The 44,547-nt window shown below is 62.2% G+C and carries 46 protein-coding genes and 1 tRNA gene (1 of these 47 running past the window's edge); 17 read left to right on the top strand and 30 right to left on the bottom strand.

Features of this window, described 5'->3' with window-relative positions; genetic code table 11:
* The first annotated feature begins 62 nt into the window (after positions 1-62).
* Positions 63-461, top strand: a complete 399-nt coding sequence (locus tag NDI72_RS02365) for a hypothetical protein (protein ID WP_283799441.1) — start codon at positions 63-65, stop codon at positions 459-461.
* A 261-nt stretch (positions 462-722) separates the two neighbouring features.
* Positions 723-1,169: an acetyltransferase gene (locus tag NDI72_RS02360; RefSeq protein ID WP_283799439.1), complete on the top strand. Its 447-nt coding sequence runs from the start codon at positions 723-725 to the stop codon at positions 1,167-1,169.
* A 117-nt stretch (positions 1,170-1,286) separates the two neighbouring features.
* Here the strand turns inward: NDI72_RS02360 and NDI72_RS02355 are convergent, their stop codons facing one another.
* The 5 genes from NDI72_RS02355 to NDI72_RS02335 all read right to left on the bottom strand — a co-directional run bounded on the left by NDI72_RS02355 (position 1,287) and on the right by NDI72_RS02335 (position 7,324).
* Positions 1,287-1,643: a hypothetical protein gene (locus tag NDI72_RS02355; RefSeq protein WP_283799437.1), complete on the bottom strand. Its 357-nt coding sequence runs from the start codon at positions 1,641-1,643 to the stop codon at positions 1,287-1,289.
* Positions 1,644-1,815: 172 nt separating this feature from the next.
* Entirely contained in the window at positions 1,816-2,091 is a 276-nt protein-coding gene (gene hupB / locus NDI72_RS02350) for a DNA-binding protein HupB (RefSeq protein WP_113154937.1), read from the bottom strand.
* Between the two features lie 257 nt (positions 2,092-2,348).
* Positions 2,349-4,772 (bottom strand): endopeptidase La, encoded by a 2,424-nt coding sequence (gene lon / locus NDI72_RS02345; RefSeq protein ID WP_206546683.1) that lies wholly within the window; start codon positions 4,770-4,772, stop codon positions 2,349-2,351.
* Positions 4,773-5,098: 326 nt separating this feature from the next.
* Positions 5,099-6,373 carry an ATP-dependent Clp protease ATP-binding subunit ClpX gene (clpX, locus tag NDI72_RS02340; protein WP_206549073.1) on the bottom strand — a complete coding sequence of 425 codons (1,275 nt, stop codon included), beginning with the start codon at positions 6,371-6,373 and terminating at the stop codon, positions 5,099-5,101.
* Between the two features lie 318 nt (positions 6,374-6,691).
* Positions 6,692-7,324, bottom strand: a complete 633-nt coding sequence (locus tag NDI72_RS02335; RefSeq protein WP_113154934.1) for an ATP-dependent Clp protease proteolytic subunit — start codon at positions 7,322-7,324, stop codon at positions 6,692-6,694.
* A gap of 243 nt (positions 7,325-7,567) precedes the next feature.
* Here NDI72_RS02335 and NDI72_RS02330 point away from each other — a divergent pair, with 243 nt between their 5' ends.
* The gene (locus tag NDI72_RS02330; protein WP_283799434.1) at positions 7,568-8,815 is read left to right on the top strand and encodes a cytochrome P450; all 1,248 of its coding nucleotides are present in this window, start codon (positions 7,568-7,570) and stop codon (positions 8,813-8,815) included.
* Between the two features lie 80 nt (positions 8,816-8,895).
* Here the strand turns inward: NDI72_RS02330 and NDI72_RS02325 are convergent, their stop codons facing one another.
* Both NDI72_RS02325 and NDI72_RS02320 read right to left on the bottom strand, forming a co-directional pair.
* Positions 8,896-10,179 (bottom strand): O-acetylhomoserine aminocarboxypropyltransferase, encoded by a 1,284-nt coding sequence (locus tag NDI72_RS02325; protein WP_113154932.1) that lies wholly within the window; start codon positions 10,177-10,179, stop codon positions 8,896-8,898.
* A 105-nt stretch (positions 10,180-10,284) separates the two neighbouring features.
* Positions 10,285-10,806 (bottom strand): CoA-binding protein, encoded by a 522-nt coding sequence (locus NDI72_RS02320; protein ID WP_283799432.1) that lies wholly within the window; start codon positions 10,804-10,806, stop codon positions 10,285-10,287.
* Positions 10,807-10,921: 115 nt separating this feature from the next.
* Between NDI72_RS02320 and NDI72_RS02315 the strand changes: the two genes are divergently transcribed.
* Together NDI72_RS02315 and NDI72_RS02310 are read left to right on the top strand one after the other, a co-directional pair.
* On the top strand, positions 10,922-11,254 hold the full coding sequence (locus NDI72_RS02315; RefSeq protein ID WP_113154930.1) for a hypothetical protein: 333 nt from the start codon (positions 10,922-10,924) through the stop codon (positions 11,252-11,254).
* Between the two features lie 227 nt (positions 11,255-11,481).
* Positions 11,482-11,766: a hypothetical protein gene (locus NDI72_RS02310; protein ID WP_113154929.1), complete on the top strand. Its 285-nt coding sequence runs from the start codon at positions 11,482-11,484 to the stop codon at positions 11,764-11,766.
* Between the two features lie 60 nt (positions 11,767-11,826).
* On the opposite strand, the gene NDI72_RS02305 is transcribed toward NDI72_RS02310, so the two are convergent.
* Entirely contained in the window at positions 11,827-12,270 is a 444-nt protein-coding gene (locus NDI72_RS02305) for a VOC family protein (protein ID WP_206546686.1), read from the bottom strand.
* Between the two features lie 2 nt (positions 12,271-12,272).
* Complete coding sequence (locus NDI72_RS02300; protein WP_283799428.1) at positions 12,273-13,091, bottom strand: enoyl-CoA hydratase; 819 nt, start codon at positions 13,089-13,091, stop codon at positions 12,273-12,275.
* A gap of 129 nt (positions 13,092-13,220) precedes the next feature.
* Here NDI72_RS02300 and NDI72_RS02295 point away from each other — a divergent pair, with 129 nt between their 5' ends.
* From NDI72_RS02295 to argC, 5 genes are all read left to right on the top strand, one after another.
* Entirely contained in the window at positions 13,221-13,691 is a 471-nt protein-coding gene (locus tag NDI72_RS02295; RefSeq protein ID WP_283799426.1) for a PaaI family thioesterase, read from the top strand.
* A gap of 279 nt (positions 13,692-13,970) precedes the next feature.
* Positions 13,971-14,435 (top strand): 50S ribosomal protein L13, encoded by a 465-nt coding sequence (gene rplM, locus NDI72_RS02290; protein ID WP_113154926.1) that lies wholly within the window; start codon positions 13,971-13,973, stop codon positions 14,433-14,435.
* Positions 14,435-14,920: a 30S ribosomal protein S9 gene (gene rpsI, locus NDI72_RS02285; RefSeq protein WP_113154925.1), complete on the top strand. Its 486-nt coding sequence runs from the start codon at positions 14,435-14,437 to the stop codon at positions 14,918-14,920. The genes rplM and rpsI overlap by 1 nt, the downstream gene beginning before the upstream one ends.
* A 206-nt stretch (positions 14,921-15,126) precedes the next feature.
* Positions 15,127-16,074, top strand: a complete 948-nt coding sequence (gene speB / locus NDI72_RS02280) for an agmatinase (RefSeq protein ID WP_283799420.1) — start codon at positions 15,127-15,129, stop codon at positions 16,072-16,074.
* Positions 16,075-16,164: 90 nt separating this feature from the next.
* Complete coding sequence (argC, locus tag NDI72_RS02275; protein WP_283799419.1) at positions 16,165-17,094, top strand: N-acetyl-gamma-glutamyl-phosphate reductase; 930 nt, start codon at positions 16,165-16,167, stop codon at positions 17,092-17,094.
* Positions 17,095-17,186: 92 nt separating this feature from the next.
* Here argC and NDI72_RS02270 read toward each other — a convergent pair whose 3' ends face one another.
* Positions 17,187-18,305, bottom strand: coding sequence for a COX15/CtaA family protein (locus tag NDI72_RS02270; protein ID WP_283799418.1), 1,119 nt, complete (start codon positions 18,303-18,305; stop codon positions 17,187-17,189).
* 167 nt (positions 18,306-18,472) lie between these two features.
* On the opposite strand from NDI72_RS02270, the gene NDI72_RS02265 reads away from it, so the two are divergent.
* Entirely contained in the window at positions 18,473-18,688 is a 216-nt protein-coding gene (locus NDI72_RS02265) for a DUF2842 domain-containing protein (protein ID WP_283799417.1), read from the top strand.
* Between the two features lie 79 nt (positions 18,689-18,767).
* Positions 18,768-19,955, top strand: a complete 1,188-nt coding sequence (locus NDI72_RS02260) for a GNAT family N-acetyltransferase (RefSeq protein ID WP_283799415.1) — start codon at positions 18,768-18,770, stop codon at positions 19,953-19,955.
* Positions 19,956-20,012: 57 nt separating this feature from the next.
* On the opposite strand, the gene NDI72_RS02255 is transcribed toward NDI72_RS02260, so the two are convergent.
* Positions 20,013-22,169 carry a GumC family protein gene (locus NDI72_RS02255; protein WP_206993530.1) on the bottom strand — a complete coding sequence of 719 codons (2,157 nt, stop codon included), beginning with the start codon at positions 22,167-22,169 and terminating at the stop codon, positions 20,013-20,015.
* A 210-nt stretch (positions 22,170-22,379) separates the two neighbouring features.
* On the opposite strand from NDI72_RS02255, the gene NDI72_RS02250 reads away from it, so the two are divergent.
* The 4 genes from NDI72_RS02250 to NDI72_RS02235 all read left to right on the top strand — a co-directional run bounded on the left by NDI72_RS02250 (position 22,380) and on the right by NDI72_RS02235 (position 27,025).
* On the top strand, positions 22,380-22,943 hold the full coding sequence (locus NDI72_RS02250) for a polysaccharide biosynthesis/export family protein (protein WP_206546692.1): 564 nt from the start codon (positions 22,380-22,382) through the stop codon (positions 22,941-22,943).
* Positions 22,921-24,117, top strand: a complete 1,197-nt coding sequence (locus tag NDI72_RS02245) for a glycosyltransferase family 4 protein (protein WP_283799412.1) — start codon at positions 22,921-22,923, stop codon at positions 24,115-24,117. Before NDI72_RS02250 ends, NDI72_RS02245 begins: the two co-directional genes overlap by 23 nt.
* A gap of 101 nt (positions 24,118-24,218) precedes the next feature.
* A complete protein-coding gene (locus NDI72_RS02240; protein WP_206549065.1) occupies positions 24,219-25,751 on the top strand; it encodes an undecaprenyl-phosphate glucose phosphotransferase in 1,533 nt (510 codons plus the stop codon).
* Positions 25,748-27,025 carry an O-antigen ligase family protein gene (locus NDI72_RS02235; protein ID WP_283799410.1) on the top strand — a complete coding sequence of 426 codons (1,278 nt, stop codon included), beginning with the start codon at positions 25,748-25,750 and terminating at the stop codon, positions 27,023-27,025. The genes NDI72_RS02240 and NDI72_RS02235 overlap by 4 nt, the downstream gene beginning before the upstream one ends.
* Here the strand turns inward: NDI72_RS02235 and NDI72_RS02230 are convergent.
* From NDI72_RS02230 to NDI72_RS02180, 11 genes are all read right to left on the bottom strand, one after another.
* The gene (locus NDI72_RS02230; RefSeq protein ID WP_283799409.1) at positions 26,998-28,248 is read right to left on the bottom strand and encodes an efflux RND transporter periplasmic adaptor subunit; all 1,251 of its coding nucleotides are present in this window, start codon (positions 28,246-28,248) and stop codon (positions 26,998-27,000) included. The two genes, NDI72_RS02235 and NDI72_RS02230, sit on opposite strands and share 28 nt — an antisense overlap.
* Complete coding sequence (locus NDI72_RS02225) at positions 28,245-30,608, bottom strand: ABC transporter permease (RefSeq protein WP_206554509.1); 2,364 nt, start codon at positions 30,606-30,608, stop codon at positions 28,245-28,247. The genes NDI72_RS02230 and NDI72_RS02225 overlap by 4 nt, the downstream gene beginning before the upstream one ends.
* Positions 30,608-31,333, bottom strand: coding sequence for an ABC transporter ATP-binding protein (locus NDI72_RS02220; RefSeq protein WP_113156254.1), 726 nt, complete (start codon positions 31,331-31,333; stop codon positions 30,608-30,610). Before NDI72_RS02220 ends, NDI72_RS02225 begins: the two co-directional genes overlap by 1 nt.
* Before the next feature lie 105 nt (positions 31,334-31,438).
* Complete coding sequence (locus NDI72_RS02215) at positions 31,439-32,056, bottom strand: L,D-transpeptidase (RefSeq protein WP_113154917.1); 618 nt, start codon at positions 32,054-32,056, stop codon at positions 31,439-31,441.
* Positions 32,057-32,306: 250 nt separating this feature from the next.
* Positions 32,307-32,383 (bottom strand) — tRNA-Pro (locus NDI72_RS02210).
* Between the two features lie 123 nt (positions 32,384-32,506).
* Positions 32,507-33,028 (bottom strand): MerR family transcriptional regulator, encoded by a 522-nt coding sequence (locus tag NDI72_RS02205; RefSeq protein ID WP_113154902.1) that lies wholly within the window; start codon positions 33,026-33,028, stop codon positions 32,507-32,509.
* 190 nt (positions 33,029-33,218) lie between these two features.
* Positions 33,219-33,542, bottom strand: a complete 324-nt coding sequence (locus NDI72_RS02200; protein ID WP_113154901.1) for an integration host factor subunit alpha — start codon at positions 33,540-33,542, stop codon at positions 33,219-33,221.
* 108 nt (positions 33,543-33,650) lie between these two features.
* The gene (locus NDI72_RS02195; protein ID WP_113154900.1) at positions 33,651-34,622 is read right to left on the bottom strand and encodes a beta-ketoacyl-ACP synthase III; all 972 of its coding nucleotides are present in this window, start codon (positions 34,620-34,622) and stop codon (positions 33,651-33,653) included.
* 9 nt (positions 34,623-34,631) lie between these two features.
* Positions 34,632-35,687, bottom strand: a complete 1,056-nt coding sequence (gene plsX / locus NDI72_RS02190; RefSeq protein WP_113154899.1) for a phosphate acyltransferase PlsX — start codon at positions 35,685-35,687, stop codon at positions 34,632-34,634.
* Between the two features lie 110 nt (positions 35,688-35,797).
* Positions 35,798-36,349, bottom strand: coding sequence for a YceD family protein (locus NDI72_RS02185; RefSeq protein WP_206546700.1), 552 nt, complete (start codon positions 36,347-36,349; stop codon positions 35,798-35,800).
* Between the two features lie 3 nt (positions 36,350-36,352).
* On the bottom strand, positions 36,353-36,901 hold the full coding sequence (locus NDI72_RS02180; RefSeq protein ID WP_206549233.1) for a ubiquinol-cytochrome C chaperone family protein: 549 nt from the start codon (positions 36,899-36,901) through the stop codon (positions 36,353-36,355).
* A gap of 125 nt (positions 36,902-37,026) precedes the next feature.
* Here NDI72_RS02180 and NDI72_RS02175 point away from each other — a divergent pair, with 125 nt between their 5' ends.
* Entirely contained in the window at positions 37,027-37,548 is a 522-nt protein-coding gene (locus NDI72_RS02175) for an outer membrane protein assembly factor BamE (RefSeq protein ID WP_206549232.1), read from the top strand.
* Positions 37,549-37,675: 127 nt separating this feature from the next.
* Here the strand turns inward: NDI72_RS02175 and NDI72_RS02170 are convergent, their stop codons facing one another.
* From NDI72_RS02170 to glyA, 8 genes are all read right to left on the bottom strand, one after another.
* A complete protein-coding gene (locus NDI72_RS02170) occupies positions 37,676-39,808 on the bottom strand; it encodes a sodium-translocating pyrophosphatase (protein WP_206549231.1) in 2,133 nt (710 codons plus the stop codon).
* A gap of 210 nt (positions 39,809-40,018) precedes the next feature.
* Positions 40,019-41,236, bottom strand: coding sequence for an MFS transporter (locus NDI72_RS02165; protein ID WP_113154894.1), 1,218 nt, complete (start codon positions 41,234-41,236; stop codon positions 40,019-40,021).
* Positions 41,233-41,724 carry a transcription antitermination factor NusB gene (nusB, locus tag NDI72_RS02160; protein WP_283799401.1) on the bottom strand — a complete coding sequence of 164 codons (492 nt, stop codon included), beginning with the start codon at positions 41,722-41,724 and terminating at the stop codon, positions 41,233-41,235. Before nusB ends, NDI72_RS02165 begins: the two co-directional genes overlap by 4 nt.
* Before the next feature lies 1 nt (position 41,725).
* Complete coding sequence (ribH, locus tag NDI72_RS02155; RefSeq protein ID WP_206546703.1) at positions 41,726-42,193, bottom strand: 6,7-dimethyl-8-ribityllumazine synthase; 468 nt, start codon at positions 42,191-42,193, stop codon at positions 41,726-41,728.
* A 45-nt stretch (positions 42,194-42,238) separates the two neighbouring features.
* Positions 42,239-42,853: a riboflavin synthase gene (locus tag NDI72_RS02150; RefSeq protein ID WP_206993538.1), complete on the bottom strand. Its 615-nt coding sequence runs from the start codon at positions 42,851-42,853 to the stop codon at positions 42,239-42,241.
* Complete coding sequence (gene ribD / locus NDI72_RS02145; protein ID WP_283799398.1) at positions 42,853-43,974, bottom strand: bifunctional diaminohydroxyphosphoribosylaminopyrimidine deaminase/5-amino-6-(5-phosphoribosylamino)uracil reductase RibD; 1,122 nt, start codon at positions 43,972-43,974, stop codon at positions 42,853-42,855. The genes NDI72_RS02150 and ribD overlap by 1 nt, the downstream gene beginning before the upstream one ends.
* A gap of 1 nt (position 43,975) precedes the next feature.
* Positions 43,976-44,443, bottom strand: coding sequence for a transcriptional regulator NrdR (gene nrdR, locus NDI72_RS02140; RefSeq protein ID WP_113154889.1), 468 nt, complete (start codon positions 44,441-44,443; stop codon positions 43,976-43,978).
* Positions 44,444-44,479: 36 nt separating this feature from the next.
* Positions 44,480-44,547, bottom strand: partial view of a serine hydroxymethyltransferase gene (gene glyA, locus NDI72_RS02135; protein WP_113154888.1) — the final stretch only. The gene runs 1,249 nt beyond the window's last position; 68 of the gene's 1,317 nt are visible here — the last part of the coding sequence; the start codon falls outside the window, past its right edge; it ends in the stop codon at positions 44,480-44,482.

The following is a 44,547-nucleotide window of genomic DNA, read 5'->3' as shown; positions in this document are numbered from 1 at the left end:
GGGATACACCTTAGCTGACTGTCCGATTTTCCGGGACCACTTCAGCCACACTCCGGAAAGAGATGCTGGACAAGCTGGGCATTCTAGAAGACCTCATCAGACAGCAGATGCAGACCGCGCCAAACCGTGGGCATAATAACCCACCTAGCCTGCTTGAGATCGAGCCCCCAGCCTCTCAAAAACAACTTCTCGAACTAGCCAGCGCAATTGATGAAATCCGCAGAGAAAGCACAAAGGCTTCACCGGACCGGAGGAATATTGAAGCCAACCTATCAGTATTACGACGAGCAGCTAAAACGAAATTAACCGGACTAGGATGGATCGCGGCCGCAGGTTTAGCAGGCGTCATAGGGAACGAAGCTACGCTAGTTTTTGAGAAACTTAAGCCATCACTCTATGACGCAGTTGGTCATGCGATAGAGGGTGTCGGCGCTTGGCTCGAAAGCCTTCCATCATTTTAGTTCAACTACCCACGACACCGTCCTAGGTGAACTTTCCACAGAAACGACGCACAATTTTGAAGCCATTACATTGTTACAAAATGAATTCATTCCTAACTTGAAAGCCAAATATTGTCAGTGACTTACGCGAAGAACGATGAGAGAAATGACAATTCGAGTCTCTCATCGCCCACCATTCCCTCCCTCACTTTTGCGCTTTTCCTGCCCCGCCATACGCGGACTTTCAGGCTATGAGTGCTGTTTTTCCCGCATGGAGCCGGTGTGGCTGAGATTCGCAAAGCCCGGAAAGACGATCTGGTCGATCTGATCGAGATCTGGCGGGGCTCGGTGCGTGCGACTCACGATTTTCTGGCCGAATCCGACTTCCGCGCCATCGAACGGGACGTCGCGGAAAAATATCTGCCCTGCGCGTCTCTCTGGGTTGCCGTTGATGAGCGCGATTCTCCGCTGGCCTTCATGGGAATCGACAAATCGCACATCGACAGCCTGTTTGTGGCCCCTGAGGAGCGTGGCAAGGGGCTTGGCAGGCTTCTCATTACCCATGCCCGCCAAATCGCCGGGAATCGCCTCACGCTGGACGTGAACGAGCAGAACGGGCAGGCGCTCGCCTTTTACCGCAGAATGGGCTTTGCGGTGCATGCACGCTCACCACGGGACGGTGGAGGCCGTCCTTACCCGCTCCTGCATATGACACAGCGCGCGGTCTGAGGCGCCCGACGCCCGAGTAGGCTGCCGGATCACTGCGAATCTTCACTTTTGAGAGAATTCAGGCGTTTCCACCGCCCGCACAAGAATCACAGCGCTACGTTGACGGGCTGAACGATTCTATCGGTATTTCTCGGTATCGGCGTCGGTCCACGGGCGGATGAGAATCGTCGCCGCATCATCGTCGCCCTCAACGCGATAGGCAGCCGGCTGCACTCCCGCCGCATCATCCTCAAGCCTGCAGAGAACCTTCTCGACAAAACGCGAAAAGTCGCCGCTTTCCTCAACGAGTTCCGCCGTCAGCGCAAGCTGACAGTCATGCCCCTTCTTCCTGATGTAGAAAGCGTATTCGGCAGCTTCATCAGGCCGCAGATCACGTGACATGGAAAACAACACGGGCTCGAGTTCCCGGAATTCATCCGCCAGCGCCGGGCCTGACAGGACCGCGGCCGCCACAGCCACCAATATGCGCTTCATCATCGGCCCTCCCCGACCGCAAACAATGCGCTGCATAATGCAGATCGCCCATCCTGCGACAAGTCCCGGCCCAAGCGGGGCGACTGGGACCGGGCAGGCGGGCAACTGAACAGCAGACAAAAGAAAAGCCGGGTCGAAACCCGGCTTTTCTTGTATTCCCAAAAGGGCGCAATCAGGCGTTGACTGCGTCCTTGAGGCCTTTGCCGGCCGAGAACTTCGGCACGTTGCGGGCCGGGATCTGAACTGCGGCACCGGTCTGCGGGTTGCGGCCGGTGGAAGCCTCACGCCGAGAAACGGAGAAGTTTCCGAAGCCGACGAGGCGCACGTCCCCACCCTTCTTGAGTTCGCCTTCGATAACGGCAAAAACCGCATCGACCGCGGACTGGGCGTCGCCCTTGGAGAGGTTGGCCTCTTCTGCGACTGCGGATACGAGCTCGTTCTTGTTCATGTAATTACCCCTTCCTGATAAGGACCAAGTGATGCGACTCACTCAGCTCGAGGCAGTCTAGGGAGAACAAGTGTCCCGACCAAGCAAGAAATGATCAAAAACTACTCGCAAACCCATGTTTTCCGGGGTTTTCGACAGAAAAGCCGGGCACGAAGCCCGGCTTTTGTCGATTTTAGCGAAATTACGGCCACAAAGTGGCGCAATCCCTTGTGCTGCACCGGCTCGACCGCTTTGCCGAACCGGTTCAGGGCAAGCCGTCAATGGGCGACGGCAGGCCCCTCATTTCCAACGCCAACCTTGCTGGCCGGCTCCGCAGGCTCGACCCATTCAATCGGCTCGGGCATCCGCACGAGAGCATGTTCCAGCACCTCGCCGACGCGGCTGACGGGCACGATCTCAAGACCGTTCTTCACGTTCTCGGGAATGTCAGCCAGATCCTTGGCGTTCTCTTCGGGGATCAGCACCTTCTTGATGCCGCCGCGCAGCGCCGCCAGGAGCTTTTCCTTCAGACCGCCAATGGGAAGCACACGGCCACGCAGGGTGATCTCGCCGGTCATGGCGATGTCCTTGCGCACCGGGATGCCGGTCATGATCGACACGATGGAGGTCGCCATGGCAACACCGGCCGACGGGCCATCCTTGGGCGTCGCGCCTTCCGGCACGTGCACGTGGATGTCCTTCTTGTCGAACACGGGCGGTTCGATACCGAAATCGACCGCGCGCGAGCGTACGTAAGACGCCGCTGCGGAAATCGATTCCTTCATCACGTCACGCAGATTGCCGGTGACGGTCATCTTGCCCTTGCCCGGCATCATGACGCCTTCGATGGTCAGAAGCTCGCCGCCAACCTCGGTCCAGGCCAGACCGGTGACCACACCGACCTGATCCTCGCCCTCGGCCTGACCGAAGCGATAACGCTGAACGCCCAGATAGTCGGCCAGATTGTCCTCGGTCACTTCGACCTTTTCCTTGCCGCCGTCCTTCTTGGCGTTGCGCAGGATCTCCGTCACCGCCTTGCGGGCAAGCTTCATCAGCTCACGCTCAAGGTTACGCACGCCCGCTTCGCGGGTGTAGGTGCGGATGATCTCGCGCAGCGCGCCGTCGGTCACCGAGAACTCCTGCGGCTCAAGCGCATGTTCGCGCACGGCCTTGGGCAGAAGATGCCGCTTGGCGATCTCCACCTTCTCATCCTCGGTGTAACCGGCGATGCGGATGATCTCCATACGGTCCATCAGCGCCGGCGGAATGTTCAGCGTGTTGGCCGTGGTGACGAACATCACGCTCGACAGGTCGTACTCAACCTCGAGATAGTGATCCATGAAGGTCGAGTTCTGCTCGGGATCGAGAACCTCGAGCAGGGCCGAAGACGGATCGCCACGGAAATCCATGCCCATCTTGTCGATCTCGTCGAGCAGGAAGAGCGGGTTGGACTTCTGCGCCTTCTTCATCGACTGGATGACCTTGCCGGGCATCGAGCCGATATAGGTGCGGCGGTGACCACGGATCTCGGCCTCGTCACGCACGCCGCCGAGCGCCATGCGGACATATTCGCGTCCGGTGGCCTTGGCGATGGACTTGGCGAGCGAGGTCTTGCCGACGCCGGGCGGTCCGACGAGGCACAGGATCGGGCCCTTGAGCTTCTTCTGACGGCTCTGCACCGCCAGATACTCGACGATCCGCTCCTTGACCTTCTCGAGACCGAAATGGTCCGTGTCGAGCACGTTCTCGGAAAATTCGAGATCGTTCTTGATCTTGCTCGGCTTCTTCCACGGAATGGAGAGCAGCCAGTCGAGATAGTTGCGCACCACGGTGGCCTCGGCCGACATGGGCGACATGGTTTTGAGCTTCTTCAGCTCGGCCTCGGCCTTCTCACGCGCTTCCTTGGAGAGCTTCGTCTTCTTGATCCGCTCTTCGAGCTCGGCAGCCTCGTTGCGGCCGTCCTCGCCCTCGCCGAGCTCCTTCTGAATGGCCTTCATCTGCTCATTCAGATAGTACTCGCGCTGGGTCTTCTCCATCTGCCGCTTCACGCGGCTGCGGATACGCTTTTCCACCTGCAGCACGGAAATCTCGGCTTCCATGAAGCCCATGGCCTTTTCAAGCCGCTCGCGCACGGAGAGCGTGGCCAGCATTTCCTGCTTTTCAGGGATCTTGATCGCCAGATGCGAGGCAACGGTATCGGCCAGCTTCGAGTAATCCTCGATCTGGTTCGCCGCACCGACCACTTCGGGCGAAATCTTCTTGTTCAGCTTGACGTAATTCTCGAAGTCCGAGACCACCGAACGCGCCAGCGCCTCGATCTCGACCTGATCTTCCTCCGGCTCGGGAAGCAGATCGGCGGTTGCCTCGTGAAACTCTTCACGATCACTGAACTGCGAAACACGCGCACGCGACGTGCCCTCAACCAGCACTTTCACCGTGCCGTCGGGCAGTTTCAGGAGCTGCAGAACGTTAGCCAGCGTACCGATATCATAGATGCCACTCGGCTCCGGATCGTCGTCCGCCGCGTTCATCTGCGTCGCCAGCAGGATCTGACGCTCGGCGCCCATCACCTCTTCCAGCGCCTTGATCGACTTGTCGCGGCCGACGAAGAGCGGAACAATCATATGCGGGAACACCACAATGTCGCGCAGGGGCAACACGGGATACAGAGCACCACCAGCGGTCTTGGGGGTATCAGTCATGTTTCAGCCTTTCAAACCGCAGCCGCTCAAGAGCCAGCCGCGGACTTCAGTCTATCCGGCCAGAGCGTTATCCACCAGAAGCACCCGCATTGTCGCGCGATGCGTGAATGGAAACCACCCCACCATTGCTCCCCCCTTAGTTGGAGACATGGACCGAGAAGATCAAGGGCTTACGCATGATGCATGGGCCGGACACACAGCAAGCGCCCTTCAGGCTTCTCGATCTGGGCAAACGGTGGACAAGAATAGTGCAGACAACACAACGTCACCGAAGCGGAGCCCCGGTGACGCTGAAACGCTTTGCACATCGAAACGCCGAACAATCGTCAGGCGCTCGCATTGCCTTTTTCCTGCTCGCGCTCCGCATAGATGTAGAGCGGGCGAGCATTGCCGGCGACCACCTCATCGGAGATCACCACTTCCTGGACGCCTTCCAGCGCCGGCAATTCGAACATCGTGTCGAGCAGGATCGCTTCCATGATCGACCGCAGGCCACGGGCGCCGGTCTTGCGCTCGATTGCCTTGCGGGCAATCGCGGCAAGCGCGTTCTCGTGGAAGGTCAGCTCGACATTCTCCATGTCGAACAGACGCTGATACTGCTTCACCAGCGCGTTCTTGGGCTCGCTGAGGATCTGCACCAGTGCAGCCTCGTCGAGGTCCTCAAGCGTCGCCAGAACCGGCAGACGGCCAACGAATTCGGGGATGAGACCGAATTTCAGAAGATCTTCCGGCTCGACCTGGCGGAACAGCTCGCCCGTCGGGCGATCTTCCGGAGAGGCCACCGTCGCGCCGAAGCCGATGGAGGTCTTGCGGCCACGGTCGGAAATGATCCTGTCGAGGCCGGCAAAAGCGCCGCCGCAGATGAACAGGATATTGGCCGTGTCCACCTGCAGGAACTCCTGCTGGGGATGCTTGCGACCGCCCTGCGGCGGTACGGAAGCGACCGTGCCTTCCATGATCTTCAGCAGCGCCTGCTGCACGCCCTCGCCCGAAACATCCCGCGTGATCGAAGGATTGTCGGACTTGCGCGAAATCTTGTCGATCTCGTCGATATAGACGATGCCGCGCTGCGCCCGCTCGACATTGTAGTCGGCCGACTGAAGCAGCTTGAGAATGATGTTCTCGACGTCCTCGCCCACATAACCGGCCTCGGTCAGCGTCGTCGCATCGGCCATGGTGAAGGGCACATCAATGATGCGCGCCAGCGTCTGGGCCAGAAGCGTCTTGCCGCAACCGGTCGGGCCGATCAGCAGAATGTTGGACTTGGCGAGTTCGACCTCGGCATTCTTGGATGCGTGGGCCAGGCGCTTGTAGTGATTGTGGACGGCCACAGACAGCACGCGCTTGGCATGCGCCTGACCGATCACATAATCGTCCAGCACCTCGATAATTTCCTGCGGTGTGGGCACGCCCTCGCGCGACTTCACCATCGAGGATTTGTTTTCCTCGCGGATGATGTCCATGCACAGTTCGACGCACTCGTCACAAATGAAGACAGTGGGTCCCGCAATAAGCTTGCGGACTTCGTGCTGGCTTTTGCCGCAGAAGGAGCAGTACAGCGTGTTCTTGGAGTCTCCGCTGCCGTTGCTGGCCTTGCTCATGTCTTACGTCCTTTCACTACCACCGGCAGGTCGACCCGCACTTGCCGGGCGGTCATGGTGCCTCGGAACACGATAGCCCCGGGCGGTCCACGCTCTGTCCTCGAAACGAAACACAAATCCGAAAACGCGGCAACCATACCGAGCCCCTGTCCAGACCTTGGATCTGGAAACTCAATATAGACTTAACGTAGGCGTTCACACACCGGCTGCAAACACAAAAATGTGACGGAAATGACGCAATCGGCGGCAAATGCCGGCCAAACCGCGCCATGCCCGGCACAAGGCCGGGCAGACCGATTGCAAAAGCCGCGTTCCGAATCAGGATTCGGCTGCTTTCTCGGGCGTGTCGCGGGAGCTGACGACCTTGTCGATCAGGCCAAACTCCTGCGCCTCGTCCGAGGTCATGAAATGATCGCGGTCAAGCGTGCGCTCGATCGTGTCGTAATCCTGGCCGGTGTGCTGGACATAGACCTCGTTCAGACGACGCTTGAGCTTGATGATGTCCTGCGCGTGGCGCTCGATATCGGACGCCTGGCCCTGGAAGCCGCCCGAAGGCTGATGCACCATGATGCGCGCGTTCGGCGTCGCAAAGCGCATGTCCTTGTGGCCGGCGCACAGAAGCAGCGAGCCCATCGACGCAGCCTGGCCGATGCACAGCGTGGAGACCGGCGGCTGGATGAACTGCATCGTGTCGTAGATGGCCATGCCCGACGTCACCACGCCACCCGGCGAGTTGATGTAGAGCGCGATCTCTTTCTTCGGGTTCTCTGCCTCGAGGAAGAGGAGCTGCGCACAGACCAGCGAGGCCATGCTATCCTCGATCGGGCCGGTGATGAAGATAATGCGCTCCTTGAGGAGGCGCGAGAAGATGTCGTAAGCCCGTTCACCCCGGTTCGTCTGCTCGACGACCATGGGCACCAGATTCATGGCGGTATCGACGGGATTCGGCATGAAAACACCTTTCGGTTTGAGGTCGCACGCCCGATTGGCTGGCGCACGCAAAAGCGGCAGAATCGTTTGGTTCAACGGGATAGATATGATGCCCCATTCCCCCGACGCAAGAGCAAGCCTTTATCTTGATGATCGCCGGCGTTCGATTCGCCGGTTCTGACAGGCCCATACCGCGCCCCGCGCGCGACGCAATGTACCCATCGGGGGCCCCTTGAGGCGCCCATCAAGCCGGACCGCACCATCATGCCCCAAAGACCAGCCCACCTCCTCTACGATCATGATCGCAAAGCCGTTCGGCTCGATCCGCACGATCCGGACTTCGTTCAGGATCCCTACCCGGCCTATGCCTATCTGCACGCCCATGCGCCCGCGTTCTTCTGGGACGACTTCGGCTTCTGGTGCCTGACCGACTATGAAAGCGTCAACCGCGCGCTGCGCGACCGGCGCCTTGGACGCGAGCAACCCGCCGACCAGAAGCCCGACCCGGCCACGCGCACGCATCTGAAGCATTTCGACGCCATCGAGGCCAACTCGATGCTTGAGATCGAGCCGCCCGTGCACACGCGGCTCAGGAAGCTCGTCAACCGCGCCTTCGTCTCACGCCAGGTCGAGCGGCTGCGCCCCCGCGTCGAGACGCTCTGCCACACGCTGATCGACGGTTTTGAGAAGACCGGCGAAGCGGAGCTGCTTGACGCCTATGCAACGCCCATTCCGCTGGTGATCATCACGGAGATGCTGGGCGTGCCCACGGATATGGGGCCGCAGCTCGTGGAATGGTCGCATCGCATGGTCGCCATGTATATGCACGGCTCTGACGAAGAGACGCAGCGCAGCGCCGATGAGGCCGCGCGCGACTTCGCCGCCTTCATCCGCGACTACGCCAGAAAGCGCAGCGCCACACCGGGCGATGATCTGCTGAGCCTGCTCATCGCCGCGCAGGAAGATGGCGAACGGCTGAGCGAGGATGAGCTTGTCTCTTCGGCCATTCTTCTTTTGAACGCAGGGCATGAGGCAACCGTGCACCAGCTGGGCAACGCCGTATCGACCCTGCTGGCGCAGGGCGGCGATCCGCGGCGCTTCTTCGGCTCCGACGCGGAAGCGGCGGCAACGGTGGAGGAATGCCTGCGCTACGATCCGCCGCTGCACATGTTCACCCGTTATGCCTATGAGACGGTGGAAGTCGCTCCGGGCCTGACCCTGAAGCCCGGCGAGACGGTCGGCCTGCTCCTGGGCGCAGCCAACAACGACCTGACGGCTTTCGAGGAGCCGCGCAGTTTCCGCCCCGATCGCCCCGACCAGAAGAATGTGTCGTTCGGCGCGGGCATTCATTTCTGCATCGGCGCGCCATTGGCGCGGCTGGAAATGCAGGTGGGGCTAAAGGTTTTGTTCGAGCGCCTGCCCTCGCTCGCCCTGAAGACGCCGCCGACCTATGGCGACACCTACCATTTTCACGGGCTGGAGCGGCTGGACTGCGTCTGGGACGCCTCCTAGCGCCCCCACCTCCCTGCAATAAGAAACGGCGCGGGCCTTTCAGCCCGCGCCGTTATTGCATTCGCGATCAGTCGCTTCGATCAGATCTTGGCGAGCGCCTGCTCCAGATCGGCGATGATGTCTGCCACGTCCTCAATGCCGATGGACAGGCGGATCACATCGACGCCGGCGCCAGCCGCCGCCTTCTGCTCGTCGGAGAGCTGGCGGTGAGTGGTGGAAGCCGGATGGATGATCAGCGACTTGGTGTCGCCGATATTGGCCAGATGCGAGAAGAGTTCGACGCTCTCCACCACCTTCACGCCCGCATCGAACCCGTCCTTCAGGCCGAAGGTGAAGACAGCGCCAGCGCCCTTGGGCGAATACTTCTTCATGAGCGCGTGGTTGGGATCTTCCGGCAGGCCCGGATAGGAAACCCACGACACCTTGTCGTGCCCCTTGAGCCATTCGGCCACCTTCAGCGCATTGTCGCTGTGGCGCTGCATGCGAAGCGCCAGCGTCTCGATGCCGGTGAGGATCTGGAAGGCGTTGAAGGGCGAGATCGCCGGGCCGAAATCGCGCAGGCCCAGAACGCGGGCTGCGATTGCGAAGGCGAAATTGCCGAAGGTCTCGTGCAGAACCATGCCGCCATATTCAGGGCGCGGCTCGGAGAGCATCGGATATTTGCCGGACTTCGACCAGTCGAACGTGCCGCCATCGACCAGCGCACCGCCCACGGAATTGCCGTGGCCGCCCATGAACTTGGTGAGCGAGTGCAGCACGATGTCCGCGCCATGCTCGATGGGACGCAGCAGGTAGGGCGACGCCATCGTGTTGTCGACGATCAGCGGCAGGCCGTGACGGCGCGCAATGTCGCCAATCTTTTCCAGATCCACGAAAGTGCCGCCCGGATTGGCCAGGCTCTCAACGAAGATCGCCTGCGTGTCGTCATCGATCTGGCTTTCGAAACTGTCGAAATTCTCCGGATCGGCCCAGCGGACATGCCAGTCGAAATTCTTGAAGGCATGGCCGAACTGATTGATGGAACCGCCGTAAAGCCTTTTGGCAGCGATGAAATTCGCGCCCGGCCGCATGAGATTGTGGAAGGTCAGCAACTGAGCCGCATGGCCGGAAGCCGTGGCCAGCGCCGCCGTGCCGCCCTCAAGGGCTGCAACGCGCTCTTCGAGCACGGCCTGGGTGGGATTCATGATGCGGGTGTAGATGTTGCCGAAGGCCTTGAGGCCGAACAGCGAAGCGGCATGGTCCGCATCGTCGAAGACATAGGAGGTGGTCTGGTAGATCGGCGTGGCGCGTGCGCCTGTCGCCGGATCGGGCTGGGCCCCTGCATGCACCGCCAGCGTGTCGAAACCGGGAGTACGCTCACTCATATGACAATCCCTCCATGTCAAAAATCAGGGTTGCGGGCATCAATACAGAGCCCTTGGTCGCAGGCAAAGGAGATTTATGCCCCGCCGACCGGCTGCACTGAAAAATCAGCGCTGGCGAATGCCGAAGCTCTGGAAACCTTTGCGCATGATCGGCTTTTTCGACGAAATCACGCGGCTGTTGACGCCGTTCCAGCCGATTTCGCGTGAAAGCCGCGCATATTCGATCTTCGGGCAGCGATCCATCACGACCTGAATGCCCTTCTCCTCAAGCCGTTTTGCGGACGCATCGTCACGCACAGTTAGCTGCATCCAGACCACTTTGGGGAGCGTCTCCATGGCGAGGATCTCTTCCGTCAGGCCCGGAATGGCGGAGGATGGGCGGAAGACATCGACCATGTCGACGGGCTCGGCGAGATCGGCAAGCGTTGCGGCGACGGGACGACCGGCGATCTCCTTGCCGGCCTGACCGGGATTGACGGGAAACACCGTGTATCCCTTGTCGATCAGATACTTCGTGACAAAGAAGCTGGGCCTGACCTCATTGGCCGAAGCACCCACAATGGTGACGCTCTTCACCGTGTTCAGAATGCCGGAAATATAGGCGTCGTCGTAACTGTCGTGGTTCATCGTCGCTCCCGAACCCTGCGAATGCCGCCTCAATCTCGGCAAAGCCGCAGGCTATGATATGATAATCGTTATCCGCTGCACCCGTTGCAGCCTGCTCAAAGCAAAGTGACCGATCATGTTGAGATACATCGCCCTGACCCTTGGAATGGTCGTTCTGGCCAGCCCTGCCGGAGCCATATCCCGCTACACGTCAACTGCCATGAGCTGTGCCGAGGCGCAAGCCAGGATCAATGCGGAGGGTGCGGCGATCATGCGCTACCAGTCGCGCAACAATCCGAGCCTGCCGCGCTATGACCGCTATGTGGCGAATGAGAATTTCTGCCCGGTGGCGCACATCGCCGTGCGCGATTACATCCCCACCGCAGACCGCGAATCCTGCCCGGTTCTGCGCTGCAAGGCGGAGATGCGGGAGCGGCTTTTCGACCGCCGGTGGATATTCCGGAACTGACGGGAACGGCCCAAAGAAAGGTACTCCGGATGCGGTCTCCATGAGAACCGTCCGGCGTTATATTGCTATAAAAGAACATCTCAAAAATCATTGATTTATTTAACTTTATAGCCGCTTTTACCGGCAATTTTCCTGCTGCATAACGTCCCGGCGCGCCCCTGAAGCCACCAGCATTTCTGGCCGGCGAAAAGCGTGTTTGAAAGTCAAAAATTTCAGAAAGGGAAGCTATGCGTAAGTCATTGATGTTAGCGGTTGCCTGCGTCCTCCTTTACCCCAACAGCAGCGCTCAGGCAGGTGGTCAGACCTGCAGGGAGCTTCAGGATTCCATCAGCGAAAACGGGGCGGTCATCCTGCGTTATCCGTCGAGCACCGCACAGGCTCCCCGGCGCTACGACCGGTTTGTCGCGGATCAGAGCGAATGCCCTGCGCATTATGAAACACTCAAAGTGCGGCTTTTACCGGCGCTCGATACCGATGCGTGCCCTGCCCATGTGTGCTGGAGCGACGACTAGATCGCCTGCTTCACGCCAGGCATTTGCGGAGGCGGCGCGTTTGCCGCCCCCGTAGATCGCTCAATCCGGCAGCGAGATCGCGCCGTCGTCGCTGATCGGAAAATCCGGATTGAACGCGACCTCCCAGAGGTTCCCCTCTGTGTCGGCAAAATACCCCTGAAACCCGCCCCATGAGGCATGAGCGGCAGGTTTCACGATCCGGCCACCCGCTTTGGCGGCGCGGTTGAGCACGACGATCACATCGTCCTCGCTGCGCGTGTTGTAGGCGAGCGCCACACCTGAATGCCCGGCCGCCGCCTCATGGGCTGCGCGATAATTCTCTTCGCCGACATCGGCCACAAGCTCCTCGCGCGGCCAGAGCGCCAGGATCATCCCGCCCATCTGGAAGAAGGCGACACCACCCGTCATCTTGCGATTACGCTCAAGCCCCATGGCCTCGTAAAACGCCACCGCGCGCTCAAGATCGTCTACGCCAAGCGTGATCAGCGAGATGCGCGGCTCCATGCCTACTTCCCTTTCCACTCGGGAGCGCGTTTTTCGATGAACGCGCCGATGCCCTCTTCGGCATCACGGGCGAGCATGTTCTCGACCATGACCCGCACCGTGTAATCATAGGCCTGTGACAGCTCCATCTCGGCCTGTGCATAGAACGCCTCCTTGCCGATCTTCAGCGTCAAAGGCGATTTGGAAGCAATGGTTTGCGCAAAATTCATCACGGTTTGATTCAACGCATCCTGCGGCACGACACGGTTGACGAGACCGAAGGCATGCGCGCGCCCGGCATCGACCATCTCGCCCGTCAACAGCATCTCCATCGCATGCTTGCGCGAGACATTGCGCGACAGGGCAACCATGGGCGTGGAACAGAACAGGCCGATATTCACGCCCGGCGTGGCAAAGCGCGCCGTCTCGCTCGCAACCGCCAGATCGCAGGAGGCGACAAGCTGGCAACCGGCAGCGGTGGCGATGCCGCTCACTTCGGCGATCACCGGCTTGGGATGACGCACGATGGTCTGCATGAGGCCCGAGCAGAGGAGCATGGTCTTTTCGAAGAACGCCCTGCCCCGGTCCGCATCGGCGCGGTGGGCCGTGAGTTCCTTCAGATCGTGACCGGCGCAGAACACCTTGCCCTCGGAACGCAGCACGATGACCCGGACCGCATCATCGTCGCGGGCGCGGTCGAGCGCTCCCTTCAGCGCCTCCATCATGGCGATCGAGAGGGCATTGGCCGGCGGGTTCGCGAGCGTGATCTGCACAATGCCGTCCGCCTCACTGACTGAAACCGGCGCCTGGACGCTCTCCTGCACTGCCGCCGCATTGGCCATGGTCTTCCTCCGTGTTCATGAACCGCCGTCACCATAGTGCCGCTTGTGTTGCAACGGCAATCCGGCAATTCTCTTCGCAGCCGGCCTTTTGCGACAGATCCAGCCGGCGTCGAACGGGAGGTCAGGATCATGGATATGAAGCGGGAAGGCACAAGGCCGGACAGCGTGCTCCAGCCGGTGATGGACGCGGAAGAGGTCAATCTCTATCTGCGCGATGTTTTTCCCCAGGCCTGCAGCGGGGAGACGCCCGATTATCGCGCGCTGGAAGTCTGGCCGGGGGGCTGTACGGTGCGTCTGGAAGCAGGCTTTCAGCATCTGCGCCCCGGCGACACGGTGGCCGGCCCCTCGCTCTTTGCCCTCGCCGATATCGGCGGCTATGTCTGCGCGCTCTCCCATGTCGGGCGCAAGGCGCTGGCCGTCACCACCAACCTGAACATCAACTTCATGCGCAAGGCCGGGGCAGGCGTCGTGGACGGCCATTGCCGCATCCTGAAACTGGGCCGGCGGCTGATGGTATTCGAGGCCGAGCTGGTGGCTGGCGACACGGGCGAAACCGTTGCCCACGCAACCGGAACCTACTCCATTCCACCCTCAAAATAGGCTTTTGCACGGCTGAAGCGCGCCAAACGGGCGTCAATTCATGCGGTATTATAATACCATATTTTTAAACCATTGTTTTTATTGATTTTTTCAGCGCAATACTCGAAACATTGCGCTTGACGATCCCCCGGTCCGTCTATAGGTAACCATCGCTGCACCTTAAATGTGGTGCTGCATTGGTTTGCGCTGGCGAAATCCGCACCGGAAGAGACAGCCGCGAACACAAGCAACAAGAAACGCCCTGCCTTCGGGCCGGGTCCAGTAAAACGGAAAAGACCCATGAAAACCTTTTCGCAGAAGCCTGCGGAAGTGACGAAGAAGTGGATCCTGATCGACGCCGAAGGTCTCGTCGTCGGTCGTCTGGCCACCATCGTCGCAAACCGTCTCCGCGGCAAGCACAAGCCCACCTTCACCCCGCATGTGGACGACGGCGACAACGTCATCGTCATCAATGCCGACAAGGTGGTCTTCACCGGCAAGAAATACACCGACAAGAAATACTACTGGCACACGGGTCACCCCGGCGGCATCAAGGAGCGCACTGCGCGCCAGCTGCTCGAGGGCCGGTTCCCCGAGCGCGTGGTTGAGAAGGCCGTTGAGCGCATGGTTCCGCGTGGCCCGCTTGGCCGTCGCCAGATGAAGAACCTGCGCATCTATGCAGGCGCCGAGCACCCGCATGTCGCCCAGAACCCGGAGACGCTCGACGTCGCCGCCATGAGCAAGAAGAATGTGAGGGCCCAGTAATGGCCGAAATCAACTCCCTCGAAGAGCTGGGTGCGGCAACCGCTGCGCAGAACGCCGAGCAGGAAGCTGCTCCGGTGCATGTGCAGAAGCTGGACGCACATGGCCGCGCTTACGCCACCGGCAAGCGCAAGAACGCAATTGCCCGCGTGTGGGTCAAGCCGGGCTCCGGCAAGATCACCGTCAATGGCAAAGAGTTCGCGGCTTACTTCGCACGCCCGGTTCTGCAGATGATCCTGCAGCAGCCGATCGTTGCTGCCGACCGCAACGGCCAGTACGACGTTGTCGCCACTGTCGTTGGCGGCGGCCTGTCCGGCCAGGCCGGTGCAGTTCGTCACGGCATCTCCAAGGCTCTGACCCATTACGAGCCGGAGCTGCGTGGCGTCCTCAAGAAGGGTGGCTTCCTGACCCGCGACAGCCGCGTGGTTGAGCGTAAGAAGTACGGCCGGGCAAAGGCTCGTCGTTCGTTCCAGTTCTCCAAGCGCTAAGCTTCACGAACTTCCAAGAACGAAAAGCGGGCCTTCGGGTCCGCTTTTTTCTTGCGCAGATTTTGCCTTCCCCCTACCCATTGGGCCGATGGAGCGGTTCACCGCCTCATGGCGTCGCAGCCGGGCTCTGTCTTTTTGTTTCACCGCATTCGTGCGGATGTCAGGCGGGTGGGCCTGACTGCGAAATGCTCTGAAGGAGGAGCGCCATGCCGTCGAATTCCATCGACAATGCCTTCACCGCCCGCGGCCTGACGGGCGCGGCCAGCGACCCGACCTATGCGGGAGCGCTCTCCTTCATGCGCCGCAAATTCACCAAATCGCTGAAGGGCGCCGACGCCGTCGTGTGGGGCATCCCCTTCGACGCCGCCGTTTCCAACCGGCCGGGCGCGCGTTTCGGCCCGCAGGCGATCCGCCGCGCCTCGGCGATCTTCGACAATGATCCGCAATATCCGTTCGACGCCGATCTGTTCGAGGCGCTGGCCGTCATCGATTATGGTGACTGCCTTCTGGATTACGGCAATCACCAGAAGACGCCGGCGACCATTGAGCGCGAAGCGGCAAAGATTCTCAAATCCGATGCGTTTCTGCTTTCGCTTGGCGGCGACCACTTCGTCACCTGGCCGCTTTTGAAAGCGCATGCAGCAAAGCACGGGCCCCTCGCCCTCGTGCAGTTCGATGCGCATCAGGACACCTGGTATGATGACGGCAAGCGCATCGACCACGGCTCCTTTGTCGGCCGCGCGGTGCGCGACGGCGTCATCGATCCGGCGGCGTCCATTCAGGTCGGCATTCGCACCCACGCGCCGGGGGATTGCGGCATCGCCATTCTCCACGGCCATGATGTGGAAGAGATGAAGGCCGGCGAGATCGCCGAGGCCATCATGGCCCGCGTCGGCGACCGGCCTGCCTACGTCACTTTCGATATCGACTGCCTCGACCCCGCTTATGCGCCCGGCACCGGAACACCGGTGGCCGGCGGCCCATCCAGCGCCCGGATGCTTTCCGTTCTGCGCCAGCTCGGCGCGCTCGACATCGTCGGCGCGGATGTGGTGGAGGTCGCTCCAGCCTATGACCATGCCGACATAACGGCCATCGCGGGGGCGACCATCGCCATGCACTATCTCGGCCTTCTCGCGGCGCGAAAGCGACGATAAGAGCTGAAGCAGCGATTCAAGCGCTTTGCGGATTGATTCCGCCGGCGCGCATAACCAGTTGAAATCCGACTCTTTTCCAGGACTGACACCATGACGGCGAAAATCTTCATCGATGGCGAACACGGCACCACCGGCCTGCAGATCAGGACGCGGCTGGCCGAGCGCCGCGACATCGAAGTGATCTCCATTCCGCCAGAAAAGCGCAAGGACCCGGCGGCCCGCGCCGAGTTCCTCAACGCTGCCGACATCGCGATTCTGTGCCTTCCCGACGATGCCGCGCGCGAAAGCGTCTCGCTGATCGAGAACGACAGCACCCGCGTGATCGACGCCTCGACCGCGCATCGGGTAGCCGAAGGCTGGACCTACGGCTTCGCCGAAATGGACAAGGCGCAGGGCGACGCGATCCGCACGGCAAAGCGTGTCGCCAATCCCGGCTGCTGGCCGCAGGGACCCATCGCCTTCCTGCGCCCGCTGATCCGCGCCGGCCTGCTGCCAGCCGATCTGCCCATCACGGTGAACGGCATTTCCGGCTATTCCGGCGGCGGCCGCACCATGATCGAGGATTACGAAGCGAAGGGTGACGCTGCGCCGGAGTTCATGCCTTATGGGCTGTCGCTCAACCACAAGCATCTGCCGGAGCTTCAGGCCTATGCAGGCCTTGCCGGCGCGCCGCTCATGCAGCCGGCTGTCGGCGATTTCGCGCAAGGGATGCTGACCGCCCTGCCCCTGCAGCTTGGTCACCTCGACAGCGTGCCGACGGGTGCCCGGATGCATGCCGCGCTCGCCGACCATTACAGCGCCATCAAGGATGGTGTGGTGAAGGTCGCTCCTTACGGCGTGATCGAGCGCACGGAAAAGCTGAACCCGGAAACCCACAACAACACCAATGACATGACGCTGCATGTCTTCGTCAACGATGCGCGCGCGCAGGCCCTGCTGGTCGCCGTCTATGACAATCTCGGCAAGGGCGCTTCCGGCGCTGCCGTGCAGAACATGGATTTGATGCTTCAGGGGCTCTGAGCCTCCAGACATCGCCCAATAAAAAAGGCGCGTCCCCGTGGGGCGCGCCTTTTTTTGTTTTGGGGCGTTTTTGTTTGGAACGCTCTGCGCGGCTAGATCGCCGCGTAGACCTCGTCTTCGTCACGCTTGAGACGTCGAGCGCCGGGCAGCGGATAAGGCCCCTTCGTCGCGCGCCAGTGGGCGCAGGCGAAGAACAGAACCACCAGCGCCACGCCCTGATGGGTGAGCGCCACGTCGATGGGCACGACCATGAGCAGCGTGACGATGCCAATGGCCGCCTGCACCAGAACGAGAGCGGCAAACAGGACCGCCCGGCGCGCATGCGGTGTGGAGGGCGCACGGCGGAGCACGAACACCATCTGCCAGAGCGCCAGCGCCAGAAGCGCGTAAGCGCCGAGACGGTGAATGAACTGCACCATCTTCGGGTTCTCGAAGAAGTTGAGCCAGGCAGGCGTCTGCGCGAACAGGCCGCCCGGCACCAGCGCACCGTCCATCAGCGGCCAGGTGTTGTAGGTCATGCCTGCGCGAAGACCGGCCACGAGACCACCCAGATAGATCTGGAAGAGGACGGCGACCACCATCCAGCCGGCGAAGCGGCGAATGCCCTCCTCGGCCCGCCCCGCCGAGTGGGGCGCAAGCCCGCGCGCGACCAGCGCGGTGGCGGCGAAGATGAAGCAGGCGATGGTGAGGTGCGTGGCGAGCCGGTACTGGCTCACATCCACACGGTCGACAAGACCGGAGGCGACCATCCACCAGCCGACTGCGCCCTGAAGCCCGCCAAGCGCCAGAATGCCCAGAAGCTTGGGCTTCAAATCGCTTTCAAGCCGCCCGGTCATCCAGAAGAACGCCAGCGGCAGCGCAAAAACGAAGCCGACGCCACGCGCCAGAAGCCGGTGCGCCCATTCCCACCAGAAGATGGTCTTGAACTCGCCAAGGCTCATGCCCTTGTTGATCTGCTGGTATTCGGGGATCTGGCGGTACTTCTCCAGCTCTTCCTGCCATTCGGCTTCGCTGAGCGGCGGGATCACGCCGTGGATCGGTTTCCATTCGGTGATGGAGAGGCCGGATTCGGTCAGCCGCGTCGCGCCGCCGACGATCACCAGCGCAAACAGCGTAAACAGCACAAAGTAGAGCCAGAGGCGCACGAATTTTCGATTGCGCAGCAGGGTTTCCTGCGGAACTTGCGCGGTTGCAGCACTGGTAGCAGTCATATCCACAGCGTCAGCCATCATCGTTTCGGAAGAAGTCTGTAGGTGAACCAAAGCCCGGCAAGTTGCAAGCCGCAGCGCCAATTACGCGACAAGCCGTCGCGCAGGTGAATGCCTGCGATTGCATCGCGGGGCGGCTCACTCTATGAAGCGGCGGAAAGGTCTTCCCAATGCCCGTACGCCTGCGAAAATTCATCGGTATGGTCGCCCTCGTGGCGCTGGTCGTGATTTACGCCATCCTGTCGACGGCAATCGCCGTGGCGCAGCTGGCCGATGCCGGTCCGCTGATGCACCTTGCCTATTATTTCCTGACCGGCCTTCTGTGGATCATTCCCGCCATGTTCATCATCCGCTGGATGATCGGGCGACCGCAGAACGACGCCTGATCCGTCGATCTTTCTTTCACCTTTTGCGGTTACACAGGATCAAAAGCCGCCCGTGCGGCGGTCCTGTTGATCGCGATGGATGATGACGGTTTCCAACCAGCCTGAACGGACACCGAGCGCCACGGCAAGCCCCCCTGCAGGGCTGACAGTCGAATTGCGCCCGGCCGATAGCGCGGCGCTGGCTCTCTATCGCGGGGACAGCTCAGCCTCCTGCTTCATGCCGGCGCAGAGCCCTGAATGGGTTTCTGCCTGGGCCAGGCACAGTGTTCACGAGACGCTGATCGTTCGGCTTTCAGACAGTGAAGGCCATCTTCTGAGCCTTCCGCTGGAGCTGGCTGCGCAGGGGCGCTTTCGCGTGGCGCGCTTCATCGGCGACCGGCATGCCAATGGCAATTTTCCGCTGACCGACCGGCGGACGGACGACCGCATCGGTTCTGTCCAGCTGCGGGACCTCCTCAGCCACATCCATGACCAGAGGCCGGACATCGATCTTCTGAGCCTGGAGCGTCAGCTCCATGCCTGCGATGGCGTGGCCAATCCACTTCTTTTCTGGCCGCACAGCGAAAGCCCCAATCTGTCGCTTGCGGTCGATCTGGAGGGCGGATTCGACGCGGCGCTTTTGCGCGCCAGCGGCAAGCGAAAACGCAAGCAGCACCGCTCGCAGGCGCGCAAGCTTGAAGCCGCCGGCGGCTTTGCACGGCGCATGGCGAAAACGCCGGATGAGGCGGATGCGATGCTGGAGGCCTTCTTCGCCATGAAGGCGGAGCGCTTTGCACAGATGGGCATCCAGAACGTGTTTGCGCCAGCGCCGGTCCAGGCTGCGTTTCACACGCTGTTTGGCGAAGCAACGGCAAGCGAACATCCGAAATTCGTGCTTCACGGGCTGGAGGTTGCCGGCAGGCTTCGCGCCGTGACCGGCTCCAGCCTCACCGATGATCGCATCATCTGCGAATTCAGCTCGATCTCGGACGACGAGCTGACCGAGATCAGCCCCGGGCGCTTTCTGTTTTTCGAGAACATTCAGGAAGCCTGCGAACAGGGTCTGAAGGTCTATGACTTCAGCGTCGGCGACGAATATTACAAGCGCCTGTGGTGTGATCTGGAGACCGTACAGTTCGACAGCTTTGTTCCGCTGACGGTCAAAGGGCGGGCAATGGCCCTGACACGCGGCGCCATTGCGGGCGGAAAACGCATCGTCATCAACGACCCGCGCCTCTGGGCCATGGCCAAGGGCGTTCGCAAACGGCTTTCGGCGCTGAGACGCTAGGGTATTTTTCCGTCAGGTGGAGCCTCCCGACGGCCACACAAATGCGGAAGTACAGGATCAGGCGGCGTCGCGTCCGGGCGGTGCGGGCGGCTTGGAACCGCCAGTCGGCGAAACGAGGATGGGCGTTGCAATGCCGCTCTCGCGCAGTTCCTCGGCCGTTTCCGCAGCCAACTCACCGGCTTCCGGATCAATCATGCTGACAAGAACCTGCGTATCGGACGACATGAGACGTCCAATCCCCTGCGCATCGACAGGACCGCACTCGATGATGACCACATCATAGGCAGCCGACAGCGATTCGATGATGATGGGCAGCCGGTCGGCGGCGCGCATGGCGCGCTGCGGGTCCGCCGTGCCAACGGGGATGATGTGGCACTCGGAGAACAGGTCCGTGTGGATCACATCGGCAAAGTTTGCCTCGGACGCCAGAAGATTGGTGATGCCGGCATAGGCAACGCTTTCCAGCATGGGAAGCGACGCGGCACCCGATGAAGTGAGGTCGAGCAACAGGACCCGCATGCCGGAATCAGCCACATCCCGCGCGACCAGAACCGAAGCGGCAGCCGCCTCATCCCCTTCCGGCGAAATGAACAGCGCCCGGGTAACGCCCCCGGTGACGAGCCGCTCGGAGGCCTGCTCCACATCGATGCCGCCATAGCGGGCCGTCCGCGATACGGGCTTCGGGAAAGGAAGGTCTGCGACCTCGGGCGTCGGCAGGACCGGCTCCGAAGGCCGTTCCGGGGCCGAAACCGCATCAAACGCAGGCTCGGCCCGCCGCATGGGAACAGCGGCTGGAAGCGGCGCGGGCGCCACAGCCGACGGGCGCATGGCGCGGCCGGAGAACAGTTCCTGCAGAAGCGTGATCACGGCCATGATCAGCAGAGAAGCGACAAAGGCCGCCGCCGTGATCGGCACGATTTTCGGGAAATAGGGCTCGCTCGGCGTTATGGCGCGCGAGAAGATGCGCACATCGGCGGGGAGATAATTGCGGTCGCTGCGCGAGGCAGCCTCGCGGTAGCGGGTCAGATAGGATTCCAGCAATTCGCGCTGTGCGGCGGCTTCGCGCTCCAGGGCGCGCAGTTCCACCTGCTCTTCTTCGGCGCGCGCCGAGGCGACCTTGAGGCGGTTGAGTTCGGCCTGCAGCTCCTCCTCGCGGCGCTCCGCGCGGGCGGCCTCGGCTTCGAGCCCCGCGAGCACCTTGGTGGCCTCATTGCGAATCTGGACATCGAGATCGCTTAACTGCGAGCGCAGGGCGCGGATGCGCGGATGGTTTCCAAGAAGCGTGGTCGACAGATCGGCGATCTGCGCGTTCAATTCCACCTGCCGCTCGCGCAGCCGCTGGATGAGTGGCGACGCCAGAACCTCCGGCATGCTCTCGATGGCCACACCGCTTTCAAGGGCGCTGCGCACCGATGCCGCCTGCGCGGCTGCGGCCGAACGGTTGGCGCGGGTGCGCGAAAGCTCGCTGGAGAGTTCCGAAAGCTGCTGCGTGGCCAGCACGGTGTTGTTCTGCCCAAGCAGAAGGTCCGACTGGGCGCGGTATTCCGCGACCCGCGCCTCGGCCTGTTTCACGCGCTCGCGCAAATCCTCGATTTCCGGCTCAAGCCACTGGGTCGCACTGGTGTTGGACTGAAGTTTGGCGTCGCTCTGCATGGCGACATAGGCGTTGGCCACCGCATTGGGCACCTCTGCGGCAAGCTGCGGGTCTTCCGAGGAGAACTCGATCACGATGACGCGCGAATTCTCGACGCGATAGACCGTCAGCCGTTCACGAAAAGCCCGCAGCACTTTTTCTTCGTCGGTGCCCTCGACCGGCGCGTTCTTGAGACCGACCATCACGAGGATGCGCGAGACAAGCGAGCCCCCGCTGCCGGAGAACTCCTTGCGGTTTGCAAGGTTGAGATCGCGCGCCACCGTGTCGAGGATTTCCGTCGAGGTGATCAGCTCGACCTGGCTGGTGACCCCTTCCCCGTCAAGAATCGGACGGTCGCCATCGCCCACGCCCTGCGGACGGGTGTAGATTGATTCGCGCGTCTCGATCAGAAGCCTTGTCTGCGCGCGGTATTGCGGGGTGGCCATATAGGCAAGCGCGAACACCAGTCCCGTAATAATGAGAGAAGCAAACAGAATGCGCGGCCATTTGCGCCGGACAGCGGCAAAAAGCCGGCCCAGGTCGACATCCACGTCACCATGCGCGATCTGATCGCTGTTCATGCGGTCTGCTCCCAAATTGGTCCGCGCCAAGGTAAACGCGCATAGTAACCAGCGGGTTAAAGCTTCACGCACACCGCTAGACGGTTACGGTATGCGCGCTATGAGGGTATAAGAGCGCGCTTTACCCGACATTAACCCTAATGGATGGATAAAACGGCCATGGGACCTGTGTTTGCGGGTCAAGATGACGCCAGAGGTTTGCAGTCCGTCATGAAGAATAAAGCCAAATTCTTGCCAGTGCTGGCAGCGCTCGTTGTCGCTTCAGGCTGTTCGGGCTATCGCCCGGCGCCGGCGGCGTTTCACGAAGCGCTCTATCAGCCCTATGTGCTTGATGCAGGCGACACGCTGCGCATCACCGTCTTCGACCAGGACAACCTCAGCAACACCTATAATGTCGACCAGTCCGGTTACATCGCGTTTCCGCTGGTGGGATCGGTGCCGGCGCGCGGCAAGACCTCCAAACAGGTCGAGCAGTCCATCGCCAGCATGCTCCGCCAGGGATATCTGCGCGATCCCGACGTGACCGTCGAGGTCGACCGCTACCGCCCGGTCTTCATCATGGGCGAAGTGGGCGCACCGGGTCAGTATTCCTATGTGCCGGGCATGACCGTACAGAAGGCCGTTGCGGCGGCCGGCGGTTTCAGCCCGCGCGCCAATCAGGGCAATGTGGACATCACCCGCGACATCAATGGCAAGGTTCTGACCGGTCGCGTGGTCACCACGGACCCGCTGCTTCCCGGTGACACCGTCTATGTCCGTGAACGCCTGTTCTGAGGCATCCCCCCCGCAAACGCCCCTGCCGGCTGAAGCTGGTGGTGGGAAGCTGCGCATCGTTCACTGTTTTCGTTCGCCGGTCGGCGGCATCTTCCGCCATGTGCGCGACCTGTGCGACGCGCAGCGCGCGGCGGGGCATGATGTCGGCATCATCTGCGATTCCACCACTGGCGGCGACTATGAGGCAAGCCTGATCGCCGCGCTGGAGCCCAGCCTCTCTCTCGGTGTGCGCCGCACGCCCATGCAGCGCCATATCGGGATCGGCGATCTGACAGCTGCACGGCGCGCCTATCACGTGGTGCGCGAAATGCGGCCCGATGTTCTTCACGGCCATGGCGCAAAAGGCGGCGTCTATGCGCGTGTGTTCGGCACGATGATGCGCATGGCGGGACAGCGGCCCGCGCGCATCTACTCGCCCCATGGCGGTAGCCTGCACTATGCGGCGGAGACGGCGACGGGGCGCGTGTTCTTCGCCATCGAGCGCCTGATGGACCGCTTCACCGATCACATCCTGTTCGTTTCGGACTACGAAAAACGCACCTTCGAGCAGAAGGTGGGGAAGCCCCGCGCACCGTTCTCGCTTGTTTATAACGGACTGACGCCGGCCGAGTTTGAGCCTGTCCGGACAGTCGGGAATGCGGCGGACTTTCTCTATATCGGCATGATGCGCGACCTGAAGGGACCGGATCTCTTCATCGACGCACTGGCGCTTACCCGCGACCTGCTCGGACGCGACCTTACGGCCGTCATGGTCGGAGACGGGGCCGGTCTTGAAGGGTACAGGCGTCAGGCCGACGAGCTCGGCTTCGGGGAGCGCATTCGCTTTCTCCCGGCCATGCCCGCGCGCGAGGCCTTCGGACTGGCGCGGATCATGGTGGTGCCATCACGCGCCGAAGCCATGCCCTATATCGTTCTGGAAGCGCTGGCCGCCGGGCGCACGCTCATCGCCACCGCCGTGGGCGGCATTCCGGAGGTCTTCGGAGAGGCGTCCCCTGCCCTCACCGAGCCCGACGCCGGCGCCATTGCCGGGACCATGCAGCGCGCCCTTGATGACGAGCGCGCCTTTCACGCCCTCATGCCGCCGCCTGAAGAACTGCGCGCCCGTTTCGGCGCGGATGTGATGGCGAAGGCCATTGAAACGGTCTACCGGACGAGCCTGCCAATAACTCGTTAAGCACAACCGGAAAATATTCCCAGCCAGTACTTTCATGAAAGGGAATCTTACGCCCCGCAAAATATGCTGCGCGCATAAAAAGCAGGGGGCGTATTCCGTTCATGAACCAGGTAGACCCGAAGCGGATCTATGCATCGAAGGCGAGACAGACGGGAATCCTGAAGGCCGGTAGCGAGCAGACCAAGCTCAATCCGATCGCCTGGCAGGTCGCGCAGCAATACAAGCGCGAAACCATGTCTCCTGTCATGGTGCTCGGTGTCATGCGGCTGGTTGAGCTGTCCATGCTCCTCCTCACCGGCATTGCGCTCTACTTCGCCTATGTCGGTTTTTCCGCACCGCTTTTCTGGCACTACATGACCGTCGTCGGCGGCGGCTCGGTTCTGGCCATCGTCATCTACCAGTTCACCGGCTGCTACGACATGCGCGCGCTGCGCAATCCGTCGGGCTCCATGGGGCGCATCTTCGTTGCCTGGATGGCCACATTCGCCGCACTGGCGTTGACCGGCTTCTTCCTGAAAATTTCTGACAGTTTCTCGCGCTTCTGGCTCGGCGCATGGTTCGTGTGCGGCTTCGGTGCGCTGCTCATGCTGCGCATCACCGCCTCACAGCTCCTGCGCCGCTGGGCGCGCAACGGCACCATCGAGCGCCGTGCGGTGATCGTCGGCGGCGGCGCCAATGCCGAAGACCTGATCCGCTCCATCGAGCAGCAGCCCTATAACGACATCCGCATCTGCGGCCTGTTCGACGACCGCGACGACCTGCGCTCGCCGCCCGTGGTCGCCGGTTATCCAAAACTCGGCACCATCACGGAACTGGTGGAGTTCACCCGCATCGCGCGCATCGACATGCTGATCGTCGCCCTGCCGATCTCGGCGGAGAAGCGCGTTCTCTCGCTTCTGTCGAAGCTCTGGGTCCTGCCGGTCGACATTCGCCTCTCGGCCCATGCCAACCATTTGCGGTTTCGTCCGCGCGCCTATTCCTATATCGGCTCGGTGCCGATGCTCGATATCTTCGACCGCCCGATCAATGACTGGGACTCGGTCGCCAAACGCGGTTTTGATATCGTCTTCAGCCTGATCGGCATTGTGCTTTTCTCGCCGATCATGCTGGCCACCGCCATCGCCATCAAGCTCGACAGCAAGGGCCCGGTTCTGTTCAGACAGAAACGGCACGGCTTCAACAATGAAGCCATCGAGGTTCTGAAATTCCGCTCGATGTATGTGGAGCAGTGCGACCCGACGGCGAAGGCCGCCGTGACGAAAAACGACCCGCGCGTCACCCGCGTCGGTCGCTTCATCCGCAAGGCCTCCATCGACGAGTTGCCGCAGTTCTTCAACGCGCTTTTTGGTTCGCTTTCGCTGGTCGGACCGCGCCCGCATGCCGTGGCTGCACAGGCCCACAACCGCCTCTATGAAGAGGTGGTGGACGGCTACTTTGCCCGTCACAAGGTGAAACCGGGCGTGACCGGCTGGGCGCAGATCAATGGCTGGCGCGGCGAAATCGACACAGATGAAAAGATCCGCAAGCGCACCGAATACGATCTCTATTACATCGAAAACTGGTCGCTCTGGTTCGACCTCAAGATCCTGCTTTTGACGCCGATCCGGCTTCTCGACACGGAAAACGCATATTGAGCCTGCTCGCCTATGATAGCGCGCCGCCGGTTCTGCCCCGCGCGGCGGTCGACGCCAAACTGGTTTCGCTTCTAAAACTGGCGGCCATCGGCTTTGGCGTTTTTCTGTCCGGCTTCGTCATCCGCGAGCCTGCGCCTTATGAGCTCTACATGGTGGGGCTCATCGCCATCTGGGCACTGGCGGGGCTGAAGATTTCACGCCGCATCGCACCGCTTCTGGCGCTTCTGATCGCCTTCAACATTGGCGGCCTCATCTCCATGTCGCAGCTGGCGAGCCTTGGAACGATCCCGCTCTACATCGCGGTCTCGCTCTTCCTCGCGCTGACATCGGTGTTCTTCGCAGCCGTCGTGGAGGACGATCCGGACCTGCTCGCCGTCGTGTTCCGCGCCTGGGTGGCGGCGGCCTCCGCCACCGCCCTGTTCGGCATTCTGGGCTATTTCCACGCCTTTCCGGGCGCGGAGATGTTCACCAAGTTCGAACGCGCCGCCGGTGTCTTCGAAGACCCGAACGTGTTTGGCCCGTTTCTGACCCTGCCAGCGGTCTATCTGCTCTATCTGGTGCTGACCGCACGCCCGGTTACGGCGTTTCTGTCCGTTCCGCTGTTTCTGATCGTCGCCGGCGGCATCTTCTTCTCCTTCTCGCGCGGCGCGTGGGGCCTGCTCATCATGACCTGCGGGTTACTGGTGCTGGCGGTTTTCCTCAATGCCGACACGGCCGCCGCGCGGCTGCGCATCGCCGTCACCGCGTTTCTGGCGCTTGTGGGCATCGCGCTGGTGCTGTTGCTCGCACTCCAGATACCGGCCGTTTCGGAGCTTTTCTTCCAGCGCGCGCAGCTTGTGCAGGATTATGACGGCGCGCGTCTTGGCCGGTTTGCGCGTTTCGGCATCGGCTTTGGCTGGGCGACCGAGCACCCGCTCGGCATCGGGCCGTTGCAGTTCGGGCAGATTCTCGGCGAAGACACGCACAATATCTGGCTGAAAGCGCTGCTCGATTATTCGTGGCTCGGCTTCGCAGCCTATCTGACGCTCATCCTGTGGACGCTGGCGGCGGGCTTTCGCATTCTCTTCCGCCGCCGCCCATGGCAGCCCTACCTGATCTGCGTCTACATCGTGTTCGTCGGCCATGTGGCGCTCGGCACGGTGATCGACACGGATCACTGGCGGCACTTCTATCTGCTTCTCGGGCTCCTGTGGGGCATGATCGCGCTGGAGCAGAGGCACATGGCGCAGCGCTTCGGCTTTGCCCGCTACGCCCCTTCCATGTCCTGCCCCTGACCCTCATCCGGATTGCGCGGCTCAAGGCGCGTTCCGGTCTCGATGGCCGATCCGGGATAGGCGACGACGCGCTCGCCGGCGCTGAGGCCTGAAAGGATCTGCGCCCATTCGCCGGTCATCCTGCCCACATCCACCTGCCGGAGCGCTGCACGGCCCTCCTCTTCGACGAACAGCGCCCATTCGCCGGCACTGCGGAAGAGTGCGCTCTGCGGCACCTGCAGCACGTCCTCTTCCTCCCATGTGACGAGGTTGACGAAGACGCGATACTGATCGCCCAGCCCTTTGCGCTCCTCAAGCGGCGTCAGCACATCGAGCACCAGCGGCACACGCTGTTCCTCGATGCCGAGCGCGGAAACACGGGTGAAGGCGGAGGGCTCGACCTGCCGCACTTCCGCTTCAAGAACGCCCTCGCCACCCCAGCGGTCGATGAAGGCGCTTGTGCCGCGCACCACGCCAACGGCATCGCTGGAGAGGAGGTCGACCCTGATTTCCAGATCTGCCGGATCTCCCACCGTCACCAGGGGGCTGCCCGCCTGCACCAGACGCGCGTTCAGATCCGTCACATTGAGCACGACGCCCGAGCGCGGCGCTTTGAGCTCGGTGCAGCACTGGGCTGGCGGAGCATCGACAATCGGAACCTCCGGCCCTGAGAGCTGCGCCTCCATGCGCTGCTGCGTCGCGCGCTTCAGTTCCAGATCGGCCTGCGCCGCATCCCGAAGGGCCTTTGCAGAGGCCACGGCCTGCTGCGCGTCGAGAAGCGTGGTTGCGGGCAGCGTTCCACGCTCGGAGAGCTTCCTGTAACGCTCCACCTCTGCCTCCAGATGGGACAGTTCGGTTTCCGCACGTACGAGATTGGCCTCGGCCACATGGATGGCCGCCTGCGCCTCGGCGACGGCGGCCTCCGCCAGGCGGCGCGCACGCGCATCGAGAAACGCCGGTTCGGCGGGCTCGATCAGCGCGACGACGGTCTCACGGGCGACCACCTCGTCACCGACCTGAACCGGTGAGCGCATGACATTGCCGGTCACCGGCGCGGTCACCGTCCATGTTTCGCGTATTCGGGCGATGCCCTCGGCCGAAACGATGACCTGCATCGGCGCGCGACGGGCGGCGACGAGGTCCACCAGCACGGGCGCCGGCAGTAGCGCCCAGACCAGGGCGGCGATGAGGGCGATGCCGACAAGGGCGGCGGTCGCCATGCGGAGATGCCTTGTGTGTGTCATTCTTTCTGCTTCAACGCGCTAACGATATCGATACGATCAAGCCGCCGCCGCACCAGAAGCGCGGAGGTCAGGGCCGTGAAAATGACAATCAGGGCGGCAGCCGCAAAGGTGCGCTGCGTGACGACCAGCGGGATGCTCACCACCTCGGTCGAGAAGCCTTGCGCCATCAGGGCGCACAATGCGTAGCCACCCAGCCAGCCGGCGGGGATGGCGATGAGCGTCAGGAGCATCTGTTCCGCCACCAGAACATAGCCGACCTCGCCGCGCCTGAAACCCAGAACCCTGAGCGAGGCAAGCTCATGCGCCCGTTCGGCAAGCTGGATACGCGCCGCATTATAGACGACGCCGATGGTGATCAGCATGCCCAGGGCCGCGAAGATGATTGTCATCGTGACGAGGCTCTCATTGAGCGTGGTCTCGAACTCCTTCTGCACATTCGTCCACAGGGTGAACCCGGCAATGGCCGGCGTTTCCTGCACCCTGGCCTCCAGCTCGGTCAGGGCATTCCGGTCGATGGCCAGATGGATCATATTGACCTGCGGGGCCTGTCTGGCGAGCCGGAAGAAGGCATCGCGGTCGATAAAGGCGTCCTGCCCGAGGCTTTGGCGGATCACCGCCGACACCGGGATGTCCCACGTCTCGCGCGGCGGGCTCAGCACTTCGACCCTGAGCGGATCGCCCGCGCCCACATCGAGCCAGTCGGCCAGTCCCTCCGCCAGCACGATGCCGGAGCTCGGCATGGCGACGGTTTCGCCTTTTTCATCCAGAAGCACGGCCAGCCGCGCCTCAGGCGGCCGCCCCTGAAGACTGACCAGCCGGGAGCGGGTTCCGTTGATGAGACGGACAGGCACGGCGAAGATGCCTTCGGCGGAGAGCACGCCCGGCAGCGCCAGCGCATCCTGCTCGGCGCGGGCGTTCACCGCGCTTGTCAGGGTCAGCGTGGCATCCTGCCGGTTCGCATGTTCGAAGATCTCCAACATGATGATGTCGATGGCGTCGAAGGTGAAAAAGGAGGCGACCAGAACGGCAACGGAACCACTGACGCCGAACAGCGTGACCGCCGCCCTGCCCGGCCAGCGCACGATGGAGCGCAGGATCATCATCGTGGTCTGGCGAAGCCGAAGCGCCAGGCTGACGCCATCGAGCCAGCCGCGCTGGAACACCGGTGGCGCGGGCGGCTGCATCGCCACGGTGGGCGCAAGCCGCACGGTGGACAGGACCGCCCTGAGCGCGCCCAGAACGACACAGCCAATGCCCAGAACGCCGGAGATCACGAGCGAGCCTGCACCGGGCCGATAGATGAGCCAGGGAAACCGGAAGAAGTCGGCATAGATCTTCGTCAGCTCATGTCCCAGCCACCAGCCGGACAGCCAGCCGATGGCGACGCCGGCAATGCCGATGCCGATGGTCATTTTCAGATAATGCACCGCGATGGCGCGGGTCGAATATCCGACCGCCTTGAAGAGGCCAATCTGGGCCCGGTCGAGCGCGACGAGGCGGCCAAGCACCATGTTGACCAGAAAGGCCGAGACAATCAGGAAGATCGGCGGCAGCACCGTGGCCATGGCCCCGAGCTGTTTCAGTTCTCCATCGATGAAGACATTGGACGCCTGTCGGTCGCGTCCGAACGCGCCGGTGCCGCCATAGGGAGCGAGAATGCGGTCAATGGCGGCGATGACCGGTCTTTCATCGGCCCCGCGCGACAGGGTGAGCGACAGATCGTTGAATGCGCCTTCAAGATCAGTGGCGGCGGCAGCCGCGCTTTCCCCCATCCAGATCAGACCAAAGTGCCGGTCGTCGGGCATCATCGCCCCTGCCCCGATCGTGTAGATATATTCCGGTGACAGGACGAGGCCGGTTACGACAAGCTCCTTGAGACGCCCGTTGAGCACGGCGCGAAAGCGATCGCCCGGCTCCAGCCCGTTGGCCTGTGCGAAAGGCTCGGAAATGGCCACTTCGCCGGCGTGTCCCGGTTCGGGCAACCGGCCCTGCCGCACTTCAGGAACATTGAGGATGGCGCGGCCCGTCTGTGGCAGGGAAATGACACGCGCGGAGGCCGGCTCCGTCATGCCCTCCAGATTGACCATGGCGGTAAACACCACGCGCCCCTCCACGCGGGCCACGCCATCGATCCGGGCAATATCGTCAAGCAGGCTGCGCGGGGCGCGGGTAAGGCTGGCAAACACATCGGCGAAGCGGTTGCGTTCGTAGTAGGCTTCGCGCGTTTCCGACAGCGAACGCTGCGTTCCGCTCGACAGGATCAGCACCATGACGCCGCAGGCAAGCACGAGCGCGATGGCGAGCGACTGGATCCAGATGTGCCGCAGATCGCGAACGAGTTTCAGGTCGAGCGCGCGCATCACCAGCTCACCTCGGCCGGCGCGAGGCGGTCGGCGTTTTCCTCCGCCCGGGCGATCTCTCCATCCGCCATGTAGATCACGCGGTCGGCGATCCGGCGAATGGCGACATTGTGGGTGATCAGGGCCGTTGTCGTGCCGAGCGTGCGGTTGACCTCGACAATCGCCTCGAGAACCGTGACGCCGGTCTTACTGTCGAGCGCGCCGGTCGGTTCGTCGCACAGAAGAATGTCCGGACGCTTGGCGATGGCCCTGGCGATTGCGACGCGCTGCTGCTCGCCACCGGAAAGCTCGGCTGGAAAATGATCCATCCGCGAGGCAAGCCCCACCCGGTCGAGCGCTTCCTCGGGCGTCATCGCGTCTTCCGCAATCTCGGTGACGAGCGCGACATTCTCGCGGGCCGTGAGGCTTGGCACCAGATTGTAGAACTGGAAGACGAAACCCACATGCCGGCGGCGAAATTCCGTCAGCCCGGCATCGGACAGGGCCGACAATTCGCGGCCGCGATAGAACAACCGCCCGTCAGTGGGCAGGTCCAGACCACCAAGAATATTGAGAAGGGTCGACTTGCCGGATCCCGAAGCGCCCAGAAGAGCGACGATTTCACGCTCGTAAAGGGCAAGATCAACGCCCTTGAGCGCGTCAACAGCGACCGTGCCGCTGCGATACACCTTGGTGATACCGACGGCTTTGAGTACTTCCACCCGAGATGACTGCGTTTCGCTCATCATGCCAACCCGACCTTACGGGAGGGTGCGTCGGTTGGGACCGATCGTCAACTGCCTGAGTTGAGGCAGGACGGGCGCGCTGAAGCGAACGCGCCCAAAAATCCTCTAGGCCTGAATGACCACGACTTTTGCGCCGGGCGTCACGCGCTCGTAAAGATCGATCACGTCATGATTGGTCATGCGGATGCAGCCGCTGGAGACCGCGCCGCCAATGGTGGACGGCTGGTTGGTGCCATGGATGCGGAACATCGTGTCGCGGCCGCCACGATAGAGATAGATCGCGCGCGCGCCCAGGGGATTGTTCGGTCCGCCTGGAACGCCGCCGGCATATTTCCGGTAGCGCGGCGTGTTGCGCATCATGTTGGCGGTCGGCGTCCAGCTCGGCCACTCCGCCTTGCGGCCAACGGTGGCGTTGCCACGAAGGGCAAGCCCCTGCTTGCCCACGCCAACGCCGTAGCGCATCGCGCGGCCATTGCCGAGGACGTAATAGAGGCGGCGCTCCGGTGTGTTCACAACGATTGTGCCAGCCGGGTAATCACCATCGAAAGCCACTTCCCTGCGGCGCAGCTCGGGATCGAATTTGGACAAGGGAAGTGCAGCAACGGGAAACTGCTCATCGCGAATGGACGCGTAGTTCAAGGCGTCGGATCGGATCGTTGTGGTGGAGCAGCCCGCAACAAAAAGCGGAAGCCCCATAAGAAAACTGCGGCGGGAGATCGACATCGACACCTCGAAACTGAATGACGGCAACGAGCAACTAGTAAACAGTTATGGTTAATGAATTACTGCCACGGTCATTCGGCCCTTGTGAGAAACGCCTTGCATGCGGAATTGGCCGCGAAAGCGTGTACGCGTGAGCCCGATGGGGGATTCGCCTCAGGAATGGCTCTGGTCATTTTTTGGAAAGAGAAGAAACGCGCGATGCGTCCTGGCAGACTGGCTGGTAGCGAAGCCAAAAATGCGAAGGAAAAAATGGTCGGAGCGGCGGGATTCGAACCCACGACCCCTTGACCCCCAGTCAAGTGCGCCACCGGGCTGCGCTACGCTCCGAACCGGCGCAAGGGATATAGTTTCCGAGGGGGGCGCGCAAGGCCTAAAAATCATTCCGCAGCAAAAAGCCGGCAACGGGGCCGGCTTTCAACAACAAGGATGCGCGGTGGCGATCCGAAACGATCAGCGCACCTGGTCGAGAAGGCGCTTGCACTCCAGGAGATCGAACAGCGCCTCCTGCAAAAGCGCCCTGTTGTCACGCGAAAGGCTCTCCGCATCCGCCGGGACGGGCCCCTCCTGCTCGCCGCGCCCAAGGCCGAAAAAACGCTTGCTCGGCTTCGCTTTCGGAGCGCCAACCAGCACTTCCTCCTCGGAAACCGTCTTTTCCACGTCCGCCTGCTGGCTCTGGGCGATGGCCTCGACCGCCGCCACATCGCCACGACCAATGGCCACGACGAACGGGTTGCCGTTCTCGCGCAGAAGCTTCTGTACGCCCTTGATGGTGTAACCCTGATCGTAGAGCATGTGACGAATGCCCTTGATCAGGTCGATGTCCTGCGGCCGGTAATAGCGGCGTCCACCGCCCCGCTTCAAAGGCTTGATCTGCGAGAACCGCGTTTCCCAGAAACGCAGCACGTGCTGCGGCAGATCGAGTTCTTCGGCGGCTTCGCTGATGGTACGGAAGGCGTCGGGGCTCTTTTCCATGGTCACGCGTCTCCTGCGGGCTGTGGCTCCGACCTGCGTGCGGAGCCCTGCCGAACGATGCGGGCCTCGGAGGGAAACGCAACAGCTTCCAGCCAACGCCCGACGATTCGGGAGTTTAACCAGTTCGTGAGCCTGTCGAAAGCACCACGCGCAATTGTGCACCGTGGTGGCCCTGCGGGGCCGGAAAAGGTCAGGCGCTTTCGCGCGGCTGCCTGTCCTGATGCGCCTTGAGGATACGATCCTTGAGGACGTTGGAAGCCTTGAACGTCATGACGCGGCGTGGCGAGATCGGTACTTCCTCGCCGGTCTTCGGGTTGCGGCCGATGCGCTCGTTCTTGTCGCGCACCTGGAAGGTGGCGAAGGAAGAGAGCTTAACGGTCTCGCCGCGAACAACCGCGTCGCAGACTTCCTGCAGAACCATTTCGACAAGCTGGGCGGACTCGGTGCGTGACAGTCCGACTTTCCGATAGACGGCCTCAGCCAGCTCGGCACGCGTCAGTGTCTTTCCCCCCATAGGGCTACCCATCCAAATCTTGAAAATGCTTATGATTTCAATACGCGGCGCTGACGTTACAAAAATTGCTTCGTAACGGTCAAGGACGATGCATGTGATTTGCTGTCGCTACCAGCGCACCAGCACGGCGCCCCAGGTGAATCCGCCGCCCATCGCCTCAAGAAGAACCAGATCGCCCTTCTTGATCTGGCCGTTTTCCACCGCAACGGAAAGCGCCAGCGGCACGGACGCCGCCGAGGTGTTTCCGTGCCTGTCGACGGTGATCACAACCTTCTCCTCGGCAATGCCGAGCTTCTTGGCGGAGGCGTCGATGATGCGGCGGTTGGCCTGGTGCGGCACGAACCAGTCGATATCGTCGGCAGTGATGCCCGTTTTGGCAAACACGTCTTCGATGACGTCGGTGATCATGCCAACGGCATGTTTGAACACTTCGCGGCCCTGCATGCGCAGATGCCCCACCGTGCAGGTGGTCGAGGGCCCGCCATCCACATAGAGCTTGTCGCGCTGGCTGCCATCGGAGCGTAAGGATGCGGCGAGAATGCCGCGATCATCCAGAGAGCCCTCGCCTTCCTGTGCTTCCAGAACGACAGCGCCGGCGCCATCGCCGAAGAGCACGCAGGTGGTGCGGTCATTCCAGTCAAGAATGCGCGAGAAGGTTTCCGCGCCAATCACCAGCATGCGCTTTGCCTGACCACCGCGAATGTAGAGATCGGCGGTGGTGATGGCATAGACGAAGCCGCTGCACACGGCCTGCATGTCGAACGCGAAACCGCCGCGCATGCCGAGACGTTCCTGAATCTCGACGGCCGTGGCGGGAAACGTGTTGTTGGGGGTCGACGTGGCCAGAATGATCATGTCGATGTCGTCGGCGGTCAGCCCGGCGCTGTCGAGCGCTGCGCGCGCAGCCGCCTCGCCCAGCGACGCCGTGGTCTCGTCTTCCGAAGCGATATGGCGCTGGCGGATACCCGTGCGCTGCACGATCCACTCGTCAGTCGTGTCGACGAGCTTCTCGAATTCCGCATTCTTCATGATGCGGCGGGGCAAAGCGGAGCCAATGCCACGCACGACGGATCTAATCATCACAGCGTCCTATTCATTCACGGCTGCAGCGCCGGCGGCCGGAAGCGGCTGGCGGGCGTGATAAAGGTCAAGAGTGGCGCGCGTCTTGTCGAGCAGATGACTGCGCGCCATTTCATATCCAAGTTCCACGGCGGCAGAGAAGCCTTCAGCGTCGGCGCCACCATGGCTTTTCACCACGATGCCGTTGAGCCCGAGGAAGACGCCGCCATTGATCTTGCGCACATCCATCTTTTCGCCGAGGCGCTGGAAAGCGCCGCGTGCAAACAGATAACCGATGCGCGCCATCATGGTGCGTCCCATCGCCTCGCGGAGATAACCGGCAATCTGACGCGCCGTGCCTTCGGCGGTCTTCAGCGCGATATTGCCGGCGAAACCTTCTGAAACGACCACATCGACCGTGCCCTTGCCGATATCGTCGCCTTCGACAAAACCTTCATAGCGCATGGATTTGAGTGCGGCCTCGCGCAGCATGCGACCGGCTTCGCGCACTTCTTCCTGACCCTTGATCTCTTCAACGCCGACATTGAGCAGGCCCACGGTCGGACGCTCCACGTCGAACAGGGCATTGGCCATGGCAGCGCCCAGAATCGCAAAATCGACGAGCTGCTGGGCGTCTGCGCCAATGGTCGCGCCCACATCAAGCACGATGCTCTCGCTGCGCATGGTCGGCCAGATGGCCGCAATGGCAGGGCGTTCGATATCGGCCATGGTGCGCAGGCAGAATTTCGACATGGCCATCAGCGCGCCGGTATTGCCGGCGGAAACGCAGGCATCCGCATCGCCATTCTTCACCGCTTCGATGGCCTTCCACATGGAAGACTTCCAGCGGCCCTGGCGCAGTGCCTGGCTGGGCTTGTCGTCCATCCGCACCGCGACTTCGCAATGGGTGAACTCGCTCACATCGCGAAGGCCCGGCAGCGCATCAAGCACCGGAACAACGGCGTCTTCACGACCGTATACAAGAAAGCGGGCGTCGGGACGCCGCTCGATGACCTTGGTCAGGCCACGCAGCGTGACCTCGGGACCATGATCCCCACCCATCGCGTCAATCGAAATGCGTACCACGCGTGATTTGCCTCAAACGTTGATCGGTCGCCGGCATCGGCTCAAATGTGCGGCGAAAATAGCGCTTTTGACCGGTGGCACAACCTTGTTTCGCCCATCGGTCACGCAATTCAGCTTTTTTGCCCGAGCTTGCGCAGGCCTTCATAGAGTGGCCCGGCCTCTTTCGGTGCATCATCGCCTGCATCGGGAGCGTCAATAACAGCCCCGGGCTTGCGCGGATAGGGGTCAATGCCAAGCGCGAAGAATTCCTCGGCCAGCGCGCCCACATCAATGATGCTGCCCTGGAAGGGTTCGGGCATGTCCGGCCCCTCCGCATCGAGCACGAACTCGCCGCCATCAATGTCGTTGCGGGCGAGCCGGGAGCCCTCGGGCACCAGCGTTGCCGAAACCTCTTCCTCGATGTGAGTCGTCACCGGCTCCAGCGTGACCACGCAGGACTGCGTGATATCAGCTTCCACCTTTCCGATAATCCGCACGCCATCGGCCTTCCAGGGGCGAACGGTCATTGCGGCGACATAACGCTCAACGGAAAGAAGGTCGTGTTCGGCAGCCAGCGCGCGGCGCTGGTTCTCATCGGCGTTGATCTCAACCGGCATGCCCTTGCGCGGCAGACGGTGGACATTCACCTCGAATGAAACCGGGGATTTCCTGGTGGCGGACATGGTTCAGATCTCCCTTTGTGCGTCAGGGAATGAAATTTCGGCGGCGATCAGCTTTTCCACCGGCTGCGCATCGAGCGCATCGGCGGCTTCCACCGCATAATCGGCAAGCGGGCGCGCGCCCTGCCAGTTTTCAACATCCGGGCGGATGTTGCGCTGCATGGCGGCTGCCAGCGCCTCGACATCGCCTGCATCAAGCGCGTCGCCATAGGCAGCAGCGCGGCCATAGAACATGCGCGCCAGCTTCTTGATGCGCTTGGGCACGCCCAGATCACCGATTCCCAGTTCGCGAATCGCATATTCGACATCGCTGAAAAAGAGATCGGTCAGCTCCTGGGCCGTCTCGCGGACCTTGGGGTCCTCTTCGTTGCGAACGCGGCGCAAAACGAGGATCATGTGCAGCGCAATCATCTCGAAACGGCCAAGTGGCGTGTCCGGCGCTTCCCACTTTGCGTAAAAGACGGGCTGCCGCGAGGCCGCCACGATTCGTTCATACAAGCCGTCAATGACGGTGAGGCGCGAACGCTGCCCAAAGCCAAACAGCTTCTTGAACATGGGAATTGCCCTCCCTCGGGGCTGGTTTGGGACAGGATCAGGTTGCATCGGCGCTTAAGCTGGTTTACCCGTTTTGCCGGCGGGAACAAGGGCTTTCGATTGAAAGCCTTGGCGCCGGGGACGCTATGGAGATGTCGTTGCAGGTGAAAAAAATCAACAGCTATCCTGTCGGACGCACAATTTTGGCGGCCGGGATCGTGGGTTCGGCGGCTGTGCTGTCCGGCTGTAATGTCGCCAACACGCTCAATGCGCGCGAAACGTTGACGCAGGGCTATGTGATCGACCAGCAGGCACTCGAACTCGTGCCGGTGGGTTCCAGCCGCGAGCAGGTTCTCCTGGCGCTTGGTTCGCCCTCCACCACGGCGACCTTCGACAACGAGGCCTTCTACTATATTTCCCAGAAGCGCGTTCGCGGCGCAGCCTTCATGCGCGCACGCCTTGTGGAGCAGCAGGTTCTCGCCGTCTATTTCGGCGATGATGAGCGCGTTTCGAAGATCGCCCATTACGGAATGGAAGACGGCAGGGTCTTCGACTTCATTTCGCGCACCACGCCGACCGGCGGCAAGGAACAGACCTTCATCGGCCAGATTCTCGCCGGCGCATCGAAGGGCGGGCCACCTGCAGGCATGTTCGGCGGCGGCGGCTGATCCGAATCCCGGTTTCAATCGAAAAGCCCGCAGGCGTTGCCTGCGGGCTTTTTCTTTGCCGGGATCTCACATTCAAAGACCTCGCCTCGCCGCCCCTTGAGAGGCGGCGAGGACGGAGCGCGCCCTGTCAGTGCGCCAGAACGGCCAGCAGAAGAAGCGCAATGATGTTGGTGATCTTGATCATCGGGTTCACGGCCGGGCCTGCGGTGTCCTTGTAGGGATCACCAACGGTGTCGCCGGTGACCGACGCCTTGTGCGCCTCCGAGCCCTTTTCATGCTTCACGCCATCGGCGTCCACGAAACCGTCCTCGAAGGATTTCTTGGCATTGTCCCACGCACCGCCGCCGGCGGTCATGGAAATCGCCACGAAGAGACCGGTCACAATCACGCCCAGAAGCATTGCGCCCAACGCCGAGAAGGCCTCGTTCTTGCCGGCAATCGCATAGACCACGGCGAATGCGACAAGCGGCGAAAGCACCGGCAGGAGCGAAGGAATGATCATTTCCTTGATCGCCGCCTTGGTCAGAAGGTCAACCGCCCGTCCATAATCGGGCTTCTCCCTGCCTTCCATGATGCCCGGCTTCTCGCGGAACTGCCGGCGCACCTCCTGTACGATCGCGCCCCCTGCCCGGCCAACGGCCGTCATGGAGAGGCCACCGAACAGGAATGGCAGCAGACCGCCAAACAGAAGGCCGACCACCACATATGGATTGGAGAGCGAGAAATCGACGGTAACGCCTTCAAAGAAGGTGCCCGGCTCCGCATTGGCCGCGAAGAATTTGAGATCCTCCGTATAGGCCGCGAACAGAACCAGAGCGCCGAGACCCGCCGAACCGATGGCATAGCCCTTGGTCACCGCCTTGGTCGTGTTGCCCACCGCGTCGAGCGCATCGGTCGTCTGACGCACTTCGCTTGGCAGATCCGCCATTTCGGCAATGCCGCCGGCATTGTCCGTCACCGGGCCGAACGCGTCGAGCGCCACCACCATGCCGGCCAGCGCCAGCATCGTCGTCACCGCGATGGCGATGCCGAACAGGCCCGCCAGATTGAACGACAGGATGATGCCGGCAATGATGACGATGGCCGGCAGCGCCGTCGCCTCAAGCGAGACGGCGAGGCCCTGAATGACATTGGTGCCGTGCCCGGTCACCGACGCCTGGCTGATGGAGCGAACCGGCCGATAGCCGACGCCCGTATAATATTCGGTGATCCAGATGATGAGGCCGGTCACACCGAGCCCCACCACGCCGCACCAGAAGAGCGATGCGCCGGTGAACTCCGATCCATTGCTGGCCGAGAACGCGGTCGAGCCGCCAAGCCAGCCCCAGATGATGATCGCAAGCGCCACGACCGACAGACCGGCAGTGGCCCAGAAGCCCTTGTAAAGCGCGCCCATGATGGAATTGTTGGAACCAAGCTTCACGAAGAAGGTGCCGATGATCGAGGTAACGACACAGGCAGCGCCAATCACCAGCGGGAAGAGCATCAGCGTCAGCGCCGTCTCGCCCGTAAAGAAGATCGAGGCAAGCACCATGGTGGCCACGACCGTCACCACATAGGTTTCGAACAGATCGGCGGCCATGCCGGCGCAGTCACCGACATTGTCGCCCACATTGTCGGCGATGGTGGCCGGGTTGCGCGGATCATCTTCGGGAATGCCCGCCTCCACCTTGCCCACGAGATCGCCGCCGACATCTGCCCCCTTGGTGAAGATGCCGCCGCCGAGACGCGCGAAAATGGAGATCAGCGACGCGCCGAAACCGAGCGCGACCATAGCGTCGATGACGATGCGGTCCGTCGGTGCGTGACCGAGCGGGCCGGTGAGTATCCAGAAATAGACTGACACGCCGAGCAGTGCGAGACCGGCGACCAGAAGGCCGGTGATCGCGCCCGACTTGAAGGCGATGTCGAGGCCGGCTGCGAGGCTGTTGGATGCGGCCTGCGCCGTGCGCACATTGGCGCGCACCGAAACATGCATGCCGATGAAGCCTGCGGCGGCGGAAAGAACCGCACCGATGAGGAAGCCGATGGCCGCCACGCCGGTGAGCAGCCACCATGCGAGAATGAAGACCACGACGCCAACGATGGCGACGGTGGTGTACTGCCTTGTCAAATAAGCCTGCGCACCCTCACGGATGGCGCCGGCGATTTCCTGCATGCGTGCATTGCCCTGGTCGGCGGCCAGCACCGACCGGGTTGCCCAAATGGCATAGAGTACGGAAAGCACGCCGCAGGCGATGACCACGAAAAGCATGTTCATTGCCAATCTATCCCTTGATTTCGACCCGCAGTTGGAACCCCCTCCCGGGTCATGCTGGAAAGGCCGGCGGCATTTGCGCCCTCTCCGGCCCAATCCGCGCAGCTTGGTCGAAGCCGTGACGCACCGTCAAGGTTGTGCTGGGATAAATTGTCACACCTCCCGGAAAGACCAGATGCTTTCCAGGAGATGTCAGCGCCGGGTGAAGCGGCCTCAGGCGGCCTGCTTCGTGCGCTTGCTCATAGCCAGAATGCCAAGAGCCACAAGGCATGTGGCCGCAACCGGGATAACGATCCAGGCAAGCATGTTCCAGCCGAAGGCGTTGTAGATCTGGCCCGACATCAGGGAGGCGAAAGCAGTGGTGGAGAACAGGATGAAGTCGTGCACACCCTGCACGCTGCTCTTCTCCGACGAGCGGTAGCACTCGGCAACCATGGCGGTCGCGCCGATGAAACCGAAGTTCCAGCCGATGCCCAGCAGGATCAAGGCCGTCCAGAACTGCCACAGCTCAATGCCCGAAAGCGCAACGATGGCGCAGCCGATAAGCGTGACGAGGCCCGTCGCGACAATGGTTTCCTTGCCGAAGCGGGCGATCAGCCGGCCGGTGATGAAGCTCGGCGCGAACATCGCCATGACGTGCCAGGAAATGCCCAGCGTTGCCTCGTCCGGCGTGAAGCCGCAGCCAACCATGGCCAGCGGCGCGCCGGTCATGACGAAGCTCATCAGCGCGTAGGAAGCCACGCCGCAGAACAGCGAGACCAGGAAGCGCGGCTGCAACAGGATCTGCGCCAGCGGCCTTGCCGGCTCATGATCGTCAAGCGTTGCCGAGGGCGCTTCCTTGGGGAGACGCAGGAAAGACAGGATGACCGTGCCTAAAAGACCAAGACCGATCAGCGCGGCAAACGCGCCCGCGAACATGATCGGCGCGAACAGGTCGCGCGTGTAGATGACGGTCTGCGGTCCGATGATCGCGGCAAACACACCGCCGCCCAGCACCCAGGAAATGGCGCGCGGCTTGAAATCGGCCGGCGCATTGTCTGCGGCTGCAAAGCGGTATTGCTGCAGGAAGGCGTTGCCGACGCCGACAAGCATCAAGCCGAGGGCAAAGAGCCAGAAACTGCTCTGGAAGAGCGCGCTCGCCGCGACGAAACCGCCACAGGCGGTGACAAGACCGCCGGCCATGAAGCCATTGCGGCGACCGACGGCGCGCATCAGCGCTGCGGCGGGAAGCGCGCCAAGCGCGATGCCGACATTGAAGCCGGTGACGGGCGCGGTTGCGAGCGACTTGTCGCTGCCAAGGAGATAGAAGCCCGCGAGACCGCCCATGGAAATGGCGATCGGGGCAGCGGAGCCGACGATGGCCTGGGCGGAAGCGAGGATTAATGCAGTGCGTTTCGCCTCACGGTACAGGTCATCGCGCGTTCCAGTCATTCCTTGTCTTTCCCCCTGCCCTCATCACGGCTGCGCCGGGCGACCCGGTCGAGCACGGCATTGACGAGCTTGGGCTCGTCCTCGGTGTAGAACGCCTTGGCGATGTCCACATATTCGGAAACGATCACCGCGACCGGTACATCCCGGCGGCGCGTCAGCTCGAACACACCGGCGCGCAGAATGGCGCGCAGGGTCGAATCGAGCCGTGACAGCGGCCAGTCTTCGGTCAGCGATTTGCGGATCACCGGGTCGATGGTTTTCTGGTCATCCACGACGCCCGCCAGAATGGCGCGGAACCACTGCGGATCGGCATCGCGATAAAGCTCGCCGTCGATCTCCTTGCCGAGCCGGAAAAGCTCGTATTCAGCGGTGGTTTCCAGAAGGCCGGTGCCGGCCACATCCATCTGGTAAAGCGCCTGAACGGCGGCCAGCCGTGCGGCGCCGCGTTTGTTGGCCGGGCGAAAGCCGTCTGCGGTCGGTACGGTCACATCAAGCTCCCAGGCGCTGTTTGAGCGCAATCATCGTCAGTGCCGCTTCGGCGGCGAAATGTCCCTTGCCCATGCTCTCGCCGCTGGTGCCTTCGCTCTGTTCGATGCGGGCCAGAGCCTGCGCTTCGTTCTCGACGGTCAGGATACCATTGCCGATGGCAAGGTTCTGCTGCACCGAAAGGTCCATCAGCGCACGGCTCGACTCATTGGCCACTACGTCAAAATGATAAGTCTCACCACGGATGACGCAGCCAAGCGCCACATAGCCGTGATAGACAGGGCCACCATTGCCGGACGCGGCAAAGGCGATTGCAGCCGGCACTTCAAGCGCGCCAGGCACAGTCACCACATCATAATCGGCGCCGGCTGCCTCAAGCGCGGCTTTCGCGCCTTCCAGCAGGCCATCGGCCAGGTGGTCGTAAAAACGGGCTTCGACGATCAGCAGCCTCAGGGGGCGCGCATCGGCCATGGTCATTCTCCGCACGGCAAACAATTCAGAAAGAGAAGCGCTGCCTTAAGCCTCTTTGGCGGCATCCGCAAGACGTGCGGCGTAACGCGCCATCGTATCGACCTCGATATTCACCCGGTCGCCCACCGCGCGCTGCCCCCAGGTGGTGACCGCAAGCGAGTGATGAATGAGGAGAACATCGAACCGAACGCCCTCGACACGGTTGACCGTGAGCGATGTGCCGTCCAGCGCCACCGAGCCTTTCGGCGCGATGAATTTGGCGAGCTCTTTCGGCGCTTCGAGCACGAAACGGACCGCTTCCCCCTCATCCCGGCGCTCGACGATTTCGGCCATGCCGTCCACATGGCCCGAGACAATATGTCCGCCCAGCTCGTCGCCGACCTTGAGCGCGCGCTCCAGATTGATGCGCTGGCCGGACTGCCAGTCGGCAACCGTTGTCAGCCGCAGCGCCTCTTCCCAGGCCTCGACCTCGAACCAGCGGGTGTTCGCGCCCTCCTCAGGCAGTTTCACCACGGTGAGGCAGACGCCCGAACAGGCGATGGACGCACCGATGTCGATGGTCGCCGGATCGTAATTCGTCTCGATGCGCAGGAGCACGCCCTCATCACGCGGGGTGACCGATTGCACGGTGCCGATATCAGTGACAATGCCGGTGAACATCAGCCGCCTTTCACATATTCGCAGTAAACATCTTCGCCGAACCGCGCCTCGCGCAGCAGGCCGAAACCTTCGGGGATATGGTCGAAATCAACCGGCGCGGCAATTCCACCAGCCCCGATTTCGGATGGCCCAGAAAAGAGCGCAAGCCGGTCGACCAGCCCTTCTTCAAGGAACCGCCTGGCCGTGAAGGCACCACCCTCGACCATGAGCGTTGCAATGCCGCGCGCCGCCAGGTCTTCCAGAAGTTCCGGCAGCGCAATCTGGCCTTCATGTACTTCGACACCGAGAAAATCGACGCCCGCCCCGGCCAGCGCCCTGCGTTTGTCGCTCGGGCAATCACTGGCGGCTGTCAGAAGAACCGGCACCTCGCGGGCCGTGCGCGCCAGAGCCGAGCTTGTCGGCAGCTTCATGTCGCGATCAAGAACGATACGCAGCGGCGAGCGCGCCTGAAGCCCCGGCAGGCGGCAGGTCAGAGACGGATCGTCAGCCAGTGCCGTGCCGATGCCGACAAGGATCGCATCGCTTTCGGCCCGCATCATGTGCACCTGCCGGCGCGAAGCGGGACCGGTGATGGCGATCTGCCCCTCCCCCATGCGGCCAATCATGCCGTCAGCCGATAAGGCAAGCTTGAGAGTCACTTCCGGGCGTTTTTTCTCGGAGCGCATGAGATAGCCGCGCAGCATGTCTGCCGCTTCGTCGGCCAGAACGCCCTCCACGACCTCAATGCCCGCCTCGCGCAGAATGGCGTAGCCATTGCCGCTGACGCGGGGGTCGGGATCGGCGGCAGCGCCCACAACGCGGGCAATGCCGGCATTCACCAGCGCGTCGGCGCAGGGCGGCGTGCGGCCATGGTGAGCGCAGGGCTCTAGCGTGACATAGGCCGTCGCGCCGCGTGCAGCCTCGCCCGCCTCCGCCAGCGCCTGCGGTTCGGCATGGGGGCGGCCGCCAATGGCCGTCACGCCGCGCCCGACAATCTGCGGGCCGGCGCCATCGTCGCGGACGATCAGTGTTCCAACGGAGGGATTGGTTCCGGCAAGCCCCATATGCCGGCGTGAAAGCCGGATGGCCGACGCCATGAAACGCCGGTCGAGATCGCTGGCCGACGCCCTGCCGGTGTCCATCCTATCCCTCGTTTTCCTCATTGCCTTTCAGCTCGCCAAGAACGTCCTGGAAATCCTTGGCTTCGCGGAAATTGCGATAAACGGAGGCGAAGCGCACATAGGCAATGTCATCGAGCACTTTCAGCGCATCAATGACCAGAAGGCCGATATCATCGGAGGGGATCTCCGTCTCGCCGGAGCTTTCCAGCTGGCGCACGATGCCGGTGACCGCACGCTCGATGCGCTCCGGCTCGACATTGCGCTTTCTGAGCGCGATGTCGAAGGAACGCATCAGCTTGTCGCGGTCAAACGGCACCTTGCGGCCCGACCGCTTGACCACCACCAGATCGCGCAGCTGAATGCGCTCAAACGTGGTGAAGCGCCCGCCGCAATCGGGACAGGCGCGCCGTCTGCGGATTGCCGCCCCGTCTTCTGCGGGGCGGGAATCCTTTACCTGTGTGTCTTCCGACTGACAGTACGGACAGCGCATATCGGGCCCTTGTTCACGAATCCATTCGTGACAGGCTTACCCCAGATAGGGGTAGAGCGGGAAGCGCTCGGTGAGCGCGATCACCTTGTCCTTCACAGCCTGCT

The organism is Nitratireductor sp. GZWM139, from assembly GCF_030068685.1.
In the GTDB taxonomy this organism is placed as follows: Bacteria; Pseudomonadota; Alphaproteobacteria; order Rhizobiales; family Rhizobiaceae; genus Nitratireductor; species Nitratireductor aquimarinus.
The sequence above is the reverse complement of the archived record's forward strand: the minus strand, read 5'-3'. Positions and strand labels throughout refer to the sequence as shown.

Bases quoted from the DNA above. Each gene is read 5' to 3' on its own strand.
- NDI72_RS02365 (WP_283799441.1), top strand. From the start codon at position 63: ATGCTGGACAAGCTGGGCATTCTAGAAGACCTCATCAGACAGCAGATG.
- NDI72_RS02355 (WP_283799437.1), bottom strand. From the start codon at position 1,643: ATGAAGCGCATATTGGTGGCTGTGGCGGCCGCGGTCCTGTCAGGCCCG.
- hupB (WP_113154937.1), bottom strand. From the start codon at position 2,091: ATGAACAAGAACGAGCTCGTATCCGCAGTCGCAGAAGAGGCCAACCTC.
- lon (WP_206546683.1), bottom strand. From the start codon at position 4,772: ATGACTGATACCCCCAAGACCGCTGGTGGTGCTCTGTATCCCGTGTTG.
- clpX (WP_206549073.1), bottom strand. From the start codon at position 6,373: ATGAGCAAGGCCAGCAACGGCAGCGGAGACTCCAAGAACACGCTGTAC.
- NDI72_RS02335 (WP_113154934.1), bottom strand. From the start codon at position 7,324: ATGCCGAATCCCGTCGATACCGCCATGAATCTGGTGCCCATGGTCGTC.
- NDI72_RS02330 (WP_283799434.1), top strand. From the start codon at position 7,568: ATGCCCCAAAGACCAGCCCACCTCCTCTACGATCATGATCGCAAAGCC.
- NDI72_RS02325 (WP_113154932.1), bottom strand. From the start codon at position 10,179: ATGAGTGAGCGTACTCCCGGTTTCGACACGCTGGCGGTGCATGCAGGG.
- NDI72_RS02320 (WP_283799432.1), bottom strand. From the start codon at position 10,806: ATGAACCACGACAGTTACGACGACGCCTATATTTCCGGCATTCTGAAC.
- NDI72_RS02315 (WP_113154930.1), top strand. From the start codon at position 10,922: ATGTTGAGATACATCGCCCTGACCCTTGGAATGGTCGTTCTGGCCAGC.
- NDI72_RS02310 (WP_113154929.1), top strand. From the start codon at position 11,482: ATGCGTAAGTCATTGATGTTAGCGGTTGCCTGCGTCCTCCTTTACCCC.
- NDI72_RS02305 (WP_206546686.1), bottom strand. From the start codon at position 12,270: ATGGAGCCGCGCATCTCGCTGATCACGCTTGGCGTAGACGATCTTGAG.
- NDI72_RS02300 (WP_283799428.1), bottom strand. From the start codon at position 13,091: ATGGCCAATGCGGCGGCAGTGCAGGAGAGCGTCCAGGCGCCGGTTTCA.
- NDI72_RS02295 (WP_283799426.1), top strand. From the start codon at position 13,221: ATGGATATGAAGCGGGAAGGCACAAGGCCGGACAGCGTGCTCCAGCCG.
- rplM (WP_113154926.1), top strand. From the start codon at position 13,971: ATGAAAACCTTTTCGCAGAAGCCTGCGGAAGTGACGAAGAAGTGGATC.
- rpsI (WP_113154925.1), top strand. From the start codon at position 14,435: ATGGCCGAAATCAACTCCCTCGAAGAGCTGGGTGCGGCAACCGCTGCG.
- speB (WP_283799420.1), top strand. From the start codon at position 15,127: ATGCCGTCGAATTCCATCGACAATGCCTTCACCGCCCGCGGCCTGACG.
- argC (WP_283799419.1), top strand. From the start codon at position 16,165: ATGACGGCGAAAATCTTCATCGATGGCGAACACGGCACCACCGGCCTG.
- NDI72_RS02270 (WP_283799418.1), bottom strand. From the start codon at position 18,305: ATGACTGCTACCAGTGCTGCAACCGCGCAAGTTCCGCAGGAAACCCTG.
- NDI72_RS02265 (WP_283799417.1), top strand. From the start codon at position 18,473: ATGCCCGTACGCCTGCGAAAATTCATCGGTATGGTCGCCCTCGTGGCG.
- NDI72_RS02260 (WP_283799415.1), top strand. From the start codon at position 18,768: ATGATGACGGTTTCCAACCAGCCTGAACGGACACCGAGCGCCACGGCA.
- NDI72_RS02255 (WP_206993530.1), bottom strand. From the start codon at position 22,169: ATGAACAGCGATCAGATCGCGCATGGTGACGTGGATGTCGACCTGGGC.
- NDI72_RS02250 (WP_206546692.1), top strand. From the start codon at position 22,380: ATGAAGAATAAAGCCAAATTCTTGCCAGTGCTGGCAGCGCTCGTTGTC.
- NDI72_RS02245 (WP_283799412.1), top strand. From the start codon at position 22,921: ATGTCCGTGAACGCCTGTTCTGAGGCATCCCCCCCGCAAACGCCCCTG.
- NDI72_RS02240 (WP_206549065.1), top strand. From the start codon at position 24,219: ATGAACCAGGTAGACCCGAAGCGGATCTATGCATCGAAGGCGAGACAG.
- NDI72_RS02230 (WP_283799409.1), bottom strand. From the start codon at position 28,248: ATGACACACACAAGGCATCTCCGCATGGCGACCGCCGCCCTTGTCGGC.
- NDI72_RS02225 (WP_206554509.1), bottom strand. From the start codon at position 30,608: ATGCGCGCGCTCGACCTGAAACTCGTTCGCGATCTGCGGCACATCTGG.
- NDI72_RS02220 (WP_113156254.1), bottom strand. From the start codon at position 31,333: ATGAGCGAAACGCAGTCATCTCGGGTGGAAGTACTCAAAGCCGTCGGT.
- NDI72_RS02215 (WP_113154917.1), bottom strand. From the start codon at position 32,056: ATGTCGATCTCCCGCCGCAGTTTTCTTATGGGGCTTCCGCTTTTTGTT.
- NDI72_RS02205 (WP_113154902.1), bottom strand. From the start codon at position 33,028: ATGGAAAAGAGCCCCGACGCCTTCCGTACCATCAGCGAAGCCGCCGAA.
- NDI72_RS02200 (WP_113154901.1), bottom strand. From the start codon at position 33,542: ATGGGGGGAAAGACACTGACGCGTGCCGAGCTGGCTGAGGCCGTCTAT.
- NDI72_RS02195 (WP_113154900.1), bottom strand. From the start codon at position 34,622: ATGATTAGATCCGTCGTGCGTGGCATTGGCTCCGCTTTGCCCCGCCGC.
- NDI72_RS02185 (WP_206546700.1), bottom strand. From the start codon at position 36,349: ATGTCCGCCACCAGGAAATCCCCGGTTTCATTCGAGGTGAATGTCCAC.
- NDI72_RS02180 (WP_206549233.1), bottom strand. From the start codon at position 36,901: ATGTTCAAGAAGCTGTTTGGCTTTGGGCAGCGTTCGCGCCTCACCGTC.
- NDI72_RS02175 (WP_206549232.1), top strand. From the start codon at position 37,027: ATGGAGATGTCGTTGCAGGTGAAAAAAATCAACAGCTATCCTGTCGGA.
- NDI72_RS02170 (WP_206549231.1), bottom strand. From the start codon at position 39,808: ATGAACATGCTTTTCGTGGTCATCGCCTGCGGCGTGCTTTCCGTACTC.
- NDI72_RS02165 (WP_113154894.1), bottom strand. From the start codon at position 41,236: ATGACTGGAACGCGCGATGACCTGTACCGTGAGGCGAAACGCACTGCA.
- ribH (WP_206546703.1), bottom strand. From the start codon at position 42,193: ATGGCCGATGCGCGCCCCCTGAGGCTGCTGATCGTCGAAGCCCGTTTT.
- NDI72_RS02150 (WP_206993538.1), bottom strand. From the start codon at position 42,853: ATGTTCACCGGCATTGTCACTGATATCGGCACCGTGCAATCGGTCACC.
- ribD (WP_283799398.1), bottom strand. From the start codon at position 43,974: ATGGACACCGGCAGGGCGTCGGCCAGCGATCTCGACCGGCGTTTCATG.
- nrdR (WP_113154889.1), bottom strand. From the start codon at position 44,443: ATGCGCTGTCCGTACTGTCAGTCGGAAGACACACAGGTAAAGGATTCC.